Raw genomic sequence first — 57,519 nt, 5'->3', positions numbered from 1 at the left:
AGTGTGTCGAAATATCAGGCACAGCTCGCGCCATTCATCCTCAGACATGCTATCAGAGGCCAGCCAGACGCGCTTTCTACGCTGACTGCCAGCGCCTTGCAGCGATAATAGTACGCCATAACGGGTAATCCACGGCTGTCGAACCAACTTCCATTCCTGACGTTTCCATATCAGCAGATTTCCAGCTTTTAACCGGATTTCTCCCTGACGGGAGGTAATGCTTTTCTGGCTACGAATACATTCGAAAACTACCAGTGTCAGCAGTATCAACCATAAAGGTGTACAGCCATCTGGCCAAGGCGCGACCAGCGTTATCAACACCAGAACGCCATGAATCAATAAGGAAAAAAGTTGGGTGCGCCATGAAACCCGCAGGTCACATCGCCACTGGGCCACGGGCTTTATTTCGCATCTGAATCAGTTGAACCATCCGTTTCAGCTCGCTGTCCTGCGGCTCCCCATGATTCATCAGCCAATTGAATAGGTCAGGATCATCGCTCGTCAGTAAGCGGACAAATACGCGCTTATCATCATCGCTCAGCGTGTCATATTCATACTCGAAAAACGGCATAATGGAGATATCCAGCTCACGCATACCGCGACGACATGCCCAGTGGATACGAGCTTTATTATCAATTTCCATGTCCTGATTGACCCCTTGCTTAAAATGTTTTCTGAATCCGGCCGTATGGTCGCTCTGCCAAAGATTCAACTCGTGAATAGAGTAGCAATTTGCGACGCCTGACGGGAAGGTTATCGCCGCCAAAACGCGGACTAAGGCGTGAAATGATAAAGCAATGCGGTTTTTTTAACCGCATTAATCCGCGCTCATTGTTATTTTTGCGCATTGTACCGCAGGATGTATTGTAACAATGGTGTATGCGGATAATTACTCTTTGCAAAGCCTCCCGCCTCTTTTACCATTGGATCATCAGTTCACGGCACCTTTTGGTAGGATGTAATATGGCATATGCAACTCCTTTCCCTGCGCGTCACCCCTCCGCCTCTTCTGCGTTACCTTTGACTCTGATTTCATTGGATGACTGGGCATTAGTTACGGTAACCGGCGCCGATCGCGTTAAATATCTTCAAGGTCAACTCACCGCAGACGTTGGTGCACTCGCGGCAGACCAACACGTTTTGACCGCGCACTGTGACGCAAAAGGTAAAATGTGGAGCAATCTGCGGCTCTTCCATCGTGGCGAAGGTTTGGCCTTTATTGAACGCCGCAATGTGCTGGAAAACCAGTTGGCCGAGCTGAAAAAATATGCCGTATTCTCGAAAGTGACCTTTGCTATTCCATCTGACAGTGTCTTGCTGGGAATTGCCGGGGCGCAGGCAAGAGAAGCGCTGGCTCAGATTTTCCCTGATTTACCGACACCAGAAAAACCGGTAGTCCAATCCGGTGATTCTACATTGCTGCATTTTACTACGCCCACAGAACGTTTCCTGTTGGTGACTGATGCCCCCCAGGCCGCCAACTTGGTAGAGAAATTGGGTGAAAATGCCCAGTTAAATGACAGCCAGCAGTGGTTGGCGTTAGAAATAGAAGCTGGATTCCCCATTATTGATGGCCCGAATAGCGCCCAGTTTATACCTCAGGCAACAAACATTCAGGCTCTGGATGGTATCAGCTTTACCAAAGGCTGCTACACGGGCCAGGAAATGGTTGCTCGAGCTAAATATCGCGGAGCAAATAAACGCGCCTTGTATTGGCTTGCGGGGCAAGGCAGCAGCACTCCTGAAGCCGGTGACAGCTTAGAATGGCAATTGGGTGAAAATTGGCGTCGTACAGGTACAGTATTGGCAGCGATTCAGCTGGAAGATGGCTCACTCTCGGTACAGGCAGTTCTAAATAACGATCTGGCCGCCGATAGCGTGTTACGCGTACGGGAAGATACCGCGGGGACATTGCGTATCCAACCATTACCGTATTCTTTAGAAGAGAGTAATTGATCCTCTGCCAGAACAATTCGCAACCCGTAGAGCCTGTCAGGAAAACATCGCCAGGCAATGCAAAATAAAGAGGCCGGAAATCCGGCCTCACAACCTACAGACTGTATCTGTCTTTAGCGAAACTATCGTGATATTCAGAGAGAACTCTGGGTGTTTCGGGTAACGCAACAATCTTGTGTTCTGGAATAGATTTACATCTTAAACGTACAGATAAATCGCCATAAAGTGGCACAAGCTACCGCCGAGCACGAAACCGTGCCAAATAGCGTGGCCAAAGCGAATGCGCTTCGAAGCGTAAAACACAACCCCCAGCGTATACAACAAACCACCAATCGCCAGTAGTGCAATGCCGCCCATATCTAACTTAATAGCCAACTGATAGATCACGATCAGGGATAGCCATCCCATCGTCAGATAAGTAATGAGCGAAAGCACCTCAAAACGATGTGCAAATGCCAGTTTGAAGATAACGCCAAACAGCGCCAGCCCCCAAATAACGGCCATTAATCCTCTCGCCAGAGAGGAGTCCAGCCCAACCAATAAGAAAGGCGTATAAGTGCCAGCAATCAATAAATAGATAGCGCAGTGGTCAAATTTCTTCAGCCAATGCTTAGCCTTTTGATGTGGGATTGCGTGATACAACGTGGATGCAAGGTACAGCACAATAATGCTGCCACCATATAAACTGTAGCTGGTGAGCGCGGTGGTACTTGCGCCACTGTCTACGGCCTGTACCAGTAATAAAACCAAGCCAATTATGCCTAATACCACGCCAATACCGTGGCTGATGCTGTTGGCTATTTCTTCTGCCCATGGATAAGGCTGAGCTTCTGATAATGCCGGTCTGACTGATTCATTGTTCAATACTAATGTATCCTGTTGATTCTTATGGGTGCGGGTGATGGACATTCTGTCAGGTTTTGACCTGTTCATTATTATTGGAATCCTCGCAGGTTAATTGTGCAAAAATACCGCTTTAAGGTTATCTGAGAATCATTCCAGTGTACACGTGTAAGCTCAAAATAATCTGTCATTGTTTGTAAACCTTGGGCTGATCGCCAGAGAAAATCGGTAACAGGCTAAAACCCAGCTCAGGGCAGCGAAATACCCCGTAGTCTAGCCTACACTCTATACGCGCCATTATTGGTATACGCTCTACTTTTCTCGAGGTTTACTATGCCTTTCGTTCCACCAGCTCTAGATTTCGGCCCTTTGACTGATTCAATTCAGTTTTTGATGGAAATTGATAAGCTAAAAAGTATTCAACGCAGAACCAAGCTTATTTTCTGCAAACGTCAGGAAAACTCGGCGGAGCACAGCTGGCATTTCGCCGTCGCCGCGATGACACTGGCACCTTATGCCAGCAAAGATGTGGATATCAATCGAGTGATTCAAATGGCTCTGTTGCACGATATCGTCGAGATCGATGCCGGTGACGTGATCGTCTACGATCTGGCGGCGCGCGCGGCTATCCATGATAAGGAAATCGCCGCAGCCAAACGCCTGTTTGGAATGCTGCCGCCGGAACAAAACGCAAAATTTAGTGCGCTATGGCAAGAATATGAAGATGAAAAAACGCCTGATGCCCGTTTTGCCACTGTTCTGGATCGCATTTTACCCATGCTGATGAATTTGCATAACGGCGGACAAAATTGGGTAGAAAATGGCATTCGCTTGGAACAAGTTGTCGAGCGTAATCAGTTAGTGGCTGAGGATTATCCCGAGCTGTGGAGCTATTTATTCCGTCATTTACAGGATGCACAGGCTAAGGGCTGGCTAGCCTAATCACATGACGGAAATCTCATAGATAGCTTTAAGAGCAATACTTCTATTGAGCACTGATCGCAGGGTTTGAATATCTACACCTGAATAACTCATATTTAAAAAACTAGCGCTGGCATGACGATTATCCTAATCCTTATGATGACAGCTTGTTGCCCGTATTTTTGCTTGGGCAGCCTTCTCAATCAAAGTGTTACTTTCCGCCTGCCAATTCTAGTGCGCTACCGGTAACGTAAGAAGCGCTATCCGACAGCAGCCAAACTATGGCTTCAGCGACTTCATCGGGCTGACCACCACGCTTCATGGGTAGCTGACCGGCGGCTCTTTCAACTCTCCCCGGTTCACCGCCGCTGGCATGCATTTCGGTATAAATAAAGCCTGGACGTACGCCGTTGACACGAATGCCCTCCCCCGCGACTTCCAGCGATAAGCCAGTGGTCAGAGTATCAATTGCACCTTTCGATGCGGCGTAGTCCAGATATTCACCGGGAGCCCCTAACCTAGCGGCAGCAGAAGAAACGTTAACTATCGCTCCGCCACGACCACCGTGTCTTTTTGCCATACGTTTTACCGCTTCCCGGCAACAAAGAAAATAGCCGGTCACGTTGGTACTAAGTACCCGATTAATTCGTTCCGCACTCAGGCCTTCAATGCCCGATTGTTGAAACAAAATACCGGCGTTATTGACCAGCGCAGTAATAGTACCAAGCTGATTATCTAATTGATTAAACAACTCAGTAACTTGCTGTTCGTCAGCGATATCCGCCTGCAAGGCCACCGCCCGGCCGCCCATTGCCACAATCTGATCCACAACCTGTAAAGCGGCTCGATCGTCGTTAACGTAATTGATGCCAACCTGATAACCCCGCTGCGCCAGTAATAATGCGGTGGCTCGCCCTATCCCGCGGCTGCCGCCGGTGACTAATGCAATTTTTTCCATAGCATTATCTCTGTTTTATTTTGTTGTAGGGTCTAGCGTCAGAAAATCTTCTCCCAAATCAGTACCCCTACCTGCCTGATATTATTCATCGGCAACGTCGGCGTACGCAGGATCAGTCGATCTTTTTCAAACTCATAATAACGAACCATCTGGGTGCCAACCCAATTAGGAAATAGGCTATTTTCAACAATGTGAGTAACGAATTGTTTTTCTTCATTAATCTGATAACTACCAAAGTAGCAAAGCGCGGTTTCAAAAGCCGATTTCATTTCCGCATCACTGCCTTCCAGCCAGTCCAGAGAGGCGAAATTAGGGCGCTTAGTGGTGTAAAGCTGAGCAGCCATCGTGCCGTTTTTTTCGTAATGTATCCGGCCTGACATCTGCTCGCCCATTGGGAAAGAAACACTGCCGTCTTGCAAAATAAAATGCTGTGAAACTAAACCCCAGCTACCCAGAAACCTGTCATTAATCATGATAATCACGCTAATATTTATATATATGAAAAGTAAGCGTAGTCATTGATAGGGTTATATTCCAATCAGGAAATAATGCGCAGCATTAGTCATAAACTGTAATAGTCTGAGCAGATTTTAGATAGAAAAAGGGCCGCTTTCGCGACCCTATAAGAGGTTACTTTCTAGTGATTATTCGTAATCACCGATAGGAACGCAGGAACAGAATAAATTACGGTCGCCGTACACATCATCCAAACGTTTTACCGTCGGCCAGTATTTATTTTCCATCACGCCAGCAATTGGGAACACGGCCAACTCGCGGCTATACGGATGAGTCCACTCACCCACCAGTTCAGCCTGGATGTGCGGCGCGTTCACCAGCGGGTTATCTTCCAGCGGCCATTCGCCTTTCACCACTTTGTCGATCTCGGTGCGAATAGCCAACATGGCATCAATAAAGCGATCCAGTTCGACCTTGCTTTCTGATTCCGTTGGCTCAACCATCAGCGTTCCGGCTACCGGGAAGGACATGGTCGGCGCATGGAAACCAAAGTCGATCAGACGCTTAGCGATATCCATTTCGCTAATACCGGTTTCTTCTTTCAGCGGACGAATATCCAGAATACATTCGTGAGCCACTCGGCCATCGTGGCCGGTGTACAGCACTGGATAAGCATTTTTCAGACGAGTAGCAATGTAGTTAGCGTTCAAAATCGCCACCTGACTAGCCTGTTTCAGTCCCTGAGCGCCCATCATGCGAATGTACATCCAACTGATTGGCAAAATAGATGCGCTACCGAACGGAGCAGCAGAAACTGCACCTTGCTGCGTCGTCATACCGTCGATTTGCACAACACTGTGACCCGGAACGAAAGGTGCCAAATGCGCTTTCACGCCGATTGGCCCCATACCTGGGCCGCCGCCGCCGTGAGGGATACAGAAGGTTTTGTGCAGGTTGAGGTGAGAAACATCTGCCCCGATATAACCAGGCGTTGTGATTCCAACCTGAGCATTCATATTCGCACCATCCAAATACACCTGACCACCGAACTGATGAACAATCTGGCAGACTTCACGGATGGTTTCTTCGTACACGCCGTGGGTAGACGGATAGGTGACCATAATGCAGGAAAGCTCATCACCGGCAACTTCTGCTTTCTCACGCAGATCGTGCAGGTCAATGTTGCCTTGTTTATCACAGGCCACCACCACCACCGACATGCCAGCCATTTGTGCCGACGCGGGGTTGGTTCCGTGAGCTGAGCTTGGAATCAGACAAACATGACGCCCGGCTTCGTTGCGACTTTCATGGTAACGGCGAATAGCCAGCAAACCGGCATATTCCCCCTGAGCACCTGAGTTCGGCTGCATACACACAGCATCATAACCGGTCAGTTGCACCAGCCATTGTGACAGCTGGCCAATCATTTGCTGATAACCAGCGGCTTGCTCTGGCGGGCAGAAGGGATGCAACTCGGCAAATTCTGGCCAGGTGATTGGAATCATCTCGGCGGCGGCGTTCAGCTTCATAGTGCAAGAGCCCAGCGGAATCATCGCCTGATTCAGCGCCAGATCTTTTTTCTCCAAACGATGCATATAACGCATCATTTCGGTTTCGCTGTGATAACTATTGAATACTGGATGCGTTAAAATCGGGTCTTTACGCACTAAAGCTTCGGGAATAGAGCGGCTTTCTTTGCTCACCTCCGCATCCAGCTTATCAATATCCAGGCCGTGTTCATCACCTGCCAGCAGGGCAAACAGGGTCTGAATATCTTCGCGAGAAGTGGTTTCGTTCAGAGTAATACCCACCGCGCCGTGAATATCGGTACGCAGATTGATACCAAAGCTTAGCGCGCGTGCCAATACCGCTGCTTTGTCTTTCACTTCAACGGTCAGGGTATCGAACCAAGTTTTAAAACGTAGAGTCAGGCCGGCTTGTTGCAAGCCAGCGGCCAGAATGTCGGTCATGCGATGAATACGGCCGGCTATGCGTTGCAGCCCCTGCGGGCCATGATAAACCGCATACAGGCCGGCGATGTTTGCCAGTAATACCTGCGAGGTACAGATGTTAGAGTTAGCTTTCTCGCGGCGAATATGCTGCTCGCGAGTTTGCATCGCCATACGCAGCGCAGTGTTACCTGCCGCATCTCGGGAAACGCCGATAATACGACCCGGCATTGAGCGTTTGAACTCATCGCGGCAAGCGAAGAAAGCGGCGTGTGGGCCACCGTAACCCATTGGAACGCCGAAGCGTTGAGCTGAGCCGAAGGCGACGTCTGCGCCCTGCTGGCCCGGAGCGGTCAGCAGTACCAGTGCCATCAAATCGGCGGCCATACAGGTAATAATTTTGCGTTTTTTCAGCTCTGCCAGCAGTGCGCCGTAGTCGTGCAGCTCGCCGGTGGTGCCCACTTGCTGCAACAGCACGCCAAAGACGCCGTCCAGCTCCAACACTTTTTCAGCGCGATCGACGATAACGTCAAAACCGAAGGTTTCAGCACGGGTGCGAACCACGTCCAGAGTTTGTGGATGTACATCGTCTGCAACGAAGAAACGGTTGGCATCTTTCAATTTGCTCGCGCGTTTACACAGCGCCATAGATTCGGCCGCGGCGGTAGCTTCATCTAGCAAAGATGCGGAAGCCAGATCCAGACCGGTCAAATCCAGAGTTAATTGCTGGAAGTTCAACAGCGCCTCTAGGCGCCCCTGAGAAACTTCCGGCTGATAAGGGGTATAAGCGGTGTACCAGCCCGGATTTTCCAGCATATTGCGCAGAATAACCGGCGGAGTCAGCACCGGGCTGTAGCCCATCCCGATATAGGATTTATAGCGTTGGTTTTGGCTGGCAATCGCTTTAAGTTCGGCCAGAGCCTGATGTTCAGTGGCTGCGTCACCTACCGGCGGCGGACCCGGCAATTGAATATCTGCCGGAACAATCTGCTGGATCAATGCACTTAACGAACGGGCACCTACAGTAGCCAGCATTTCTTGCTGCTGCTCGGCGTTAGAGCCGATGTGGCGCTGGATAAACGCGTCGTTATGTTCAAGTTGGCTGAGAGTCTGGGTCATTTGCTACAAATTCCTGAATCAAGCATGGGACGGGATACGGTCGGTCGATACAAAAAAAAGCCCCGGTTCAGCAACTGAAACGGGGCGATACTCTTATTCGTCCAGCGTGGCGCGATAGGCATCTGCGTCCAGCAGACCATCCAGCTCTGACTCGTCAGAAGCCTTGATGCTGAACAACCAGCCGTCGGTATAGGGTGCGCTGTTCACCAGTTCCGGAGAGCTTTCCAGCTCGGTGTTAATCGCAACGATTTCACCGCTGATTGGCGCATAGATGTCTGATGCCGCCTTAACGGATTCAGCCACGGCACAGTCGCTGCCGGCAGACACATCGCTGCCCACTTCTGGCAGATCAACAAATACCATATCACCCAGTAATTCTTGTGCGTGTTCGGTAATACCGACGCTATAAACACCGTCTCCGTCGGCACGAACCCATTCGTGAGAGGATGCATACTTCAATTCTGTTGGCACATTGCTCATGGCTACCTTCTCCTTAGAAGATATTGGTGATTTATTTTTAGACGAAAATTACAGCGCGATCGCTTTACCTGCTCGCACAAAACCCGGTTTGGTGACCTTAACCGGCATAGCACGGTTACGGATTTGCACCACTGCCTGCTCGCCAATACCCGCAGGTACTCGAGCCAAAGCGATACTAAAGCCTAGCGTAGGAGAGAATGAGCCGCTGGTAATCACACCGGTGTGTACATTGCCCGCGTCATCGGTGAAGTGCACTGGCAGTTCGTTACGCAATACGCCTTTTTCGGTCATGATCAGGCCAACCAGTTTGTCTGTGCCTTTGGCTCGCTGCTGTTCCAGCGCTTCACGACCAATAAACTGGCGGTCTTCCGGTAGCCAAGCCACGGTCCATCCCATATTGGCTTCCAGAGGGGAGACTCCTTCATCCATTTCCTGACCATATAAATTCATTCCGGCTTCTAGGCGCAGGGTATCCCGCGCGCCCAAACCGGCGGGCTTCACGCCAGCGGCCAACAGTTTTTGCCAGAAATCAACGACCTGCTCTTTTGGTAAGGCAATTTCATAGCCCGCTTCGCCGGTGTAACCGGTCGTGGCAATAAACAGGTCGCCGGTTTGCACGCCAAAGAATGGCTTCATGTCGGCAATAGCTTGTTTTTGCTCTGCGCTTAATAAAGTCGCTACGCGCTCCTGAGCCTGCGGCCCTTGAACGGCAACCAGCGCCAAATCGTCACGCACGGTAATGTCGATGCCGTAAGGTTCTGCGTGCTGAGTGATCCAAGCCAGATCTTTGTCGCGAGTCGCGGAGTTAACCACCAGACGGAAATAGTCTTCACTCAGGAAGTAGACGATCAAATCATCGATAACGCCACCAGATGCATTCAGCATACCGGTGTAGAGGGCTTTGCCCGGCTGGGTAAGTTTGGTGACATCATTCGCCAACAGATAACGCAGGAATTCACGGGTACGCGCACCGTGCAAATCAACAATGGTCATATGGGAAACATCGAACATACCGGCATCTTGCCGAACGATATGGTGCTCATCTAACTGGGAGCCATAATGCAGCGGCATCATCCAGCCATGGAAATCTACCATGCGCGCACCGCACGCCACATGCTGGTCGTACAGTGGAGTCTGCTTTGCCATCTTTTCCCTCTTTTCACTCAAACAGTGTTCCGGACACAAGAGAAATTCAGGGCGCCAATACGCGATAAAGATAATTCAGGTTCATAAATAGGTTTATGACCTTACCGCTGGCACCGGCTGACTTGCTCAACAGAACGTTGCGTCAGACCAAATCATCAGACTTCGGTGAACGGTCGTGAAATTGCGGCTAAACACCGAGACGCAAACGATACCTTTCACCTGACGTTATCACTGAATCGACTAAGGAGCCATAAGCTAAAATACAAGGTGGGCGGTTCAGCAACCACAAAAGGCAGGGGTATTGTGCAGAGTTTTCAACTGGCAAACTGCGTACAGAGACACAAAATTAACAAATAATTAGTAAAAACACCGATGTTATATAACTAAAATGCCGGATAGCCCTCAGTTTCAACTTTTAGGCATCCGGCATTTCATGAGAAAATGTAATGCGAAAACGGGGCTGGAATTAGATTTTTTCAATCGAGCAGTTAAGGTTGCAACCACTCGGGAATATCATTCAGCCCCATTGCCTGACGCACCAGTTTAGGTTTCACGCCGGGGAGAGAGTCTGCCAGCGTTAAGCCAATGTCCCGTAAGAGCTTTTGGGCCGGATTATTGCCAAAAAACAGTTCACGAAAGCCCTGCATCCCCGCCAGCATCAGTGCGGCGCTGTGCTTACGGCGACGTTCATAGCGGCGTAAGTACAGGTGCTGACCGATATCTTTCCCCTGACGCTGTAAACGTCGTAGCTCCGAAACCAGCTCCGCGGCGTCCATGAAGCCAAGGTTCACGCCCTGCCCGGCCAGTGGATGTACTGTGTGAGCGGCATCACCGACCAACACCAGACGGTGTGCGGCAAAGCTTCGGGCATAACGCCCCATCAGTGGAAATGTTTGTCTATCACTTTCAACCTGACACATTCCTAAACGCATATCAAAGGCGACCCCCAGCTCACGATTAAACTGGTCCGGCGGTAATTCGGCAAGTCGAGCCACTTTTTCTGGTGCTAATGACCAAACGATCGAACTGAGATTTGGCTCGCTAAACGGAAGAAATGCCAGAATACCGTCACCATGAAACACCTGTCTCGCCTTAGCCTGATGCGGTTCTTCGGTGCGAATAGTCGCCACCAGCGCGTGGTGGCCATAATCCCAGAAAGTCAACGGAATATCAGCATGTTGGCGCAGCCAGGAATTCGCGCCGTCGGCACCCACCACCAGTCTCGCACTAAGTAGTCGATCATCGGTCAGAGTAATAAAAGCCTCGTTTTCCCCCCAGGCTACCTGTTTCAGGCTTGCCGGAGCCAGCAGAGTGATATCAGGCAACTGGCTGGCGCGCTGCCATAATGCTTGTTGAATCACCCGATTTTCAATGATATGGCCCAAATGGCTAAAACCGTACTCATCGGCGCGGAAAGCAATTTTACCGAAGCTGTCCTGGTCCCAAACTTCCATTCCGTCATAAGGGCTGGCACGCATCGCTAGAATGCTGTCCCAGACGCCAACATGCTGAAGCAGCTTTTCACTGGCGGCGTTGATAGCAGAAACCCGCAGTTCCGGTGCGCCCGTCAGCGGAACGGGGAGTTCGTCTTCCGGCTGATGATGCTCCAAAATGGCAATACGTAAGCCACTTCCCTGTAAACCACAGGCTAGCGCCAGTCCTACCATACCGCCACCGGCGATAACTACGTCAAATGATTGCATGCTACTTTATTTCCTGTCGTGAAAACGGCAAAGAACCTGCCCGCCAGCGGCGGTAGGTTCTAAATGGCGTGGATTAGCGCTCAACCCACCCCAGAGTACGTCGTGCAAAAGCATCGCGCATCGTTGGCATCTGTTCCATCGCCATTAGCCCCAAATTACGCCCTACGGCTAGCGGAGCGTAATTATTTGCAAACAAACGAATCAAACCATCGGTTACGCCAATGGTTGCCTGTTGGTCCTTGTAACGACGATTTTGATAACGGCTTAATACGGAATAAGCGCCTAAATCAGTTCCAGCCAGCGTCGCTTCCGTCAAAGTTTCTGCCAATGACATAACGTCTCGCAGACCAAGGTTAAAGCCCTGACCGGCAATCGGATGCAAGGTTTGCGCCGCGTTGCCGACCAGCGCCAAACGATGGCTAATATGGCGAGAAGCGGTCAATAAACGCAGTGGATAGCTGTGGCGTTTACCGGCCTTCAGCATTTTTCCTAACCGCCAGCCGAAGGCCGTTTGCAGCTCAGCCAGAAATTCCACGTCGTCCCAGGCGTCAACTTTGGCCTGATCTTGCTGCGGATGACACCATACCAAAGAGCTACGCCCACCAGACATAGGCAATAATGCCAGCGGGCCATGGCGGGTAAAGCGTTCAAATGCCCGGCCTGCGGGCATTTCTGACGTCGTAATATTGGCGATGACGGCAATTTGATGATAATCCTGCTGCTGCCACTGAATATTGCAGGCGGCGGCCAGTTTGGAATAAGAACCGTCGGCGGCAACCAAGAGCTCAGCCGTCAATCGCTCGCCGTTATCCAGCATCACGCTGGCGTGTTCCGCCGTTCTCTGCACATCCACAACCTTAGCGGGGCAATGTAGGGTAACGCCCGGAGCCTTAGCCAGCAGCGCAAACAGACGCTCACCGGCGTCGTGCAACTCGATAACGTTACCTAAAGCAGGAACCCGATAATCATCGGCACGCAAATTAACAAAACCGGCGTGGCCAGTATCGCTGACCTGCACGTGGGTTATCGCTGTGGCACAATCCACTAGCGCAGGCCAAATACCGGTTCGCTCCAACTGCTGACAAGTGCCTTGCGACAAAGCAATCGCCCGCCCATCAAAACCCGGATGGGCGCGATCGCCAGGAGAAGTCGCTTCCACCAGCGCGACGTCAACCTGACCTTGAGTCAATGCCGAAATCGCCAGAGCCAGCGTCGCGCCTGCCATACCACCGCCAACAATAATGATACTCATCGCTTACTTTGCCGCCGCCATTAAAGCTTCAATCTCTTCTGCTCGTTTCACTACGCTTGCCGTCAAGTTTTCATTGCCGGTTTCAGTAATTACAATATCGTCTTCGATACGCACGCCGATCCCACGGTATTCTGCAGGCACATCAGCATCTGGCGCGATATACAAACCCGGTTCGATGGTTAATACCATTCCCGGCTTCAGAATACGGCCACGGTCGCTGGTTTCATAATCGCCCACATCATGCACATCCATCCCCAGCCAATGACTGAGGCCATGCATAAAGAACGGACGATGAGACTGCTCGGCAAGCAGATGATCCACATCGCCTTTTAGAATACCCAAATCAACCAGTCCGCGGATCATGATCCGCACCACGCGATCGTTCACTTCACGGATGCTAATGCCCGGTTTGAACAGTTCCAGCGCAGTCTCAATGGACTCTAGTACGATGTCGTATATCGCGCGCTGTGCCGGAGAGAACTTACCGTTGACCGGGAAAGTGCGAGTAATATCACCGGCATAGCCCTGATATTCACAGCCTGCATCAATCAGTACTAAATCTCCGTCCCGCAGTTCACATTCATTTTCGGTGTAGTGGAGAATGCAGGCATTCTCGCCACCACCAACAATGGTGTTATAGGCTGGGAAACGCGCGCCGTGGCGGGTGAACTCATGCAGAATTTCCCCTTCCAACTGGTATTCATACATTCCCGGGCGGCATTTTTGCATCGCGCGAGTATGTGCCAAAGCGCTGATTTCGCCAGCGCGGCGCATCACTTCAATTTCTTCCGGCGATTTGAACAAACGCATTTCATGTAGCCACGGGCGCCAATCGGTTAGCGTTGCCGGAGCGCGCAGATTTTTACGGAAACCATTACGCAATTTCTCCAATGCGGCAAAGATGATTTTGTCCGCATAGGCGTATTCGCCCTGAGCGTGATAAACCACATCCAATCCATTGAATAATAGGTGCAGTTGCTCATCGATTTCATCAAATGCTAAGGCGCGATCGACACCGAGTTTTGCCGGTGCAGCATCCTGCCCCAAGCGGCGACCAAACCAGATTTCCGCCGTTAAATCCCGCACCCGATTAAACAACACGCTATGGTTGTGAGTTTCATCGCTTTTCACCAAAATCAGCGCCGCTTCAGGTTCGTTAAAACCGGTTAGGTAGCTGAAGTCGCTATTCTGACGATAAGGATATTCGGAGTCTGCGCTACGGATGGCCTCCGGCGCGGAGAAAATAATTGCGGCACTGGCTGGCGCCATCTTCGCCAACAATGCCTGGCGGCGATTTTGATATTCTTGCTGAGTCATTACCTTCTCCTGAAATCTATTGTATCGAGTGTGAGAAACGATCAATTAATCTGGGGAAAACCTCAGCCTGTCGCAGTAACACACGCCAGGCAGCCCGCTAGGCGAGTGGACTATGCCACGCGCCGCAAATCCGCTGTTAGTGCAGAGTCGGTTTCGGCAACTCGACCGCCGTCGGCTTCTGCTGAGTGAATTCTATATGGCACAGCAATGCCGCAACCCGAACGTATTCAGCGACTTCTTCCAAAGACTGAGCCAGTTCTTCCTGATCTTCATCTTCGTCGTAGCCAAGTTGGGCGATATTGCGCAGATCGTCAATGGCTTCGCCCACTTCGTCTTTCACCTGTGCCAGTTTAGGCTGAAGCATGCCCAATCCCAGCAAGAAGTGATTAACCCAGCCAGATAGCGCATCAGCGCGATCAAATACGCTGATTTCGTCGCCTTCCGGCAGCAACAACTGGAACATAAAGCCTTCGTTTTCCAGCGCTTCTTGCGTAGATTCATGCAATTGTTGCAGTGGCAGACTCAGCGCCTGCGGGAAAGCCACGCCTTCGTTGGTCAGTTCATGAACCAGCGCTTGCCAGCCATTATCTTGACTGCCGCCACACAGCATCCCGCTGATCAGGCCATGCATTTCGGCAGGAGTAAGGGCGACGGCCTGCTGGTTCAACGCCTGAGCAAGAGATTGGTAAGTTGGTAATGTATTCTGTATGGACATGCGTATTCATCATCGTTGGCAGGATAAGTTCGTGTTATGCTACCACCAAGATCAGTCGCTATACCAGAAAACGCAACGCTATAAAGGGGTTGTATCTTGGTATCGAGGTATATATAGTGGCGCCCGCTTTGACCACTAAGGGCAATTTGCCTATGGTGTTACAGGGCTAGCGCGGAAATTAGTCAGGAAGGTGGCATGTCTGCACAACCGGTAGATATTCAAATTTTTGGTCGCTCGTTAAGAGTTAATTGTCCGCCAGAACAACAAGATGCGTTGAACATGGCTGCAGAAGATCTTAACCAACGGTTGCAAGATCTTAAAGTTCGCACTAGAGTCACCAATACTGAGCAGTTAGTTTTTATCGCGGCATTGAACGTATGTCACGAACTGGCTCAGGAAAGATTGAAAACGCGTGACTATGCATCCAATATGGAGCAACGTATTAGGATGTTACAACAGACCATTGAACAAGCGTTGCTTGAACAGGGTCGCATCTCTGAACGTCAGGATGCACAATTTGAATAAATCGTTGTTGAATGATAGATTCAACAGTGAGTAAAGAATTTCTCTGAGGTGTTCGTCAGCGGGCCAGTCCCCTGAGCCGATATTTAATACCAACAGAATGTTGTGATCCGTAACCGGTGAGCATGCTCGGTCCGCCGAGAAGCCTTAAGGTAGCGACACTGCGTTCACCTTGAACCAAGGGTTCAAGGGTTACAGCCTGCGGCGGCATCTCGGAGATCCCTTTATCTATCATGATGTTGTGAGATCATGATGATTCGATAAGTTTGATTCAATACAGGCAGCCTATGCCTTACCATCCCCAGTACGGCCCTTTACGGCAACAAATCAGAAACGACATTCGCCAACGGCGACGTTTGCTGACCCCAGAACAACAACGCAACTCTGCCCAGCTCGCCAGCCAACAAATCCAGCGTCATCCACGAATTCAGCAAGCTCGCAACATTGCGCTATTTCTCTCTTTCGACGGTGAACTCAATACCCAACCTATCATTCAGCGGCTCTGGCAGCAGAAAAAACAGGTGTATCTTCCGGTTTTACACCCGTTCAGCCGCGGCAATTTATTGTTTTTACGCTACGCGCCGGAAACGTCGTTAGTGCTGAATCGGCTAAAAATTCGTGAGCCACAGTTGGATGTTAGAGAGGTTTTACCACTTTCTGAGCTGGATATCATCATTACGCCACTGGTGGCGTTTGATCGTCACGGACAACGTTTGGGGATGGGCGGTGGATTTTACGATAGAACTTTACAACACTGGCAACACAGTGGTCCCTACCCTATCGGGCTAGCTCATGACTGTCAGTTAGTGGACGATTTACCCGTGGAATACTGGGATATTCCGCTGCCGGAAATTATTACTCCATCCCAGGTATGGCGCTGGTTATGACTGAATTATTTAAAATTTATCGGCATCTACTGATACCGATAAATTAAATAAACCGCCATTTCATCCAATCGATTTCGCATTTACGACGCGAAAAAAGATGAAGGGGAGTGATCAGTAAAGCAAACGGGCGCGAATAGTCCCCGGAATCGCCTTCATCAATTGCAGAGCCGTTTCAGCCCTATCGGTGCCCTGAGTTTCCACATCGATCACCACATAACCAATGTCCGAACTGGTTTGCAGGTACTGCGCTGCAATGTTGATTCCCTGCTCGGCAAAAATCCGGTTAATGCTGGTCAAAATACCCGGACGGTTTTCATGAATATGCAGCAAACGGCTGGTATGGTCACCGTGAGCAGGCAGAGAAACCTCTGGGAAATTAACCGCCGAAAGCGTGGAGCCGTTATCGGAATACTTAGCCAGTTTCCCAGCCACTTCATCACCGATATTCTCTTGCGCTTCCTGCGTTGAACCGCCGATATGCGGAGTCAGTAGCACGTTATCAAATTCACACAGCGGTGAATTAAACGGATCGCTGTTGGTCGCAGGTTCGGTCGGGAATACATCAATTGCCGCACCGGCAATATGATTACTAGCCAATGCATCACACAGCGCAGGAATATCAACCACGGTGCCGCGAGAAGCGTTGATCAGCAGCGCACCAGGCTTCATTAGCGCTAATTGCTCTGCGCCCATCATATTGCGGGTCGAGCGGGTTTCCGGCACGTGCAAGCTGACCACATCGCTCATGTTCAGCAAATCAGAAAGATGGCGAACCTGTTGAGCATTGCCCAGCGGCAGCTTGTTTTCGATATCATAGAAAAAGACTTTCATCCCTAGGCTTTCGGCCAGAATACCAAGCTGCGTACCGATATGACCGTAACCAATGATACCCAGCTTTTTGCCACGCGCCTCATAGGAGCCAGCGGCCAGTTTGTGCCATTCGCCGCGGTGAGCTTTGGCGTTAGCCGCAGGAATACCGCGGAACATGAGCAATAGCTCGCCCAGCACCATTTCAGCGACGGAACGGGTGTTGGAGAACGGCGCATTGAATACCGGAATGCCGCGTTTGGCCGCAGCGTTTAAATCAACCTGATTAGTGCCGATACAGAAACAGCCAACCGCGACCAGTTTCTCTGCCGCAGCGAAAACTTCTTCCGTCAGATGAGTACGCGATCTTAAACCGATAAAGTGAGCATCACGAATCGATTCTTTCAATGATTCTGTGTCTAGGGCACCTTTATGGTATTCGATATTGCTATATCCGGCCGCACGAAGATTATCAACCGTGCTTTGGTGAACCCCTTCTACTAACAGAAACTTAATTCTGTCTTTTTCCAGCGATACTTTTGCCATTTCCCCAACCCTATTTTCAGACTTCAGATGCGGCTGCCTTTGTCTATGAATCTGGCTAGCACCCAGTCAACATAACAAATATTACGACGGCATCAATACAAACGATTGCCTAGGGTTCAGCACAAATTTTACTCCGGCAGTGATTTTACGGAAGAAAACACTGTGTAACAGCAAGTTAACGGTAGGTTAATGGAATAGAAAACGCCAATGTGACATATGTCACTAAATTTAACCTTTTTAAGAAAAGATGATTAAACGCAAAAAATATTCGGGATAACGCGAAAACGTCATCCCGATAACATATTTTAACCAGCAAGGCTTATTTAGCCGTGATTGTTTTCACGCCATCTGCGGTACCGACCAAAGCCACGTCTGCGCCACGGTTAGCAAACAGACCCACGGTGACCACGCCAGCGATACCGTTGATTTTATTTTCTAACGCAATGGCATCCAGAATATCCAGATTATGTACGTCTAAGATTACGTTGCCATTATCCGTCACAACATTCTGGCGATATTCAGGCAAACCGCCCAATTTGACCAACTCGCGCGCCACGTAAGAACGAGCCATTGGAATCACTTCAACCGGCAATGGGAATTTCCCCAACACATCAACCTGTTTAGACGCATCGACGATACAGATAAATTTACGCGCAATAGCTGCAATGATTTTTTCGCGGGTCAGTGCCGCGCCGCCGCCTTTAATCATCTGCATATGACCGTTGATTTCATCCGCACCGTCAACGTAGATGTCCAGATCGTCAACTTCATTACTATCAAAAACGTGGATGCCCAGACTTTTCAGTTTTGCCGTTGAGGCATCAGAACTGGAAACCGCACCTTTAATCTGATGTTTAATCGAGCCGAGTGCGTCGATAAAATGTGCCGCAGTTGAGCCGGTGCCGACGCCAACGATGGTGTCTGGTTTGACATAATCCAATGCTGCCCAACCAACTGCTTTTTTAAGTTCGTCCTGAGTCATGGTCATTTCACTGCCTATTAATATGAAAACCTGTCGCTATTATAGAACATGCGGGAGGGAAATCTCGCCAATTAAGCCAGACTCAGATGCCGTTAATCCACTCTGGATCACAGATATGTTCCCGCGTAGCGGCTGAATTTCCGTTGATTTTTGCGGCAGCAAAATAGATAAACTGTGGCATAGTGCCTTATTAAACTTATTTTTGGAGAGATTACTCCGATGAAACGCCCAGACTACCGAACGCTACAAGCGCTGGACGCGGTGATCCGTGAACGCGGCTTTGAGCGCGCGGCACAAAAACTTTGCATCACCCAATCGGCGGTATCTCAACGTATAAAACAGTTGGAAAACCTGTTCGGTCAGCCATTATTAGTACGTACCGTGCCTCCACGCCCAACGGAGCAGGGTCAGCGTCTGCTGGCGCTCTTGCATCAGGTTGAATTGCTGGAAGAAGAATGGCTAGGTAACGACAACGCCGTGGATACGCCGCTACTACTGTCTCTGGCGGTTAACGCCGACAGTCTGGCAACCTGGCTGCTTCCTGCGCTGAAACCGGTACTGGCAGATTCGCCTATCCGATTGAATTTACAGGTAGAAGATGAAACTCGAACACAGGAACGTCTGCGTCGTGGCGAAGTCGTTGGCGCGGTGAGTATTCAGCCGCAGCCTTTACCAAGCTGTCTGGTGGATCAATTGGGCGCGCTGGATTACCTGTTCGTTGCCTCAAAAATCTTTGCCGAGCGTTACTTCCCCAATGGCGTGACTCGTCCGGCGTTACTCAAAGCACCGGCTGTCGCCTTTGACCATCTGGACGATATGCATCAGGCATTTTTACAGCAGAATTTTGATTTATCGCCAGGTAGCGTTCCTTGCCACATCGTTAATTCTTCGGAAGCCTTTGTGCAACTGGCTCGCCAAGGCACCACATGTTGTATGATTCCGCACTTACAGATTGAAAAAGAGCTGGAGTCGGGAGAGCTTATCGATCTGACGCCGGGATTATTACAGCGCCGGATGCTGTACTGGCACCGCTTTGCGCCGGAAAGCCGGACAATGCGGAAAGTGACTGACGCCCTGTTATCACATGGGCGTCAGGTATTACGACAGGATTAACTACGCAGTTTTATTTCGCCGGATTCAGTTGGAATACCACGTCGACCTGATCGTCAAAGTGAATTGTCTGCTGCTCATAAGTTTGGGCAGCATCGCTTGCCATACCCGCCTCCGGGCTTTTATACATGCGCGCTACCGGCATTGGCTGGTAGTTGGCCACGCGATAACGAATGCTGTACACCGGCCCCAGCGTAGCTTTAAAGCCCTGAGCTAGAGAACCAGCCTGAGAAATCGCGTTATCAATGGCCTTCTTACGCGCCTGCTCACGGTATGTCTCTGGATTCGCGACCCCTAACTCAACGGCGCGAATTTCATTCAGACCCGATTTCAGCGCGCCGTCCAGCAACTCGTTCAGTTTATCCAACTGACGCAGAGTAACCTGAACCTGACGCACCGCCCGGTAACCTTTCAGTACAGCTTCACCGGTTTTCTTGTAGTCGTATTCCGGCTGAGTACGCAGATTTGCCGCATTGATATCTTTCTTCTCAATACCATTTTTCTTCAGAAAATCAAAATATTGAGCCACACGAGTATCAACCTGTTTCTTCGCTTCTGCGGCGTCTTTGGCAGTTACGCTAACTTCAATAGCCAAAGTAGCAATATCCGGCGTAGCGTCAACGCTGGCGGTTCCTGAAGTCACAACGTGCGGCCCTTCCGGCAGCTCAGCCGCCTGCGAAGCCAAAGGTAACGTCCCTAATCCCATCATTGCGGCCAAAGCCAAGGTCTTTAACTTCACGGTGCCTCCTAAAAATATGCCGATGCGAAAAATCGCTGCGAAGCACGGTTTATCAGTCAATTACACCTAAGAGCAAGTTTATTTGCAGTTAATTACTCTTACTGAAGACCGAATCATGCACAATTATTTTGTCGCTTAGTTAATTCAGTAACCTAACAAAGCTAGCACATCTTTTGTCATGAAGAATTCAGAATAGTGATAAAAAATCAAAAACTCAGGCCTTGTTTAGCCAACTGAAAGGCAATAAACCACATCACACCGCCGACTAATAAATTGATCCCTCTTTGCGCCGTTGGACGATTGAGCCAAGGAGCCAACCACGCGGCCAGCAACGCCAAGGCAAAAAACCAGCTGATAGAAGCACTGACCGCCCCTAAAGCGAACCATGGTCTGACCTCTGGCAATAACTGTCCGCCTAGGCTGCCCAGCACCACAAAGGTATCCAGATAAACATGCGGATTGAGCCAGGTTACGGCCAACAGAGTAACGATGATTTTCCAGCGATTTTTAACGCTACTGCCTTCAGTAGTCTCCTGAACATCACCACGCCATGCGGCGCACAATGCTCCCCAGCCGTACCACAACAGGAAGGCCACGCCGCCCCAAGTTACCAGAGCCAAAAGCAGCGGCGATTGGTTGAGCAAGGCACTACCACCAAAAATACCGCCACAAATCAATATGATATCGCTCAACGCGCAGAGCGTAGCGCTCATAATGTGGTGCTGGCGCTTAATTCCCTGATTCATCACAAAAGCATTTTGCGGCCCCAGTGGTAAAATCATCGCCGCGCTTAAAGCAAAACCCTGAAGAAAAATGGCTAACATGTTGTTCCCTTTGAATAATATCCGCCAATGTGCGAAACGATTGCGAGCATATTACGAGGAGATTTTCATCAGAGGAAATGGATATTTCTTATCCATGATAAGGAGAGCTAATAATCAATGCAGAAATAAGATAATTGACGATAAGAAGTTAAGAATAAACCGCCCAATAAAAAACGGGCCATCACGACCCGCTGAGAAGTATTTATTGCCAGAAACCGCAGAGTTACTCTGCCGCTGTCCCCGCTTTTTTCTCTACCTGATGCAGATGAACATCCATTTGCGGGAAAGGAATACCGATATTATGGGCATCCAAAGCGCGTTTGAAGTTCTCTAGCAGATCCCAATAAACCTCCATTGCTTCGCCATTGGTAGTCCAGACACGAACGGTGAAATTCAAGGACGAAGCGGCCATTTCGTTTAAACGCACGGTCACGCCTTTATCATGCTGGATACGCTTATCTGCAGCGATGATATCGCCCAGCACTTTTTTGACTACGTCGATATCAGCATCATAAGCCACGCCAACGGTAATATCGGTGCGGCGATTCGGTTCGCGACTGGTATTAATGATGTTGTTGGCAATAATTTTACCATTCGGTACTACGATAATTTTGTCATCTACGGTACGCAGCGTGGTAGAAAAAATCTGAACCTGCACCACGGTACCGGCGACGCCACCTAAATCAACGTATTCGCCAGCACGGAACGGACGGAAGGCAACCAGCAGCACACCGGCCGCAAAGTTGGACAGTGAGCCTTGCAGCGCCAAACCTACGGCTAAACCCGCGGCACCGATAACGGCAATCACTGAAGCGGTTTGAACGCCCAAACGCCCCAATACGGCAACGATAGTGAAGGCCAGAATACTGTAACGTACCATTGCCGCTAAAAAGTCAGCGACGGTAATATCAATACCACGTAGACGCATGACTCGGTTTACCGCGCCAGAAACCACTTTGGCGATGACCGAACCGACGATCAGAATCAGTAATGCCGCAATGAGGTTCACCGCATATTGAATCAGCAAATCCTGATTGTTCGCCAACCAGGTACTTGCATTATTAATGCCGTCAACGACGTTTAACTCTTCCATTTTTATCATCCTACGGAGTTCTCCCAATCTAGAGAAAATTGCACAAAAACTTCCGCCAGCCATCGACCAGCATCACATTTAACCCGTTGAGGGTAACGAACTATGGGCGCGGTTGCCAACTTTGACAGAAAAACAACGCCAACAGAATCAGACTTATTACCTAAAAATCGCCGGATAAACCGCCATGATGACGGTATTTCTCCGTTGAATACGCTAGAAAAGAAAAAGGCTCCCAGAGGAGCCTTTAAGCAATTTCAAACGGAACGCTATTACAGTACGTCAACCGCGTTTAGTTCTTTGAATGCCAGTTCCAGACGAGTAATCATTGAAGTCTGGGCAGCACGCAGCCATACGCGTGGATCGTAGTATTTCTTGTTAGGTTTGTCTGCGCCTTCTGGGTTACCCAGCTGAGCTTGCAGATAGCCTTCGTTCTTTTTGTAATACTGCAGGATACCGTCCCATGTTGCCCACTGGGTATCGGTATCGATGTTCATTTTCACTACGCCGTAGCTGACCGCTTCTTTGATTTCTTCTGCAGTAGAACCTGAACCGCCGTGGAATACGAAGTCCAGGCTATTGTGTGGCAGGCCATGTTTCTTAGAAACATAATTCTGAGAATCACGCAGAATAGTAGGGGTCAGTTTAACGTTGCCTGGCTTGTAAACACCGTGAACGTTGCCGAAAGAGGCAGCGATGGTGAAGCGTGGGCTGATTGCGTTCAGTTTTTCGTAAGCATAATCAACGTCTTCTGGCTGAGTATACAGAGAGGAAGCGTCCATGTGGCTATTGTCCACGCCGTCTTCTTCACCGCCGGTGCAACCCAGTTCGATCTCCAGAGTCATACCGATTTTCGCCATGCGAGTCAGGTACTTGCTACAGATTTCGATGTTTTCTTCCAGAGACTCTTCAGACAAGTCGATCATGTGAGAAGAGAACAGTGGCTTACCGGTAGCCGCGAAGTGTTTTTCACCCGCGTCCAACAGGCCGTCTAACCATGGCAGCAATTTCTTAGCGCAGTGGTCGGTATGCAGAATCACAGGAACGCCGTAATGCTCAGCCATCTGATGTACATGGTGTGCACCAGAGATTGCGCCCAGAATTGCAGCACCTTGTGGAACGTCAGTTTTCACGCCTTTACCTGCGATGAACGCAGCGCCGCCGTTAGAGAACTGAACGATAACTGGTGCACGCACTTTCGCCGCTGTTTCCAGCACGGCGTTAATGGAGTCAGTACCCACGCAGTTTACTGCTGGCAGAGCAAAGTTGTTTTCTTTAGCTACTGCGAACACTTTCTGCACGTCATCACCTGTGATGACACCTGGTTTTACGAAATCAAAAATTTTAGACATGTTACGTTGTCCTGTTTCGTCGGCCGAAGATAAATGGAATCGGTTTCGCTGATTAACCTGTCGGCGGCTACCGACAGCAGCGAAATAGCGAAACGGGCGGCTTTCGCCCCCCGTCATCTAAATTACTGCTTAGCGCGCTCTTCTAGCATCACTACTGCTGGCAGTTTTTTGCCCTCCACGAATTCGAGGAATGCGCCACCGCCGGTAGAGATGTAAGAGATTTGGTCAGCAATACCGAACAGATCGATTGCTGCCAGAGTGTCACCACCGCCAGCGATAGAGAATGCTTCGCTCTCAGCGATGGCGCGAGCCACGATCTCGGTTCCTTTACGGAAGTTAGGGAACTCGAACACGCCAACTGGACCATTCCACAGAATGGTTTTGGCGTTTTTCAGAATCTCGGCCAGACGTTCAGCGGACACGTCGCCCAGATCCAGGATTTGTTCATCGTCTTTAATTTCAGTGGCTGGTTTCAGCGTCGCGGTCGCAGTTTCAGAGAACTCGGTCGCTACGCGTACATCGGTAGGAACCGGGATGTTGCAGGTTTCCAACAGACGTTTGGCTTCTGGGATCAAATCAGCTTCGTACAGGGATTTACCTACGTTGTTGCCTTGAGCTGCCACGAAGGTGTTAGCGATACCGCCACCCACAATCAGCTGGTCAGCAATTTTGGACAACGCACCCAGCACGGTCAGTTTGGTAGAAACTTTAGAACCGCCAACGATAGCCACCATCGGACGAGCAGGGTTACCCAGCGCTTTACCCAGTGCTTCCAGCTCAGCTGACAGTAGCGGACCAGCACAGGCGATAGGAGCAAATTTGCCAACGCCGTGGGTAGAAGCCTGCGCACGGTGAGCGGTGCCGAAGGCATCCATCACGTAAACATCACACAGGGCAGCATATTTCTTAGACAGGGTTTCGTCGTCTTTCTTTTCGCCTTTGTTAAAGCGAACGTTTTCCAGAACCACCAGCTCACCGGCAGCCACTTCAACGCCATCCAGGTAATCTTTAGCCAGACGTACCGGAGAAGACAATTTGTCTTTCAGATAGTTAACTACCGGCAGCAGAGAGAACTCTTCGTTGTACTCGCCTTCGGTCGGACGACCCAGGTGAGAGGTAACCATTACTTTAGCGCCTTGCTTCAGCGCCGCTTCGATAGTCGGCAGGGATGCACGGATACGCGCATCGGAAGTCACTTTGCCATCTTTTACCGGAACATTGAGATCCGCACGGATCAGCACGCGTTTGCCAGCTAGATCCAGATCGGTCATCTTAATTACAGACATGGTGAATCCTCTCGTTGATTCTCTTTAAAGTTGCTTATCAGTAGGTCAACTCAGGGTAACCCCTTGAATTAACCTGCCGTATTAGAAACCGCTGTCGGCCATTGCCAATGTCGTATCCAACATTCTATTGGCAAAGCCCCATTCGTTATCGCACCACACCAGAGTCTTAATCAGGTGCTGCCCACTGACCCGTGTTTGCGTGCCATCAACGATAGCACTGTGCGGATCGTGGTTAAAATCGGTCGACACCAATGGTAATTCCGTATAGTCAACTATACCACGAAATGAACCCATTGCCGCCTTTTGCAAAAGCTGGTTGACCTCAGCCACCTTCACCGAACTGCTCACGCTGACGCTCAGATCGATCGCCGTCACGTTGATAGTCGGCACTCGCACCGAGATCGCTTCAAACCTGTCGCAGAACTTCGGAAAAATACGGGTAATGCCCGCGGCCAGCTTGGTATCAACCGGAATAATCGATTGACTGGCGGCTCGGGTGCGCCGCAAATCCTGATGATAGGCATCAATAACCGGCTGATCGTTCATCGAAGAATGGATAGTAGTGACAGTGCCGGATTCGATGCCATAGGCCTCGTCCAGCAGTTTAATAACGGGAATGATACAGTTGGTAGTGCAAGATGCGTTGGAAACAATCCGATGTTCTGCTCGCAAATCTTGATGGTTTACACCATAGACCACGGTGGCATCCAAATCATGGCTACCCGGGTGAGCAAACAGTACCTTTTTGGCACCGGACGCCAAATGCGCCTCGCCATCTTCACGGGAACCGTACACACCGCTGCAATCTAAAACTACATCAACCCCCAGCTCATTCCAGGGTAACTGTGCTATTTCTGGCTGATGTACCAACCGGATAATATCGTCCCCAACGTAGAGCTTGTCACATTCCTGACGAACATCCCAAGCGAAACGACCATGGCTGGAATCATATTTAAGCAGATGAGCCATGCCTTCCGCGTTTGCCAGTTCATTAATGGCAACCACTGAAATTTCTGCCCGACGGCCCGATTCATACAGCGCACGCAATACACTACGACCAATACGCCCAAAGCCATTTATCGCTATGCGGATTGTCATGTTACTCCCTGTTTTATGGTTATCTTCATGCAACCTCATAGAGTACTGTAGCGCGTGGCCTGATATTCATCGTTTTATCACATTTCAGATAATCATGCTGTCAGCATTATGCAAATTATTCTCGACAGGCCTTAATAATGAATCACAACTGAAACGCTTCAGCCAGAATAAACCAAACGAGGTACAAAGGGAATATCTTGCTGATAAAGGGCACATATCCCCCTTTTTTTGGCGAAAAACAGGTAAAAAAAAGGCCGCAGAAGCGACCTTTTAACATCGATATTACCGAGGGATACCTTCCCTTTTACACATTGAGAACAGCGTCTGTTATTTCAACAGCGCCTGAGCTTTCGCTACTACGTTCTCAACGGTGAAGCCGAACTCTTTGAACAGCAGGTCTGCTGGAGCAGATTCACCGAAGCTGGTCATGCCAACGACAGCGCCGTTCAGGCCGACGTATTTGTACCAGTAATCCGCAATACCGGCTTCTACCGCAACGCGAGCGCTAACCGCCGCTGGCAGGACAGATTCACGGTAAGCCGCATCTTGCTTATCAAACGCATCGGTAGATGGCATAGAAACAACGCGAACTTTACGGCCTGCGGCGGTCAGTTGATCCGCTGCGGCAACCGCCAGTTCAACTTCTGAACCAGTCGCGATGAAGATAAGTTCCGGCTGGCCAGCGCAGTCTTTCAGGATATAACCACCTTTGGCGATGTTAGCCAACTGTGCTGCATCACGCGGCTGCTGAGCCAGATTTTGACGGGAGAAAATCAGTGCGCTTGGGCCGTCTTGGCGTTCCAGAGCGTACTGCCAGGCTACCGCTGACTCGACCTGATCGCATGGACGCCATGTGCTCATATTTGGCGTTACGCGCAGGCTTGCCATTTGCTCAACGGGCTGATGAGTCGGGCCGTCTTCACCCAGACCGATAGAGTCATGGGTATAAACGAAGATGCTGCGGATTTTCATCAGCGCCGCCATACGCACTGCGTTACGTGCGTATTCCACGAACATCAGGAAGGTTGCGCCGTAAGGGATAAAGCCGCCGTGCAGAGCAATACCGTTCATGATGGCGGACATACCGAATTCGCGCACACCGTAATGAATGTAGTTACCGGCGATATCATCGTTCAGAGGCTTAGAACCCGACCACATGGTCAGGTTACTTGGCGCCAGGTCAGCAGAGCCGCCCAGGAACTCAGGTAACACCTTACCGAAAGCTTCCAGCGCATTTTGTGATGCTTTACGGCTAGCGATATTGGCTGGGTTCGCCTGCAATTGCTCGATGAATTTCTTGGATTCAGTTTCCCAGTTAGCTGGCAGCTCACCGCTTACGCGGCGTTTGAACTCGGCAGCCAGTTCTGGGTAAGCTTTTTCATAGGCAGCAAATTTCTCGTTCCAGGCCGCTTCTTTCGCTTTGCCCGCCTCTTTTGCATCCCAAGCCGCGTAGATATCCTGTGGAATTTCAAAGGCAGGGTATTTCCAGCCCAGCGCGTCACGAGTTGCAGCCACTTCCGCAGCGCCCAAAGGTGCGCCGTGGGAATCGTGGGTGCCCGCTTTGTTTGGTGAACCGAAACCGATAACGGTTTTGCACATCAACAGTGACGGTTTATCGGTAACTTTACGCGCTTCTTCAATTGCCGCTTTGATGGAATCTGGGTTATGACCGTCTACATGACGAACCACATGCCAGCCGTAGGCTTCAAAACGCGCTGCGGTATCATCGGTGAACCAACCTTCAACATGACCATCAATGGAGATGCCGTTGTCATCGTAGAATGCAGTCAGTTTGCCCAGTTTCATGGTACCGGCCAAAGAGCACACTTCGTGAGAAATGCCTTCCATCATGCAGCCGTCACCCATAAAGGCGTAGGTGTGGTGGTCAACGATATCGTGACCAGGGCGGTTAAACTGCGCGCCTAGAGTACGTTCGGCAATGGCAAAACCAACGGCGTTAGCAATACCTTGACCCAGAGGGCCGGTAGTGGTTTCTACGCCTTCGGTGTAGCCATATTCTGGGTGGCCCGGAGTTTTAGAATGTAACTGACGGAAGTTTTTCAGCTCTTCCATCGGCAAGTCGTAACCGGTGAGGTGCAACAAGCTGTAGATCAACATGGAGCCGTGGCCGTTAGACAGCACGAAGCGGTCGCGGTCAGCCCAGTGTGGGTTAGTTGGATTATGGTTCAGGTAATCACGCCACAGGACTTCGGCAATATCTGCCATACCCATAGGGGCTCCGGGGTGGCCGGAATTCGCTTTCTGCACGGCGTCCATGCTAAGGGCGCGGATCGCGTTGGCAAGCTCTTTACGAGAGGTCATGTTTTACTCCAGGTCGGATTTAAAAAGCGTTCAAGTCTATCATTTTCTCAGACTAGGCATTGAAACGGCAATCACTAAAAACAAATGAAGGCAACTTCCATGATGGCACAGCCGAATCTGCTGGATTTTCAGAATAAAGCTATAGCTCTATCGCTGATTGCGCGTTACCTTCGCTACCAACAGGAAGCTATAGCAAGCATCAGTATTGCGAGCTAGGGTAGTGGAAGCCGCACTGATGCAACAGCTATTAATGCAATTGCTGTAATGTAGCAATGAACCCAGACTAATTGAACCGTATAACTATATTGATTGAAACTGAATTGATTAGACCGGATTAAATCTTAAAAATTATTGAACGGCAAAACCATGCTGAACAGCATAACTACAGGAAATAAGGCGTTATGAACATTCGTACTTCGTTGATGGCTTTGAGTATCACCGCGCTGCTAAGTGGGTGTCAGAATATGAACACCGAAGGCCTGATGCAATCTGGCGCGCAGGCGTTTCAGGCTGCAACGCTAAGTGATACCGATGTCAGAACTCTCAGCGATAAATCCTGTGCAGAAATGGATCAAAAGGCGCAAATTGCGTCAGCGGACAGCGAATACAGCAAGCGTCTGGCAAAAATTTCCGCGGCCCTCGGCGACAACATCAATGGAACACCAGCCAACTATAAGGTGTATGTGACCAAAGACGTCAATGCTTGGGCAATGGCGAACGGTTGTATCCGCGTATACAGCGGACTGATGGATATGATGACCGACAACGAAGTGGAAGGCGTTTTGGGTCACGAAATGGGCCATGTAGCCTTAGGACATACCCGTAAAGCCATGCAGGTTGCTTATGGCACCACCGCCCTGCGTACCGCGGCTTCTTCCGCTGGCGGTATTGCCACTTCCTTGTCTCAGTCCCAATTAGCGGATATTGGAGAAAAACTGGTGAACGCCCAGTTCTCGCAGAAACAAGAAAGTGAAGCCGATGATTATTCCTTTGAACTGCTGAAAAAACGCGGTATCGATCCGAACGGTTTGGTCACCAGCTTCGAAAAACTGGCTAAAATGGAAGGTGGGCGAGGCAGCAGCTTGTTTGACGATCACCCGGCTTCTCAGGCACGCGCCGATCATATTCGTGAGCGCATTAGCAGCGGCCAGTAAGCTAATCGGTATCAATGAGTTCTACTACGCCCGTAAATCGCGGGCGTTTCTTCTTCTTTAAATTCTCACTGACGGGTTTATATCTACTGACTTTTATCGATTAGTTTTCATCGATTTCAACCTGAATCTGCCCACCGTCAATCCGCACCGGATAAGTTTGCAGATCGCGATCTCCCGGTTCACGCAGACATTTTCCGCTTCTCACATCAAACACTGCCCCGTGCAACAGGCATTCAATAGTGCCCTCATCAAAAAATCCCGGACTGAGTAACGCATTTGCGTGAGGACAAATATCATCCATCGCAAAATATTCGCCATCCATAATATAAATCCCAATTCGTTTATCCCCCACGCTGGCGGAGAACGGCGAATCGGGTTTGACGTAAGACACTTTGCACACATTCAGCCAGCTCATGTTATCGCTCCATTTATTCTCAGGAAGCCCGTTTATTTCAAGGGGTACCGTTCGACCTATCGATCTTAGTGTGGTCGATTTTGCGCATAACGGAGGAAAATGGTTTTTCGGGGCGCAGAAGAGAAGAAAGGGAAAACAACAAGGGCAGACCAAAGTCTGCCCTTAAGATAATGCCTGACAAGTCAGTTAACTGGGACTCATCTTCAAGAATTACTCGTCTTCAAGATAAGTGTAGCCATACAGACCGGATTCAAACTCTTCCAAGAACTGAGCTTGCAGTTCTGGTGCCAGATCGGTTTCTTTGACCTGATCGCGGAAGTGATTCAGCAGTTTTTCCGGGTCTAGCTGCACGTAGGCCAGCATATCTGCCACGGTGTCACCTTCGTCGGTTTGTTCCACTTTCACGGTGCCGTCAGGATAGACATAGACATCAACTGCGGCCGTATCACCGAACAGGTTATGCATGTTGCCCAGAATTTCCTGATAAGCGCCAACCATAAAGAAGCCCAGCGCTGGCGGGTTTTCCGGATCGTACGGAGGCATTGGCAGCGTGGTAGCCACGCCGTCGCCATCCACGTAATGATCGATAGTACCGTCTGAATCACAGGTAATATCCAGCAATACCGCACGACGTTCCGGTGGCTTGTCCAAACCTTCCAGCGGCAGAACTGGGAACAGTTGATCAATACCCCAGGCGTCTGGCATCGACTGGAACAGCGAGAAGTTGACGTACAGTTTGTCCGCCATGCGTTCTTGCAACTCGTCGATAATCGGACGGTGTGCGCGGTTGCTCGGATCCAACTGTTCCTGAATCATATTGCAGATAGTCAGGTACTGTTGTTCGGCCCAGGCACGCTGTGTCAAATCCAACATTCCATGCGCGTATTGGGTATGCACATCGTGCAAATCCATCTGGCTATCGTGCAACCATTCACGCAGAGAGCGACGGCTTTCTGGTTTCTGCATTTCTTGCCAGGTATCCCACAGGCTTTCCAATGCGCGTGGCGCATCTTCGGCCGGTGCCTGAGGTTCACTGAATTCATTACGTTCCACACCGATAACGTTGGAAACCAGCACGGTATGATGCGCAGTAACCGCACGACCAGACTCAGTAATCACCGTTGGATGTGGCAAACCGTGTTCATTACAAGCATCGCCGATACCCCAAATCACGTTGTTGGCGTATTCATTCAAACCGTAGTTTACGGAGCAATCGGACTGAGATCGCGTTCCTTCGTAATCCACGCCCAAACCGCCGCCCACGTCGAAACACTGGATATTTACGCCCAGCTTATGCAGTTCTACGTAGAAACGAGCAGATTCACGCACGCCGGTTGAGATATCGCGAATATTGGAAAGCTGCGACCCCAAGTGGAAGTGCAGCAGTTGCAGGCTATCCAGACTCTTGGCTTCACGCAGCATTTCTACCAGTTGCAGTACCTGAGTTGCGGATAAACCGAATTTAGATTTTTCACCGCCGCTGGCCTGCCATTTACCTGATCCCTGAGACGCCAGACGCGCGCGAACGCCCAAGCGCGGCACCACGTCCAGACGTGCGGCTTCTTCCAGTACCATTTTGATTTCTGACATCTTTTCGATGACCAGATACACTTTATGACCCAGTTTTTCGCCGGTCAGTGCCAAGCGGATATATTCACGGTCTTTATAACCATTACAGACAATCACGGAGCGAGTCATGCCCGCATGAGCCAATACCGCCATCATTTCTGCTTTAGAGCCAGCTTCCAGACCCAAAGGTTCACCGGAATTCACCAGCGACTCAATCACCCGGCGGTGCTGGTTAACCTTAATCGGGTAAACCAGGAAGTAGTTGCCTTGATAGCCAAATTCGTTACGCGCACGCTCAAACGCTGCGTTAATGGAACGCAGGCGGTGCTGTAAAATCTGTGGGAAACAGAACAAGGCCGGTAAACGCTGCCCGTGCTGTTCTTGCATATCCTTGACCAGTTGCGCCAGATCGACACGTGCCTGAGGGACGTCCGGATCAGGGCAAACGCTGATATGGCCTAATTCATTGACGTCAAAGTAGTTCCCGCCCCAGTAGGCGACGTTATAAGTGCGCAGCATCTTGCTGGCATTACGATCATTCATGGCAACCTCCTGCATGGAGCGTAAAGAAACATGTGCGCCCGCAGTAGACGGACGGCCAATCAAGTTATCATCAGACATAATTCGCCTCTATTGCGATACTGACGATAAAGTCAGCCACTATCGCAGCTACAACCTGCAAGGACAACCCATGTGCGCACCCTTTAGGCGGAATAATACGCTAACAAAGCGCCGCACGACCGCGAGTTATCACTCAGATAATTGTAAAACACGTTTAAATGTAAAATACGTTTAACAACACATACGTATTGAGATTTCGTGAATCGGATGCAGCCCAAATCTGAAAAACAGACGGCAGGCGAACCGGATTCAGTACTTCAGGCGACCGTTAACCTGCCCGCGAATCCTGAGTAGCACCCATATGGGTGTAACATCGGGTTGATGGTATACAAGAAAGGAAGGTTGCAAGGGGGGATTGAACGTCAGAACGACGCAGCTGTTGATGTGCAGCAACCAGTAGACAACGGATCATTAATCCAACCACCTCCACGCATGTCGTTCACGATTGAACGAACAAGACTTATTAATAAACAAGATAAAGTAACAGTTTGATGACGCCGCTGATAATGCCAATGTCGCTAACGGGATTTTCACCGCTAACTCTCGCCATTAAACAATGAGCCAATGCCATTCTATGCCATCTTCATCATTGCGTATCAAATAAGCTGCGCGCGCAGTTTATACCTAGAACAGAGGGAAAATGCAAAATGAAAATGGTCGAACAACTGTTTCAATAGGTAAAAAATTTGCCACCAAAGCTCACTAAGCGTTATCTGATGTTAAAAAGGGCTGGCAATAAAGCTGAAAGGTGACCTAAAATAGACGTCCAGATGTTAATCCGTCCATACTACAAATATGGAATAGGATTGTAGGCCGCTACAGGCTCTGTTTTTTTTAATGACTGCTTGAGGCTTTGCCTAAGGGAGCGTTGCAGGACGCCAGAGTCAGGAAGCGAGCGTATTGATATGCACCACCGGCTCACTCCTTAACGCTATGCAGTGATTTTTCACCCGAATACCAAGGTAAAGAATAAAATGGCTAAACACCTTTTCACATCAGAATCTGTCTCCGAAGGGCATCCAGATAAAATTGCCGACCAGATTTCCGACGCCGTACTTGACGCGATTCTGGAGCAAGATCCTAAGGCGCGAGTCGCCTGTGAGACCTATGTCAAAACCGGCATGGTCATGGTTGGCGGTGAAATCACCACCAGCGCTTGGGTAGATATTGAAGAAATTACGCGTAATACCATCCGTGAGATTGGTTACGTTAATTCCGAAATGGGTTTTGATGCTAACTCTTGTGCCGTTCTGAGCGCTATCGGTAAACAATCCCCTGATATCAATCAGGGCGTTGACCGTGCCGATCCGTTGGAGCAAGGCGCTGGCGACCAAGGCCTGATGTTTGGCTACGCCAGCAACGAAACCGATGTTTTGATGCCAGCACCTATTACTTACGCGCACCGTTTGGTTCAGCGTCAGTCTGAAGTGCGTAAAAACGGTACGCTGCCTTGGCTGCGTCCAGATGCAAAAAGCCAGGTGACTTTCCAATACGAAGACAACAAAATTGTCGGTATTGATGCGGTGGTCCTGTCTACTCAGCATTCTGAAGACATCGCGCAAAAAGAGCTGCAAGAAGCAGTTATGGAAGAAATCATCAAGCCGGTTCTGCCTGCTGAATGGCTTTCTGCCAACACCAAATTCTTCATCAACCCAACCGGCCGTTTCGTAATCGGTGGCCCAATGGGCGACTGCGGTCTGACTGGTCGTAAAATTATCGTTGATACCTACGGCGGCATGGCTCGTCACGGTGGCGGCGCGTTCTCCGGTAAAGATCCGTCCAAGGTTGACCGTTCAGCGGCATACGCTGCGCGTTATGTAGCGAAAAACATCGTTGCTGCTGGCCTAGCCGATCGCTGTGAAATTCAGGTTTCTTACGCTATCGGCGTAGCAGAACCGACGTCCATCATGGTGGAAACCTTTGGGACAGAGAAAGTGGCTCCAGAGCAACTGACTCTGCTGGTTCGCGAGTTCTTCGACCTGCGTCCATACGGTCTGATTCAGATGCTGGACCTGTTGAAACCAATCTACCGTGAAACCGCATCCTATGGTCACTTTGGCCGTGAGCACTTCCCTTGGGAAGCGACCGACAAAGCCGAACTGCTGCGTGATGCGGCTGGCCTGAAATAAGTTCCAGACCTTTCATGCATCAAGTTAAAACCCCGGTTTCCGGGGTTTTTTATGCCTGACGATTGGCTCTAGCCCGTTCAATCAGGCTAAAAATCATCATTCCCGCCACCATCGCCAATGCGAAGATCATGCCTTTTCCCACACCCGCACCGACTAACACCAGCGCCGGGCCAGGGCAAATACCGGCCAATCCCCAACCCACCCCAAATAGCAGGCTACCACCAATCAAGCGCCTATCGATTTGCGTTGCCGTTGGCAACTGCATTGGAAGTCCCAACAAGCTTATAGAGCGCCTCCGAGTCAGGAAAAAGACTAATGTGCCTACCAGAATGGCTCCGGCCATCACCAGCCCTAGGGACGGATCCCACAGACCGCTAATATCGAGAAAACCCAGCACTTTAGCCGGATTTGCCATACCTGCGACAATCAGTCCCAGCCCGAAAATCAGTCCGGCCAATAGAGAAAACAACTGTTTCATTTTCCTGCCTTATCTATGCCAATACGTGGCGAATTAGCCACACTGTGAAAAAACCGCCCAGCATGAAACTTAAGGTCGCCGCCAGCGAACGCAGGGAAAAACGCGATAAGCCACAGACGCCATGACCGCTGGTGCAGCCCGAACCATAGCGGGTGCCAATACCCACCAATAAACCCGCAGCTACCAGTGTTCCGATATCGGCATCAATCTGAATCGCTGGCAAAGGTAAAAACAACGCATAAACTAACGGGGAAATAATCAGGCCAATCAGGAACGTCAATCGCCAACTAATATCCCCCTTTTTCCCGGCTAATAAGCCGCCAAGAATACCGCTGATACCCGTAATTCTTCCGTTGAATACCCAAAATAACGCCACTGCGCAGCCTAATATGACGCCTCCCACCGCAGCCGAATACGGTGTAAAATTCATCCAATCAATGTTCATGAATCCCCTCTCCTTCTTTTGGACAGTAAAGCTCGTATAGCGTGTGTAAAATCGCCAGAATCCGTCGATCTGCGATGGAGTAATAAATGCGTTTCCCTTCCCTTCGCGTCGTCACCAGCCCTTCGTTTCTCAAGGCCCCAAGCTGCTGGGAAAGCGTCGGTTGATGAATATTCAGCAAGGTTTCCAGCTCGCCGACGGATTTTTCCCCCTGACTGATTTGGCACAGCAATAACAAACGGTCTTCGTTTGCCAGCATACGCAAGGTGCCGCAGGCTTCAGCCGCTGCCATTTTCATCAAATTGAGACTCAGTGTGTCTTTGCTGCTCATGTTACGCCCTGCTATCTCACATTCATTATATAAAAACATATAATATAATTTTATAATATGTAATTCGTGCTCTCAGGACTGAACAGGTCGCTTGCATCTGTGTTTCCGTCACACTATTCTTCCGCTCTATGAGCTCACTAAGAATTCCTATCGCCCTGCAACAAGGGGTTATGCAGTGTCTGCGCCGGAAGCTGCAACTAGCCAACCAGCATCTGGGAACCCAATATCCAGAGCCAAAAATCAACTATCACCAACGCGGGACTAGCGCCGGTAGCGCTTACCTGCAGTCTTGGGAAATTCGCCTGAATCCGGTATTGCTGCTGGAAAACAAACAGACATTTATCGACGAAGTGGTGCCTCATGAACTGGCTCACTTGCTGGTATTTCGTCGGTTTGGTCGCGTGGCACCCCACGGTAAAGAGTGGCGCTGGATGATGGAAAGCGTGCTGCAAGTTCCTGCCAGTCGCACACATAAGTTTGAAATCGCCTCGGTGCAGAGCAAAACCTTCCCCTATCGCTGTGCCTGCCAACTTCACCAACTGACGGTGCGCCGCCATAATCGGGTGCTACGCGGAGAGAGTGAATATCGCTGCCGTTACTGCGGTGAAAAACTGCAATATACCACTACAGAAACATCTTAGTTATTGGATTTACTGTATAAAAAACCAGATCTTTGTTTGCCTGAGCCGATAACTTTCTATAATCTGCGTGCTTTTCCATATTTAGGTCGTTTTGGAACATGTTACGCAAAATTCTATTGGTTCTGGTTTGCTCTTCTCCGCTATTCTCATCCGTCAGTTATAGCCAAAATATCAACAACTTCTCGCAAGCCAAAACCGCCGCCGCTAAGATCCATCAAGACGCTCCCGGCAGTTTTTACTGTGGCTGCCAGATTCAGTGGCAAGGCAAAAAAGGGCTTCCCGATCTGAACAGCTGCGGCTATCAGGTACGTAAAAACGCGCAGCGGGCCGAGCGTATCGAGTGGGAACATGTGGTTCCGGCTTGGCAATTTGGGCATCAGCGCCAATGCTGGCAAGAGGGCGGCCGTAAAAACTGCAATAAAGATGCGGTTTACCGTCAAATTGAAACCGACCTGCACAATTTGCAGCCAGCCATTGGCGAAGTGAATGGAGACCGCAATAACTTCATGTACAGCCAATGGAAAGGTGGCGAAGGTCAATATGGTCAATGTGCGATGAAGGTCGATTTCAAAAACAAGCAGGCGGAACCACCGGCGCGCGCGCGTGGTGCTATTGCCCGTACCTACTTCTATATGCGCGATCAATATCAACTTCGCCTATCCAGCCAGCAGACCAAGCTGTTTGAGGTTTGGGATCGCCAGTATCCGGTTGACAATTGGGAATGCCAGCGTGACGAGCGCATTGCCAAAGTACAGGGCAATCATAATCCTTATGTACAACAAGCTTGCCAGCAGCAAAAAAGCTAACCTACTATATTGGCTGATATCCCCATTGGTCGATATCCCCGCCACTCTGTTATTCTGCGGGCAGCCTTTTATTTCGCGTCGTTAACCAACGAACGGCGCGGTGAAATTTTCGTTACGGAACCAAGAGCACACCCATGCGTATACCCCGCATTTATCATCCGCAGCCGCTGTCGGCTCATTCTGAACTGGCTCTCAGCGATGACGCCGCCAATCACGTAGGCCGCGTGTTACGCATGAGCGAAGGGCAAAGCCTACAGCTTTTCGACGGTAGCAATCAGATATTCAGCGCAGAAATCATTCGCGTGGATAAAAAAAGCGTTCGAGTTCGCCTCGGCGACGCCGTGGTTGAAGATCGGGAATCCCCGCTGAATTTGCATCTCGGGCAGGTTATTTCTCGCGGCGAAAAGATGGAATTTACGATCCAAAAATCCATCGAATTGGGTGTGAACGTAATTACACCACTGTTTTCAGAGCGTTGCGGAGTCAAGCTGGACGGCGAGCGTTTGGCTAAGAAAATTCAACAATGGCAAAAAATCGCCATTGCTGCCTGCGAACAGTGTGGTCGCAACACTCTACCGGAAATCCGTGAAGCTATGCAGTTAGAGGCTTGGTGCGCCGAACAGGATGATAGCCTGAAGCTAAATCTGCACCCGCGAGCCAGCAACAGCATTAATACGCTGCCGCTGCCGGTGGATAAAGTCCGCCTGTTAATCGGCCCGGAAGGTGGTTTAACCGCCGACGAAATTGAGATGACCTCACGCCACGGATTTACTGATATCCTGCTGGGGCCACGCGTTTTGCGTACAGAAACGACAGCGCTCACCGCAATCACTGCCTTACAAGTGCGTTTCGGCGATCTGGGTTAAAGGAGAAAAGAATGATCAAGCTCGGCATCGTGATGGACCCTATCTCATCCATCAATATCAAAAAAGACACCAGCTTTGCCATGCTGATGGAAGCACAGCGCCGCGGTTACGAATTGCATTATATGGAGATGAACGACCTTTATCTCCACGCCGGTGAAGGCCGCGCCCGCACTCGCTTACTGAACGTAAAAGAAGATAAAAACCAGTGGTTCAGCTTCGGTAGCGAGCAAGATCTGACGTTGCACGATCTCGACGTTATCCTGATGCGTAAAGATCCGCCGTTTGATACCGAATATATTTACGCCACTTATATTCTGGAACGCGCTGAGATCAAAGGCACGCTGGTCGTCAACAAACCGCAAAGCCTACGTGACTGTAACGAAAAACTGTTTACCGCTTGGTTCCCGGAGTTAACCCCGGATACGCTGGTTAGCCGTAGCAAAGAGCATATCCGCACATTCCACCAGAAGCACGGTGACATTATTTTGAAACCACTGGATGGCATGGGCGGCGCATCTATCTTCCGCGTGAAACAGGACGATCCTAACCTGTCGGTAATTATCGAAACCCTGACCGAACACGGCAGTCGCTTCTGCATGGCGCAAAACTTCCTGCCAGCGATTACCGACGGCGACAAACGCATTTTGGTGGTGGACGGCGAACCGGTGCCTTACTGTCTGGCGCGCATTCCGGCGCAGGGCGAAACCCGCGGCAATCTGGCTGCCGGTGGCCGAGGCGAAGCCCGCCCACTGAGCGAAAGCGACTGGAAAATTGCTCGTGCGGTAGCTCCTACGTTGAAAGAAAAGGGGCTGATTTTTGTCGGTCTGGACATCATTGGCGATCGTTTGACTGAAATTAACGTCACTAGCCCAACCTGCGCTCGCGAGATCGAAGCCGCGTTCCCTCAAGTATCCGTTACCGGTATGTTGATGGATGCCATCGAAAAACGCCTGGCTGATAAAAAAGCCTGATTCTGCTTGGGGTTGCGGCTTCAACGACCGCACCCCATCATTTTATTACTTTCATCCGCGAACTGCGGCTTTTTATCTTTTACTTCAGCGACTTACCTATAAAACATAATGAATTTACAGCATCACTTCCTTATTGCTATGCCTTCACTGCAGGACCCTCAGTTTAAGCGCTCGGTGGTATATATTTGCGAGCACAATGAAGACGGTGCCATGGGTTTGGTCATCAATAAACCTGTGGAAAAATTCACTGTGGAATCCGTGCTGAAGAAACTAAAAATCACTCCTTCTCCACGCGATCCCGCCATACGGCTGGATAAGCCGGTGCTTTCTGGTGGCCCATTAGCTGACGATCGCGGTTTTATCCTGCATTCACCACAGCCAGGTTTTGGCTCCAGTGTGCGCATTTCGCCAGAAACCATGATCACCACATCCAAAGACGTACTGGCAACGTTAGGTACGCCGGAACAGCCGAAAAATGTGCTGGTGGCTCTAGGTTATGCCGGTTGGCAAAAAGGCCAGTTGGAGCAGGAACTGCTGGAGAATTCCTGGTTAACCATCGAGGCCGATCTCGATATCATTTTCCATACGCCTATTGCCGAACGATGGCAGCAAGCGGCCAATAAACTGGGCATCAATATTTTCAATATCGCCCCTCAAGCAGGACACGCCTGATGGCTAACCGCACCATTCTCGCCTTTGATTTTGGCACCAAAAGTATCGGCGTTGCTATCGGTCAGGAAATTACCGGTACGGCTCGCGCACTGACCTCTTTCAAAGCGCAGGACGGCACGCCAGACTGGCAGAAAGTCGAAAAATTACTGAAAGAATGGCAGCCAGATCTGGTGGTGGTAGGGCTGCCTTTAAATATGGATGGCACCGAGCAGCCTTTGACCGCCAGAGCACGCAAATTCGCCAATCGGCTGCATGGTCGTTTTGGTGTACCTATTGCTTTACACGACGAACGACTGAGCACAGTCGAAGCCAGAGCCTACCTGTTCGACAGCGGCGGCTATCGTGCTTTAGATAAAGGCAGTGTAGACGCGGCCTCGGCGGTGATTATTCTGGAGAGCTGGTTCGAACAACAGCCCCAGTAATACCTCGGCAAAATTATATCCTAAATGCCCTAATCCAAGGCTCAGGGTGGCCAGCTTAGACCTTTCCCGAATAATTTATAACGCTTTGATTTAAAATAACTTTGTTATAATTAGTGCCGCTATCCGTGGCGGAACACAGCCAATTTACCCCTATTGAGCTAAGCACGCGGTACAATAGGACTTGGCGAATAGTTTTAGCTGACATAGTATGCTGCCCCGCGATGATATCGGCGGATGAAATTGGGCAACGGCGGCCTTGATTACTATGCTTAGCCTCTATTGTCTCGATGCCGGAACCGCCAAGTTGCGCAACGGCCAACGCTGCCGTCTCTGTAGAGATTTATTTAACTCTGACAGACTGATGGCGCAGAATATCGCTCATCCTTAGAGGGTGTTTTTTACATTTATTGAGGTTTTCTCATGACAAAAGTGACTGTTGCTGCAACACAAATGGCCTGTTCTTGGGACCTGCCGAAGAACATCGAAAATGCCGAGAAACTGGTGCGACAAGCTCACGCCAAAGGCGCGCAGATCATCCTGATTCAGGAACTTTTCGCTGCGCCTTATTTCTGTATAGATCAAAGCCCTGAGCACTATGCGTTGGCCCAAGAGCTGGACAATAGCCCACTAATTCGACATTTCTCCAAGCTCGCCGCCGAGCTGGAAGTCGTCTTGCCACTGAGCTTCTTCGAACGCGCCAACAACGCTTACTATAACTCTCTGGTAATGATCGATGCCGACGGCTCGGTGCTGGATGTTTATCGTAAAACCCATATTCCAAACGGCCCGGCCTATCAAGAAAAACAGTTCTTTATTCCCGGCGACACCGGTTTTAAAGTCTGGCAAACCCGTTATGCCAAAGTCGGCGTAGGTATTTGCTGGGATCAATGGTTCCCGGAAACCGCACGTAGCCTGGCTTTGCAAGGCGCAGAAGTTATCTTCTACCCAACCGCTATTGGTTCAGAACCGGCTTTCCCGGAAATCGACAGCCAGCCACACTGGACTCGCGTACAGCAAGGCCACGCCGCAGCTAACCTAGTACCGGTTATCGCTTCCAACCGTATCGGTACTGAAGCCAGTCAATATATCGATGGTTTGGAAATGACTTTCTACGGTTCTTCTTTCATCGCCGACCAAACCGGCGCTTTAGTGGCTCAGGCTAACAAAACCGACGAAACCGTATTAGTACACGAATTTGATTTACAGGAAATCGCTGCACAACGCGCTTCATGGGGCCTGTTCCGCGACCGTCGCCCTGAAATGTATCAGGCACTGGCGACTTCTGACGGCAAAACCCGGAGATAATCATGGCGTTGCAAACAACTCCTCGGCAGGACGGTTTCTATATGCCTGCCGAATGGGCACCTCAGGACGCAGTCTGGATGCTGTGGCCTTACCGTCAGGATAACTGGCGCGGTAAAGGTATTCCTGCCCAACAAACTTTTGCCAAGGTTGCTGAAGCTATTGCTCGCGCCACACCGGTATATATGGGCGTACCTGCCAAATTTATGGCGCAGGCGAAAGCCACTATGCCAGCCAATATCACCCTGGTTGAAATGGAGTGTGACGACGCCTGGATGCGCGATACCGGCCCAACTATGGTTATCAATGGCAAAGGCGAACGTCGTGGCGTTGACTGGAAATTCAACGCCTGGGGCGGATTGCTGGGCGGCCTGTATGCCGATTGGCGACAAGACGAAAAAGTCGCCGAACAGGTGAACGAGTTTCATAAAAACCTCAGCTATGCCGCTCCGTTGATTCTGGAAGGCGGTTCAATTCATACCGATGGCGAAGGCACGCTACTAACCACCGCGGAATGTTTATTGAATCCAAATCGCAACCCAGACCTGAACCAAGAGCAAATCGAAGCGTTGCTGCGGGAATATCTGGGTGTAACCCACTTTATCTGGCTGCAAGACGGCGTATATAACGATGAAACCGACGGTCACATCGACAATATGTGCTGCTTTGTACGCCCCGGCGAAGTGGCGTTGCACTGGACAGACGATCAGCAGGACCCGCAGTACGCCCGTTCCGTGGCGGCTTACGAAGTACTATCGCAAGCGGTGGATGCTAAAGGTCGTAAGCTGAAAGTCTGGAAGCTTCCTGCGCCCGGCCCGCTGTACAACACCGAAGAAGAGACTGCCGACGTGCTGTCAACCGATGCGGTGCCTCGTACTGCTGGTGAACGGCTGGCAGGTTCTTACGTCAACTATCTGATAAGCAACCAGCAAATTATTTTCCCAATGCTGGATAGCCGTACCGATGATTTGGCCAAAGATCTGTTGCAACAAATGTATCCTGGCTACGCCATTATTGGCGTTCCAGCCAGAGAGATTTTGTTGGGTGGCGGCAATATCCACTGCATTACCCAGCAAATTCCTAAGCCTTAATCTGTACGTCATCAGCCCGGAGCTTATATCCGGGCTGATATTCCCCGCATAACCCCGTTTATTCTCCTGACAAATCCGCAGTTCCAGGTGTGTCCATTTCCGTGCGCCGCACTTCGTTGCTTATGTTTTCTCTTTCCCTCTGCCTTTTGCCTTTTGCCTTTTGCCTTTTGCCTTTTGCCTTTTGCCTTTTGCCTTTTGCCTTTTGCCTTTTAATGCTGCGTCCAACATTGTTCTTCGACTAGTGCCAATACGCCCTGATTTTGGCGCTGTAATAACCCTTGCTCAAAAGTTTGCATTCCCATCGCTCCACCGGTTTGCATCAAACTGGTTAGCTGATGAGTTTTTCCTTCCCGGATCAGATGACTGACCGCACCGGTTTGTACCATGGTTTCAAATATAGCCACTCGCCCTCCACCTCGTTTCGGCAACAGTTTTTGCGCAATCACAGCCATCAGGCTCCCCGCCAGCTGACTGCGTACACTGCCCTTGTCTTCCGCAGGAAACACATCAACCAGTCGATCAACAGCCTGCGCCGCCGTTCGGGTATGCAAGGTTCCTAACACTAAGTGCCCGGTTTCTGCTGCGGTCAGAGCCAGCGTAATGCTTTCTCTGTCCCGCAATTCCCCCAGCAAAATGATATCCGGATCCTGTCTTAGCGCTGCCTTTAGCCCCGCACTGAAAGACAACATGTGCTCGCCGAGTTCTCGCTGCTGAATCAAGCATCCCTGACTGTGATGAATAAATTCAATAGGGTCTTCCAGCGTAATGATGTGTCGCCCTCCCATACGGTTAATCCCATCTAGCATTCCTGCCAGCGTGGTGGATTTTCCACTGCCAGTGGCTCCGGTTATCAATATCAAACCGCTTTCACAGGGCAATAAATGATGCACTACCTCCGGAGCATCCAATTCGGCCAAAGTAGGACATTGGGCGGAAATCAAACGGAAAGCGGCGGAAAGCCCACGTTGCTGTTGAAAGAAATGCCCACGCAATCGCGTTCCACAAGGTAATGAAAATGAAAAATCAATCTGCCCATGCCGTTGTAATTTCTCATAATGAACCTCATCTAATAGTTGTCGGCTTAAATTCTGTATCCATGTCGACGTAACCTGCCCGGCCTGGCTGAATATATGCAAATCACCGCAAATTCGTAACGCGGGATGGTAGCCAGTACACAGGTGCAGATCGGAGGCATTATGCTTTACACTAGCCGCCACCCATTCATTGAAATCCATATCAAACCCCCGGGGTCATATGAGCACTATCCAACAGAACCTACAGGATGTCAGGAACCGGATCGCCGCTGCTGCAAGGAATTGCGAACGCTCCCCAGAAGAAATTACGTTGCTTGCAGTCAGTAAAACTAAACCTGTGGCCGCGATCGAAGAAGCCATTGCCGCCGGGCAACATGCCTTTGGTGAAAACTACGTTCAGGAAGGGGTGGATAAAATCCACTATTTCGCTGGGAATCCCGAGTTGGAATGGCACTTTATCGGCCCGCTGCAATCCAATAAAAGCCGCCTGGTAGCGGAAAACTTTGCTTGGTGCCATACCGTAGACAGACTCAAAATTGCCAAACGCCTGAGTGAACAACGCCCGGCGGACATGCCTGCATTGAATGTTCTGATTCAGGTCAATATCAGCGATGAGCAAAGCAAATCGGGTATTCAGCTCGCCGAACTACCGGATCTGGCCGCCGGTATTCATGGTTTACCAAACTTGAAATTACGGGGTTTGATGGCAATTCCAGCGCCTGAAAGCGATTTTCAACGTCAGCTTGCCGTTTTTCAGCAGATGAATCAGGCTTTCTTAACCTTAAAACAGCGCTACCCTGAAATAGATACGCTTTCTATGGGTATGACCGACGATATGGCTGCCGCCATCAGCGCGGGTAGCAACTTGGTGCGCATCGGCACTGCCATTTTTGGCGCTCGCGACTATGGTTCCACCGCGCCAGCGCAGGCTTAATCGAGGATAGTTATGCAACATCGCAAAATGACGTTTATCGGCGCGGGCAATATGGCGCGCGCAATTATCGCGGGTCTGGTTGCAGACGGGTATCCGGCTAAATTAATCAGCGTTTGCGCTCCTTCAGCCACCCATCGTGATGCTCTGGCGCAGGAATTTGGCGTAATCAGTAGCAGTGATAACGTGGCTCAGGCTCGTGAAGCCGAAGTGGTGGTACTCTCGGTGAAACCACAAATGATGGCTGATGTCTGCAAGCCATTGAGTGATCAGGTTGATTTCAGTAGGAAACTGGTATTATCCATCGCCGCCGGCATCAGCGTTTCGCGTTTCTACACGTTGCTGGGAGACAAGCTGAATCTGGTGCGAATTATGCCTAATACTCCCTCTCTGGTAGGAAAAGGCATGAGTGGGCTTTATGCGCCGGAACAGGTTAACCAAGCCGATCGTGATTTTACCGCTCAATTAATGGGTTCAGTCGGTAAAGTGTGCTGGGTCAACGATGAAGGCGGCATTAATCAGGTTATTGCCGCCGCAGGCAGTGCACCCGCCTATTTCTTCTTGTTTATGGAAGCAATGCAGCAAGAAGCGGAACGTTTAGGGTTTGATAGCGACACCGCACGCCTGCTGGTACAGCAAGCGGCTTCTGGTGCTACAGCACTAGTCGAGGCCAACCCGCAGCTACCGCTATCGACTTTACGCGAGCAGGTCACGTCGAAAGGTGGCACCACGGCGGAAGCGCTGCGCGTATTTAATGAGCAACATTTGTCGGATATTGTTTCCCATGCCATGCAAGCCGCAATCAGCCGCGCGCAGGAGATGGAGAAACTGTTTTAATCCATCCGATGGCTGATAAGACTGATTTACAAAACAATACGCTTCCCCTAAGCCTTTATCATTAAGATAGAGGTACTTTACAGATACTTGAATATGATTAAGGACTAAAGGCAACCCATGCTAACGCTGACTTTTTTGGCTAAAACCGTCATTGACCTTTACGTCATGGTGCTGCTATTACGCATCTGGATGCAAATGGTACACAGTGACTTTTACAACCCGTTCTCGCAGTTCGTGGTGAAAATCACTCAGCCGATCGTTGGCCCGCTGCGACGAATTATTCCTTCATTAGGCCCGATAGATAGCGCTTCTCTGCTGTTGGCCTTCCTGTTGATGACCATCAAATATCCGCTATTATTGCTGATTCAGGGCGGCGGCATGTCCCTCAGTCCTTATAATCTGCTGTTTGGCGTAATTTCACTGGTTAAGGCCGCTGGTTATCTGATCTTCTGGGTGATGATTATCCGTGCATTGATGAGCTGGGTTAGCCAAGGCAGAAGCCCGATGGACTACCTGCTATATCAACTGACCGAACCGCTGATGGCACCGATCCGCCGTATTCTACCAGCAATGGGCGGGATCGATTTTTCCGGCATGGTCGTGATCCTGATCCTGTATCTGATCAATTATTTAGGCATGGATCTGTTAGGCGAGCTCTGGTTCGTACTGTGAGTGCAGTCACTCCTCTGCTGGACGGGCTGGCGATCAGGCTATATATTCAGCCGAAAGCCAGCCGAGATCAGATTATCGGTTTACATGGCGATGAGTTAAAAGTCGCCATTACCGCCCCGCCGGTTGATGGGCAGGCCAACGCCCATTTGATCAAATTTATTGCCAAACAGTTTCGAGTGGCCAAAAGCCACGTCATCATCGAAAAAGGTGAGCTGGGGCGGCATAAACAGATCAAAATTATTCATCCGCAGCAGATTCCACCTCAGGTTGCAGCACTGCTCGAATAGTCGGATAACTTCGCTACTCCATTTTGAATGGCACGAAATAAATTCAATGAATGGCACAAAACCATCAGGTTTATCTCATGATGAAAAGCAGGTTACCGACGTAACAATCAATCAGGATTTACCATGCAAAAAGTCGTTTTAGCCACCGGTAACGCCGGTAAAGTACGTGAGCTAGCCAGCCTACTGGCGGATTTCGGTCTGGACGTGGTTGCGCAAACCGAGCTGGGCGTTGAATCTGCGGAGGAAACCGGTTTAACCTTTATCGAAAATGCAATTCTGAAAGCTCGCCATGCGGCGCAGGTCACAGGATTGCCCGCCATTGCCGATGATTCCGGCCTGGCCGTCGATGCGCTAAGCGGCGCTCCGGGTATTTATTCTGCGCGCTATGCTGGCGTTGATGCTAGCGATCGAGAAAACCTAGAGAAACTGTTGGTAAGCCTACAGAATGTGCCTGAAGGACAACGCGGCGCACAGTTCCATTGCGTTCTGGTGTATATGCGTCACGCCGAAGATCCAACACCTCTGGTGTTCCACGGCAGCTGGCCTGGCGTGATTGCACGTGAAGCATCTGGCGCAGGTGGCTTTGGCTACGATCCTATTTTCTACGTACCGGAATTAGGCAAAACTGCCGCAGAACTAAGCCGCGAAGAAAAACAGGCAGTATCACATCGCGGTAAGGCCTTGAAATTAATGCTGGATGCCCTGCGAAATGCTTAAGTTGCCACCGCTTAGTCTTTATATCCATATTCCGTGGTGCGTACAGAAATGTCCTTATTGCGATTTTAACTCCCATGCGTTGAAAGGAGATGTTCCTCATCAGGAATATGTCGATCACCTGCTGGCCGATTTGGACGCCGACCTGCCGCTAACCAGCGGACGAGAAATCGGCACCATTTTTATCGGCGGCGGTACGCCAAGTTTACTGAGTGCAGAAGCGATGCAAAGTCTGCTGGATGGCGTTAGAGCGCGCCTGCCGGTTGCTGCAGATGCCGAAATTACCATGGAAGCTAATCCCGGCACCGTTGAGGCCGATCGCTTCAGCGGCTACCAGCGAGCCGGTGTCAATCGCATCTCTATCGGCGTGCAGAGCTTTAGCGAGCAGAAGTTAGTGCGCCTGGGGCGGATACACGGCCCAGAAGAGGCTAAACGCGCTGCGGCGCTGGCAACCTCTTTGAGTTTACGTAGCTTTAATCTGGATTTGATGCATGGATTGCCGGATCAAACGCTGGAAGAGGCGCTGGACGACTTACGTCAGGCCATCGCACTAAATCCTCCTCATTTATCTTGGTATCAGCTAACCATCGAACCCAATACCGGTTTCAGCTCACGTCCGCCCAAATTGCCGGATGACGATGCCCTGTGGGATATTTTCGAGCAAGGTCACCAGTTGCTAAGCGCTGCGGGTTATCAGCAGTATGAAACCTCTGCCTACGCCAAGCCCGGTTACCAATGCCAGCACAACCTCAATTATTGGCGCTTTGGCGACTATCTGGGCATCGGCTGCGGCGCTCACGGAAAAGTGACTTTCAGCGATGGTCGCATTCTTCGCACGGTGAAAACCAAGCATCCACGCGGTTTCATGCAAGGCCAATATATGGACAAGCAACATGAGGTTGAAATAGCCGACCGGCCGTTTGAATTCTTCATGAACCGTTTCCGTCTATTGGAAACCGCGCCGCGCGGTGATTTCTATCATTTTACCGGTCTGGAAGAAAGCACCATTCGCTCGCAGCTGGATCAGGCCATCGCCAAAGGCTATATGCTGGAAACCGATGAGCACTGGCAGATTACCGAAAAAGGAAAACTTTTCCTGAATTCATTGCTGGAACTGTTTTTATAGTTGTCAGAACACATCGTAAAAAACGGGCATTACGCCCGTTTTTTAGTTTGTCGGATAGAACTCAATTTAAGGCTTTGAGCAGCTCAATGCGCTGCTGCTCCAGCGTGGTTACCCGACCACAAACTTCATGGCCGAAGTTCTGGAAATCTTGTTCCTGATTGTTCCATTCCGTCTGAATCGCTTGCTGCAAACCACCCAGATTGCCCATTATCGCCTGCAATGGATTATTGGAAGAACCGCTCGTAGCCTGCTTAACGCCCATCTCATTTAGGCTATCTTGCAAAACGCCCCCCAAACTCTGTTGCACTATGGCGCGACCGTCCTTCTCTACCTGAGCGATGGCTTGATGGTGGAAGGTCAGACCGTCGCTGCGTTTCTCAATGATGCGACTCATTTGCTGTTTCAGCTGATCGTTCAACGTAGTCAGCCGGTTACGCACATTACTGCTGCTCCCTAACTGTTGCACAATGACGTTATCCAAAGAAACTCGAGCTTTTTCCAGATGCTGTTGCGCGCCTTTATCAATCCACGGCAAATCTTTGCGCAATGCGCTCTGATAGCTGAACGCTTTCTGGCGCTGAGCCTCCGTGAGAGTCAATGTTTTACCGTTGCGAATCACATCGCCATCCGGTGAGATTTGCAGATTTCCGCTGGCTCCCACAACCTGTACGCTCTGCGGACTGATAATCACATCATCCTGAGGTTTTACGTTGCACTGATATTCTGCGTGAACCTGTCCCGCAGCCAATAACAAAAGCGCCAGTCCTGCTTTTCGTAACATAGATTCTCCTGAGAAACCGTTTATCTACCGCTAATTATGACACTGCCTGAGTTTTATCGCCGCCGGTAGTGGACTGATCCTAAAAGATTGAACGACCAATCCGCTGGGCAAGTAACTCTAAGGCAGCGGTTCCGGCCAATGAGTTCCCTGAGACATCCAGCTCCGGTGACCATACCGCAATGCACATCTCGTCAGGTACCACGGCAATAATTCCGCCGCCGACACCGGATTTCCCCGGCATACCCACGCGGAAAGCAAACTCACCGGCACCGTCATACATACCGCTGGTTATCATTAACGCATTGATTTGCCTGGCTTGTATCGGTGAAATAATCTGTTCGGCATGATTGATTGGCCGTCCCTGATTTGCCAGATAAACAAAACAGCGAGCCAGCTCGACGCAGCTCATACGCATGGCGCAATAATGGAAATAAGTTTGCAGCACGGTCAGAACGTCGTTGTCAAAATTGCCAAAAGATTTCATCAGATAAGCGATGGCCGCATTGCGATCCGAATGTTCAAATTCCGAACGTGCCACCCGACTGTCGTAGCCGATAGTGACATCATCGACCAACTGGCGCACCACTTCCAGCATCCGCTGCTTAGGCGCACTCAGACGACTTTGAAGCATGTCGCAAATCACCAACGCCCCCGGATTAATAAAGGGATTACGTGGTTTCCCTTGCTCCAACTCCAGCTGCACCAATGAGTTAAACGGCTGGCCCGATGGCTCTTTTCCCACTCGCCGCCACACCTCATCCTCGCCGTAGCGCCCTAAAGCCAGAGTCAGGCTTAGCACCTTAGAAATCGACTGGATTGAGAAGCGCTCTTCCGCATCTCCCGCCTGAAAAATCTGACCATCGACGCCACAAACCGCAATACCCAGCTTATCAGCGGAAACTTCCGCCAAGGCTGGAATATAGTTAGCGACTTTCCCTTGTCCAATCATCGGTCTAACCTGATCGAGGATATCTTCCAACAGCGTATTCGATAACGTCTTTACCACGGAAATACTCCGGTACTTTCCCCAATAAAAATAAAGGCGCCCATAGCGGCGCCCTTATTATCAAACAGTGGTCAGATCGTTAGGATCAATCCCACCAGATATCAAACAGCTCGCTGGTTTCTACGTTTTTCATTTTACGAGCCTCCAGCCATTTGCTGACCATTGCACGATGCTCATCGGTGCAATGACCGATTTCCTGCAGGCAGATTAGGCCTTCCCACTGCATGTAGCCACTACCGTCGAAAGCCAAACCGTTTGGTTCAATAACTTCGTCGATAAATGCGTCTACGGTGGAATCGATCACATCAACGCCAGTGCCTTCCGGGAAGGTCCACTGAACGGAGAAACCTAATTCCTGAAACTCATCGATGTGCATTTTCTTGCGTAAACGACGACTGCGATTGTTAGCCATTATTCTTTCCTCTCAAACATCAGATCCCAAACGCCATGTCCCAGACGCTGGCCACGTAATTCAAATTTCGTCAACGGACGTGAATCCGGACGAGGAACATAGTCATTGGTTTCGGAAAGATTACGGTATCCGGAGACGGCCGACATCACTTCCAACATATGTTCCGCATAAGGTTGCCAATCGGTGGCCATATGGAATACACCGCCGACTTTTAATTTACTTTTTACCAGTTCCACAAACGGAGTCTGGACAATACGACGCTTATTATGACGCGCCTTATGCCATGGGTCGGGGAAGAATAGCTGAACCATATCCAGCGAACCTTCCGGGATCATGTTTTCCAGTACTTCAACCGCGTCGTGACACATCACGCGTAAATTGCTCAGTTCCGCTTCATGGGCGCTGCCCAGACAAGCGCCAACGCCCGGCGAGTGAACTTCGATACCCAAAAAGTTCTGCTGCGGATTATTCGCCGCCATGGTGATCAAAGAGGTCCCCATACCGAAACCAATTTCCAATACTGTCGGCGCTTCACGGCCAAACAGCGTGCTCAGCTCCACCGGGGTCGTTTGATATTCTACGCCCATCACCGGCCAGTAGTTATCCAGCGCAAACTGTTGGCCCTTGGTTAAGCGCCCTTGGCGGCGGACAAAGCTACGAATACGGCGCAGTGCGCGGCCGTTTTCATCAAATTCCGGAGATATGACGTCATTTATCATGGTGCTTTCTGTCTGTTGAGTTGCGCAAAATAAGAACGCGCATTATGCAAAGATACGCTAGTTTATCAACTATGAACGCCAGAAGTACAAATTTAACCACGAAATTACTCATTCTTACCGACGAAACTTCGCCAACCCCTCGGAAAGTTCCGGTTTACAGCCTTCAGACTCTATGCTGCAATCCCAGCCCTAAATTATTTCTCTGCCGGATATCGATACTTACCTATGATGCAAGCGCAACAGTTCGCGCAAGTGGTGCTTGACTGGTACCAACGCTATGGCCGCAAAACCCTGCCATGGCAACTGGACAAGACACCCTACCAAGTATGGCTGTCGGAAGTGATGTTGCAACAAACTCAGGTTGCCACCGTCATTCCTTACTTCCAACGCTTTATGGCGCGTTTCCCCGATGTCCGGGCGCTGGCTACAGCTCCATTGGATGAAGTATTGCACCTGTGGACAGGTTTGGGTTACTACGCTCGCGCTCGTAATCTGCACAAAGCGGCGCAGACCATTGTGGCCAAACATCAGGGCGAATTCCCTACCACTTTTGAAGAAATTGCCGATTTGCCCGGAATTGGCCGCTCCACCGCAGGCGCTATTTTGTCGCTGGCGCTGGGGCAACATTTCCCGATCCTCGACGGTAACGTGAAACGGGTTCTGGCTCGCTGCTATGCGGTAGATGGCTGGCCGGGGAAAAAAGAAGTAGAAAAACGGCTATGGCAAATCAGCGAAGATGTTACGCCAGCTCAGGGCGTGGGCCAGTTTAACCAGGCGATGATGGACCTTGGGGCGATGGTTTGTACTCGTTCCAAGCCAAAGTGTGAACTTTGTCCGCTAAACACTGGCTGTATTGCTTACGCCAACCATAGCTGGCCACAATATCCGGGGAAAAAACCGAAACAAACCATACCGGAAAAAACCGCATATTTCTTATTGATTCAAAATGATACGCAAGTTTGGCTCGAACAGCGCCCTCCTGTTGGGCTATGGGGCGGACTGTTCTGCTTCCCGCAATTTAGTGAAAGAGAAGATCTCAGCCACTGGTTGCAGCAAAAAGGGTTACCAGAGCAAGACTTGCAGCAGTTAACCGCTTTTCGTCACACCTTTAGCCACTTCCATTTGGATATCGTGCCAATATGGATGAATGCGGTAACCCTGAGTGGATGCATGGATGAAGGAGCGGGTCTCTGGTATAACTTAGCACAGCCACCGTCGGTAGGGCTTGCTGCGCCCGTTGAACGCCTGTTGCAGCAGTTGGCCAAGCAGCCTCCTACCCAAGCAGCGTTATTTGGCGATAGTGCCACAAATGAGGATTTAGCATGAGCAGAACGATTTTTTGCACATTTTTACAAAAGGATGCTGAAGGGCAGGATTTCCAGCTCTATCCGGGTGAAGTTGGCAAACGCATTTATAATGAAATCTCAAAAGAAGCTTGGTCACAGTGGATCGCTAAACAAACCATGCTAATTAATGAGAAAAAACTCAGCATGATGAATGTGGAAGACCGTAAATTACTGGAACAGGAAATGATTAACTTCCTGTTCGAAGGGCAGGATGTTCACATCGAAGGGTATACCCCACCGAGTAAGTAACGCCAAAGGGCCAGTGATGGCCCTGATGTTATTCCTCATCACGATATGGCTTGTAAGATGAAGAAAATTTTAGCTTTGCTAGTGATTGCCCCATTATTAGTTTCCTGCTCGGGCAATAAAGATCAGGCCAATAATGAAGCCTTTATCAAAGACACCAATGGGTTCGAAATCTTAATGGGTCAATTTGCCCACAATATCGAAAACATCTGGGGTTTGAGTGAAGTTTTGATCGCCGGCCCGAAAGACTACGTCAAATATACCGATCAATACCAAACCCGTAGCCACATCAACTTTGATGCAGGTACTATTACGGTAGAAACCATCGCAACAACCGATCCTGCCGCACACCTGCGTCAGGCAATTATCACAACGTTATTAATGGGTGATGATCCCGGTTCGATCGACCTTTATTCCGATGTTAACGATATCCAGATCAGTAAAGAGCCGTTCCTTTACGGTCAGGTGTTGGATAACAATGGTCAGCCAATCCGTTGGGAATGGCGGGCCGCACATTTTGCAGATTATCTGTTACAAACCAGAATGAAAAAACGGACTTCCGGTCTGCATGTCATCTGGTCGGTTACGCTGCAACTGGTGCCAAACCACTTAGACAAACGAGCCCACAAATATTTGCCGTTGGTTCGTCGCTCGGCGGAAAAATATGGTGTGGAAGAATCGCTCATATTAGCGATTATGCAAACGGAATCTAGCTTTAACCCTTATGCAGTCAGCGGTTCTGATGCTCTGGGTCTCATGCAGGTAGTACAGCACACCGCCGGTAAAGACGTATTCAGATTGAAAGGGAAAAGCGGGCAACCAAGCCGTAGCTATTTGTTCGATCCTGAAAACAACATCGATGCGGGTACGGCTTATCTGTCCATTTTGCAAAATAGCTATCTCGGCGGCATCCAGAATGCCACCGCCCGTCGTTATGCGGTCATTACCGCCTATAACGGTGGTGCAGGCAGCGTATTACGCGTATTCCATAGCGATAAGAACCGAGCGTTCTCCATTATCAATGGCATGGCTCCGGGAGATGTATTCCAAACGCTAACCACCAAACATCCGGCTGCGGAATCTCGCCGCTATCTGGTAAAAGTAAACAGCGCTCAGAAGAGCTATCGCCGATACTAAGTTGGCTTTATTCCTAAGTATAACCGGTAAAAATGGCACAGTTATCTGTGCCATTTTTTATTCTTAGAAAGCTTCAATACCCATCTTTGCCAGACAGAAATTGTGTCCATTATCACAATGCATATGAGAACAATGGGAAATAAACCACGGCAGCCTATAGTAAAAGTTCCTCCCTTCTTGTTACTCAGGCTGAACAAATGGACCTTGGATTTACGCTATTCGAATTAGCAGCCATATTTGCCACTATGGTTGTCGCCTATACTATCTTTGGCCTGACCGGGTTCGGCTCCGCACTTATTGCTAGCCCGGTTTTAGCACTCTTTATGCCAGTCGCAAAAATTGTCCCTCTATTGGCAATAGTAGATCTGTTCGCTGCCGTTACTAACGTCGCCAGACACAGTAAGAATGCCGATCTTAGCGAGCTTAAGCGACTGGTACCTATGATGATTATCGGCAGCTTAATCGGCGCAACAATTTTACTTAAAACCCGCCCGGACATTCTGTTATTAGCCTTAGGGATATTTGTCATTCTCTACGCGTTCTATTCTTTGAGCCGACGTAAACCACAGGGGAAATTCAAATCGGCAGTAGCCGTGCCTTTTGGCTTAGTCGGCGGTGTATTTAGTGCGCTATTTGGCAGCGGCGGGTTTATCTATGCCATTTATTTATCCGGTCGAATAGAAAGCAAAGATAATCTGCGCATAACCCAAACAACATTGATAGGTTTGAGCACCCTCACCCGCGTTATTTTATTTACGCTGGCCGGTGTTTATATGGATTTTTCGATCTTACTGATGGTATTGCTATTCGCCCCAGGGATGTTAGTAGGCTTAACCCTAGCGAATAGGATCAGTTTAGGAATCAACCGAGAGCAGTTAATAAAATTAATAAATATCCTATTGCTGTTCTCTGGTCTGGTTCTGTTAGGCCGCTATTTCAGCCATTAATATACCTCTTCAGATACCACCGGCTTACCCGGTGGTATCTGAAAATAGAATCAACCTGCGATGACGTACCCAAAAATACGTCGCCACTCAACATCACCTTTTTCGATATATACACCCTGTAATTCTGGTGAGAATCCTGGTAATAGGTTAATTCCCTCTTCCAGTGCGAGGAAATAGCGCTGAGCGGCACCGCCCCAGACTTCACCGGGAACGACACAAAGTACACCCGGAGGATAAGGCAAAGCGCCTTCTGCGGCAATTCGCCCTTCAGCTTCCGCTATCGGAATTAGCTCGATATTATCTCGGATAAACTGAATATTGGCATCCTGCGGATTCATGGCTACCTGCGGTAAGCTAGCTTTGCGGAACATCTCTTTTTGCAGCTGTTTTACGTCATAACTCACATATAAATTGTGCATCTCCTGACATAAACGGCGCAGAGTATATCCGCGATAACGTTGCTCATTCTTCCGATATACCGTCGGCAATACGTCACACAGCAATGAATCTTGCTCAACGTGTTGCTCAAACTGCGCCAACATGTCTACCAAGTGAGCCATTTTAGCGCTATTTTCAGCCGGCGTGAGCAAGAACAAAATTGAATTAAGATCGCACTTCTCCGGCACAATGCCATTTTCCCGCAAGAAGTTAGCCAGAATGGTCGCGGGAATACCAAACTCGCTATATTGCCCGCTGGCCACATCAATGCCTGGCGTCGTCAGCAATAATTTGCAGGGGTCGACCAGATATTGATCGTCGGTATAACCATCAAAGCCGTGCCATTTTTCCATAGGCACAAAATCAAAGAAACAGGCATTATTCGCAATTGTCTCAGTAGCATAGTCCTGCCAGTTCTTGCCATCTACCTGTAGTGGGATAAAGGGTTTTAGCAATGAACAACGTTCCAATATTAATTTTCGCGCCTCGATACCCAATCTGACACAATCCATCCACATATTGCGGCCACTGGCGCCAGAATGAATTTTGGCATTAACATCCAACGCAGCAAACAACGGATAAAATGGGCTGGTAGAAGCATGCAGCATGAAAGCGTTATTAAACCGCTTATGATTGCAGTGTCGTTTCTGCCCTTTAATATGATTATCTTTTTTGTGTACCTGTGAGGTTTGGGAAAAACCAGCCTGCTGTTTATGGACTGACTGGGTCACAATAATCCCAGGGTCATTTTCATTTAATTCCAGCAACAGCGGAGAGCAATCTTTCAGCATTGGAATAAACTGTTCGTACCCTACCCACGCCGAATCAAACAGAATGTAATCACACAAGTGACCAATACTGTCCACAACCTGACGAGCGTTATAGATCGTACCGTCGTAGGTTCCTAATTGAATGATAGCTAATCGAAATGGCCGAGCTTCATCGGCACACTCAGGGGCGACTTCTCGCAACTGCTGACGTAAATAACGTTCATTGAAGCAATGTGCATCAATTCCGCCAATAAAACCAAAAGGATTTCGGGCGGTCTCTAAATATACAGGTGTGGCTCCGGCCTGAATCAACGCACCGTGATGAGTGGATTTATGATTATTACGATCGAACAGCACCAAATCTCCACGTGTTAATAGCGCATTGGCCACCACTTTATTAGCAGCAGAAGTTCCGTTTAGCACAAAATAGGTTTTGTCAGCGTTAAACACTTTTGCCGCGTGCTTCTGCGCATCTTTGGCCGCACCTTCATGGATCAATAAATCGCCCAATTTGACATCAGCATTGCACATATCAGAGCGAAAAAGCGTTTCACCGTAAAATTCGAAAAATTGCCGTCCAGCCGGATGCTTACGGAAAAACTCGCCCCCCTGATGACCGGGACAGGCAAAAGTCGAGTTTTTCATTTCGACGTATTTTTTCAGCGTTGAGAAAAAGGGCGGTAACAGGTTTTTTTCATATTCAGCAGCAGAGGCTTCAAGTTGAGCGAGATAAAAAGCTTTATTATTTTCGCCCAAAGCCATTACACCTTTAATCAGCGGCAGGTAATCAACGGATACTTGTTGATCGCCTCCCACAGCAATAAAAGTGGGTATCCCGAACCCCTGTTTATGCAATTCCGCCAGAATACCGCTATTGGCATCTTCTAGAGAAACCAGAATCACCGCGACATCGGTAAAGTCAGTTTCATTAAGACATACTACCTCGCGTGGGGTAGCCAGATAGGAGACCAAATTGGCGCTTGCTGCTATTTTCAACTGTGTCATGTTACCGAGTCTCAAACTGTCAGGGATGAGTCGTGCCACCTAGGCACAAAAATGAAATCTTATAAGATAAATAAACCTAATAACATTCCGTAAGTTGCTATTGAATTAGCTGAATGACAGATGTGCCGATACGGAGAAAGACCCGAGCGGAGCATGATTTATCTAATTTCAGCTGTAACCAATAGACATCAGTAAAATCAGAGAATGAACTCTAGTTTTAATCATGCCTAACAGTGAGCAGAACTAGCCTTACCGCATAGGGTAAACGGCAGCAGAATGGCAGAAGGGCAAGAAACAGTGATAGCAATAGATCATTGGCTGACGGGGGAAGTTTTGCGTCAAAAAAAATACAACACTTGTCATGGACGCCCCTCTTTAGCCTGATTTAGCATAATAGGATATGAATTTCGCGCAATAATGGCATTTTTATTAGTGTGATTCAAGCGTTAAATATTCACTAATTATGAATATTTAATCTGTGATTATGCAATCAACCAGAAATTAAGTGCATATGGTCCGCAGGCGCTAAACTGGGCTTTCACTGATCCCCTCCTCCTAATAAGGCTGTATTTCACCTTACCTGACCGAAAAGGCAGCAAACGATCGACTTTATGACAGAAACTCATTGACGATTTAGTGCCAATACGGTTTAATGCGCCCCGTTGCCCGGATAGCTCAGTCGGTAGAGCAGGGGATTGAAAATCCCCGTGTCCTTGGTTCGATTCCGAGTCCGGGCACCACTTTTAGAGAAACCAGCCTATGGCTGGTTTTTTGCTTTCTAGCGTCTGGACTCTTCATCAAACTCGTTCGATTATTCGAGC

The 57,519-nt window shown here is 49.7% G+C and carries 58 protein-coding genes, 1 tRNA gene and 1 other RNA gene (1 of these 60 only partly in view); 27 read left to right on the top strand and 33 right to left on the bottom strand.

Translation table 11 applies throughout. The annotated features are described in order from the left end of the window. A protein-coding gene (locus AD970_RS13005; RefSeq protein ID WP_049599741.1) for a protein YgfX crosses the window boundary here: on the bottom strand, window positions 1–396 show its 5' portion. 27 nt of this gene lie to the left of the window's left edge; the window shows 396 of its 423 coding nt (coding positions 1–396); the start codon lies at window positions 394–396; its stop codon lies off the left edge, out of view. Then, window positions 377–643, bottom strand: coding sequence for an FAD assembly factor SdhE (gene sdhE / locus AD970_RS13000; protein ID WP_049599738.1), 267 nt, complete (start codon window positions 641–643; stop codon window positions 377–379). Before sdhE ends, AD970_RS13005 begins: the two co-directional genes overlap by 20 nt. 320 nt (window positions 644–963) lie before the next feature. Between sdhE and ygfZ the strand changes: the two genes are divergently transcribed. Continuing rightward, window positions 964–1,956, top strand: a complete 993-nt coding sequence (ygfZ, locus tag AD970_RS12995; RefSeq protein ID WP_049599736.1) for a tRNA-modifying protein YgfZ — start codon at window positions 964–966, stop codon at window positions 1,954–1,956. Between the two features lie 198 nt (window positions 1,957–2,154). On the opposite strand, the gene trhA is transcribed toward ygfZ, so the two are convergent. Next, entirely contained in the window at window positions 2,155–2,865 is a 711-nt protein-coding gene (gene trhA / locus AD970_RS12990; protein ID WP_408068308.1) for a PAQR family membrane homeostasis protein TrhA, read from the bottom strand. Window positions 2,866–3,132: 267 nt separating this feature from the next. On the opposite strand from trhA, the gene AD970_RS12985 reads away from it, so the two are divergent. Then, a complete protein-coding gene (locus tag AD970_RS12985) occupies window positions 3,133–3,741 on the top strand; it encodes an HD domain-containing protein (RefSeq protein ID WP_049599733.1) in 609 nt (202 codons plus the stop codon). Window positions 3,742–3,931: 190 nt separating this feature from the next. On the opposite strand, the gene AD970_RS12980 is transcribed toward AD970_RS12985, so the two are convergent. The 9 genes from AD970_RS12980 to AD970_RS12940 form a co-directional block, all read right to left on the bottom strand. Beyond that, window positions 3,932–4,678: an SDR family oxidoreductase gene (locus AD970_RS12980; protein ID WP_049599725.1), complete on the bottom strand. Its 747-nt coding sequence runs from the start codon at window positions 4,676–4,678 to the stop codon at window positions 3,932–3,934. Between the two features lie 38 nt (window positions 4,679–4,716). Beyond that, window positions 4,717–5,151, bottom strand: a complete 435-nt coding sequence (locus tag AD970_RS12975) for a lipocalin-like domain-containing protein (protein ID WP_049599723.1) — start codon at window positions 5,149–5,151, stop codon at window positions 4,717–4,719. Window positions 5,152–5,322: 171 nt separating this feature from the next. Beyond that, window positions 5,323–8,202, bottom strand: a complete 2,880-nt coding sequence (gene gcvP, locus AD970_RS12970) for an aminomethyl-transferring glycine dehydrogenase (RefSeq protein ID WP_049599718.1) — start codon at window positions 8,200–8,202, stop codon at window positions 5,323–5,325. 93 nt (window positions 8,203–8,295) lie between these two features. Then, window positions 8,296–8,682, bottom strand: a complete 387-nt coding sequence (gene gcvH / locus AD970_RS12965) for a glycine cleavage system protein GcvH (protein WP_049599714.1) — start codon at window positions 8,680–8,682, stop codon at window positions 8,296–8,298. A 48-nt stretch (window positions 8,683–8,730) separates the two neighbouring features. Then, the gene (gene gcvT, locus AD970_RS12960) at window positions 8,731–9,828 is read right to left on the bottom strand and encodes a glycine cleavage system aminomethyltransferase GcvT (protein ID WP_049599711.1); all 1,098 of its coding nucleotides are present in this window, start codon (window positions 9,826–9,828) and stop codon (window positions 8,731–8,733) included. Between the two features lie 488 nt (window positions 9,829–10,316). Further along, a complete protein-coding gene (gene ubiI, locus AD970_RS12955) occupies window positions 10,317–11,531 on the bottom strand; it encodes an FAD-dependent 2-octaprenylphenol hydroxylase (protein WP_049599709.1) in 1,215 nt (404 codons plus the stop codon). 73 nt (window positions 11,532–11,604) lie between these two features. Next, window positions 11,605–12,783, bottom strand: coding sequence for a 2-octaprenyl-6-methoxyphenyl hydroxylase (ubiH, locus tag AD970_RS12950; RefSeq protein WP_049599706.1), 1,179 nt, complete (start codon window positions 12,781–12,783; stop codon window positions 11,605–11,607). Between the two features lie 3 nt (window positions 12,784–12,786). Continuing rightward, window positions 12,787–14,100, bottom strand: a complete 1,314-nt coding sequence (gene pepP, locus AD970_RS12945) for a Xaa-Pro aminopeptidase (RefSeq protein WP_049599705.1) — start codon at window positions 14,098–14,100, stop codon at window positions 12,787–12,789. Window positions 14,101–14,236: 136 nt separating this feature from the next. After that, a complete protein-coding gene (locus AD970_RS12940) occupies window positions 14,237–14,815 on the bottom strand; it encodes a YecA/YgfB family protein (RefSeq protein WP_049599702.1) in 579 nt (192 codons plus the stop codon). A gap of 195 nt (window positions 14,816–15,010) precedes the next feature. On the opposite strand from AD970_RS12940, the gene zapA reads away from it, so the two are divergent. From zapA to AD970_RS12930, 3 genes are all read left to right on the top strand, one after another. Next, entirely contained in the window at window positions 15,011–15,340 is a 330-nt protein-coding gene (gene zapA / locus AD970_RS12935; protein ID WP_004706812.1) for a cell division protein ZapA, read from the top strand. A gap of 37 nt (window positions 15,341–15,377) precedes the next feature. After that, window positions 15,378–15,560: non-coding RNA, 6S RNA (gene ssrS / locus AD970_RS18935), on the top strand. A gap of 64 nt (window positions 15,561–15,624) precedes the next feature. Continuing rightward, a complete protein-coding gene (locus AD970_RS12930; protein ID WP_049599699.1) occupies window positions 15,625–16,224 on the top strand; it encodes a 5-formyltetrahydrofolate cyclo-ligase in 600 nt (199 codons plus the stop codon). A gap of 111 nt (window positions 16,225–16,335) precedes the next feature. On the opposite strand, the gene serA is transcribed toward AD970_RS12930, so the two are convergent. Beyond that, on the bottom strand, window positions 16,336–17,577 hold the full coding sequence (gene serA, locus AD970_RS12925; protein WP_049599696.1) for a phosphoglycerate dehydrogenase: 1,242 nt from the start codon (window positions 17,575–17,577) through the stop codon (window positions 16,336–16,338). A 319-nt stretch (window positions 17,578–17,896) separates the two neighbouring features. Continuing rightward, window positions 17,897–18,559, bottom strand: a complete 663-nt coding sequence (gene rpiA / locus AD970_RS12920; protein WP_049599998.1) for a ribose-5-phosphate isomerase RpiA — start codon at window positions 18,557–18,559, stop codon at window positions 17,897–17,899. A gap of 219 nt (window positions 18,560–18,778) precedes the next feature. Here rpiA and AD970_RS12915 point away from each other — a divergent pair, with 219 nt between their 5' ends. Next, on the top strand, window positions 18,779–19,672 hold the full coding sequence (locus AD970_RS12915; RefSeq protein WP_049599693.1) for a LysR family transcriptional regulator ArgP: 894 nt from the start codon (window positions 18,779–18,781) through the stop codon (window positions 19,670–19,672). Window positions 19,673–19,682: 10 nt separating this feature from the next. On the opposite strand, the gene AD970_RS12910 is transcribed toward AD970_RS12915, so the two are convergent. The 7 genes from AD970_RS12910 to tkt all read right to left on the bottom strand — a co-directional run bounded on the left by AD970_RS12910 (window position 19,683) and on the right by tkt (window position 28,380). Then, the gene (locus AD970_RS12910; protein ID WP_049599692.1) at window positions 19,683–20,408 is read right to left on the bottom strand and encodes an oxidative stress defense protein; all 726 of its coding nucleotides are present in this window, start codon (window positions 20,406–20,408) and stop codon (window positions 19,683–19,685) included. Between the two features lie 206 nt (window positions 20,409–20,614). Further along, the gene (argO, locus tag AD970_RS12905) at window positions 20,615–21,232 is read right to left on the bottom strand and encodes an arginine exporter ArgO (RefSeq protein ID WP_049599689.1); all 618 of its coding nucleotides are present in this window, start codon (window positions 21,230–21,232) and stop codon (window positions 20,615–20,617) included. Window positions 21,233–21,455: 223 nt separating this feature from the next. After that, the gene (gene mscS, locus AD970_RS12900) at window positions 21,456–22,325 is read right to left on the bottom strand and encodes a small-conductance mechanosensitive channel MscS (RefSeq protein ID WP_049599686.1); all 870 of its coding nucleotides are present in this window, start codon (window positions 22,323–22,325) and stop codon (window positions 21,456–21,458) included. A 269-nt stretch (window positions 22,326–22,594) separates the two neighbouring features. Then, a complete protein-coding gene (gene fbaA / locus AD970_RS12895) occupies window positions 22,595–23,674 on the bottom strand; it encodes a class II fructose-bisphosphate aldolase (RefSeq protein WP_049599995.1) in 1,080 nt (359 codons plus the stop codon). Window positions 23,675–23,796: 122 nt separating this feature from the next. Continuing rightward, window positions 23,797–24,960: a phosphoglycerate kinase gene (gene pgk / locus AD970_RS12890; RefSeq protein ID WP_049599683.1), complete on the bottom strand. Its 1,164-nt coding sequence runs from the start codon at window positions 24,958–24,960 to the stop codon at window positions 23,797–23,799. A gap of 81 nt (window positions 24,961–25,041) precedes the next feature. After that, on the bottom strand, window positions 25,042–26,058 hold the full coding sequence (gene epd, locus AD970_RS12885; protein WP_049599681.1) for an erythrose-4-phosphate dehydrogenase: 1,017 nt from the start codon (window positions 26,056–26,058) through the stop codon (window positions 25,042–25,044). A gap of 327 nt (window positions 26,059–26,385) precedes the next feature. Then, the gene (tkt, locus tag AD970_RS12875; RefSeq protein ID WP_049599677.1) at window positions 26,386–28,380 is read right to left on the bottom strand and encodes a transketolase; all 1,995 of its coding nucleotides are present in this window, start codon (window positions 28,378–28,380) and stop codon (window positions 26,386–26,388) included. A gap of 401 nt (window positions 28,381–28,781) precedes the next feature. Here tkt and loiP point away from each other — a divergent pair, with 401 nt between their 5' ends. Further along, window positions 28,782–29,534 (top strand): metalloprotease LoiP, encoded by a 753-nt coding sequence (gene loiP, locus AD970_RS12870; RefSeq protein WP_049599674.1) that lies wholly within the window; start codon window positions 28,782–28,784, stop codon window positions 29,532–29,534. Window positions 29,535–29,634: 100 nt separating this feature from the next. Here the strand turns inward: loiP and AD970_RS12865 are convergent, their stop codons facing one another. The 3 genes from AD970_RS12865 to AD970_RS20665 all read right to left on the bottom strand — a co-directional run bounded on the left by AD970_RS12865 (window position 29,635) and on the right by AD970_RS20665 (window position 32,551). Next, window positions 29,635–29,949, bottom strand: coding sequence for a non-heme iron oxygenase ferredoxin subunit (locus AD970_RS12865; protein WP_049599672.1), 315 nt, complete (start codon window positions 29,947–29,949; stop codon window positions 29,635–29,637). 210 nt (window positions 29,950–30,159) lie between these two features. Then, complete coding sequence (gene speA / locus AD970_RS12860; protein WP_049599667.1) at window positions 30,160–32,139, bottom strand: biosynthetic arginine decarboxylase; 1,980 nt, start codon at window positions 32,137–32,139, stop codon at window positions 30,160–30,162. Between the two features lie 268 nt (window positions 32,140–32,407). Beyond that, window positions 32,408–32,551 carry a hypothetical protein gene (locus AD970_RS20665; RefSeq protein ID WP_420804279.1) on the bottom strand — a complete coding sequence of 48 codons (144 nt, stop codon included), beginning with the start codon at window positions 32,549–32,551 and terminating at the stop codon, window positions 32,408–32,410. A gap of 562 nt (window positions 32,552–33,113) precedes the next feature. On the opposite strand from AD970_RS20665, the gene metK reads away from it, so the two are divergent. Continuing rightward, a complete protein-coding gene (gene metK, locus AD970_RS12855) occupies window positions 33,114–34,268 on the top strand; it encodes a methionine adenosyltransferase (protein WP_049599664.1) in 1,155 nt (384 codons plus the stop codon). 49 nt (window positions 34,269–34,317) lie between these two features. Here metK and AD970_RS12850 read toward each other — a convergent pair whose 3' ends face one another. The 3 genes from AD970_RS12850 to AD970_RS12840 are packed head-to-tail and all read right to left on the bottom strand — an operon-like array spanning window position 34,318 to window position 35,519. Next, the gene (locus tag AD970_RS12850) at window positions 34,318–34,746 is read right to left on the bottom strand and encodes a DUF6691 family protein (protein ID WP_049599661.1); all 429 of its coding nucleotides are present in this window, start codon (window positions 34,744–34,746) and stop codon (window positions 34,318–34,320) included. A 13-nt stretch (window positions 34,747–34,759) separates the two neighbouring features. Next, complete coding sequence (locus tag AD970_RS12845; RefSeq protein WP_049599658.1) at window positions 34,760–35,191, bottom strand: YeeE/YedE family protein; 432 nt, start codon at window positions 35,189–35,191, stop codon at window positions 34,760–34,762. Beyond that, on the bottom strand, window positions 35,181–35,519 hold the full coding sequence (locus AD970_RS12840) for an ArsR/SmtB family transcription factor (RefSeq protein ID WP_049599655.1): 339 nt from the start codon (window positions 35,517–35,519) through the stop codon (window positions 35,181–35,183). Before AD970_RS12840 ends, AD970_RS12845 begins: the two co-directional genes overlap by 11 nt. A gap of 128 nt (window positions 35,520–35,647) precedes the next feature. Here AD970_RS12840 and AD970_RS12835 point away from each other — a divergent pair, with 128 nt between their 5' ends. From AD970_RS12835 to aguA, 8 genes are all read left to right on the top strand, one after another. Then, window positions 35,648–36,160, top strand: coding sequence for a SprT family zinc-dependent metalloprotease (locus AD970_RS12835; RefSeq protein ID WP_049599652.1), 513 nt, complete (start codon window positions 35,648–35,650; stop codon window positions 36,158–36,160). Between the two features lie 98 nt (window positions 36,161–36,258). Then, window positions 36,259–36,966 (top strand): deoxyribonuclease I, encoded by a 708-nt coding sequence (gene endA, locus AD970_RS12830; RefSeq protein ID WP_049599650.1) that lies wholly within the window; start codon window positions 36,259–36,261, stop codon window positions 36,964–36,966. Window positions 36,967–37,100: 134 nt separating this feature from the next. Then, window positions 37,101–37,832, top strand: a complete 732-nt coding sequence (gene rsmE, locus AD970_RS12825; protein ID WP_049599647.1) for a 16S rRNA (uracil(1498)-N(3))-methyltransferase — start codon at window positions 37,101–37,103, stop codon at window positions 37,830–37,832. A gap of 11 nt (window positions 37,833–37,843) precedes the next feature. Further along, on the top strand, window positions 37,844–38,803 hold the full coding sequence (gshB, locus tag AD970_RS12820) for a glutathione synthase (protein WP_049599642.1): 960 nt from the start codon (window positions 37,844–37,846) through the stop codon (window positions 38,801–38,803). A gap of 108 nt (window positions 38,804–38,911) precedes the next feature. After that, entirely contained in the window at window positions 38,912–39,475 is a 564-nt protein-coding gene (locus AD970_RS12815; protein ID WP_049599637.1) for a YqgE/AlgH family protein, read from the top strand. After that, entirely contained in the window at window positions 39,475–39,897 is a 423-nt protein-coding gene (ruvX, locus tag AD970_RS12810; protein ID WP_049599633.1) for a Holliday junction resolvase RuvX, read from the top strand. Before AD970_RS12815 ends, ruvX begins: the two co-directional genes overlap by 1 nt. A gap of 420 nt (window positions 39,898–40,317) precedes the next feature. Beyond that, window positions 40,318–41,202, top strand: coding sequence for an N-carbamoylputrescine amidase (aguB, locus tag AD970_RS12805; protein WP_049599630.1), 885 nt, complete (start codon window positions 40,318–40,320; stop codon window positions 41,200–41,202). 2 nt (window positions 41,203–41,204) lie between these two features. Next, window positions 41,205–42,290, top strand: a complete 1,086-nt coding sequence (gene aguA / locus AD970_RS12800) for an agmatine deiminase (protein WP_049599627.1) — start codon at window positions 41,205–41,207, stop codon at window positions 42,288–42,290. Between the two features lie 209 nt (window positions 42,291–42,499). On the opposite strand, the gene AD970_RS12795 is transcribed toward aguA, so the two are convergent. Continuing rightward, entirely contained in the window at window positions 42,500–43,525 is a 1,026-nt protein-coding gene (locus AD970_RS12795) for a type IV pilus twitching motility protein PilT (protein ID WP_049599625.1), read from the bottom strand. Window positions 43,526–43,544: 19 nt separating this feature from the next. Between AD970_RS12795 and AD970_RS12790 the strand changes: the two genes are divergently transcribed. The 6 genes from AD970_RS12790 to hemW all read left to right on the top strand — a co-directional run bounded on the left by AD970_RS12790 (window position 43,545) and on the right by hemW (window position 47,891). Continuing rightward, on the top strand, window positions 43,545–44,258 hold the full coding sequence (locus tag AD970_RS12790; RefSeq protein WP_049599622.1) for a YggS family pyridoxal phosphate-dependent enzyme: 714 nt from the start codon (window positions 43,545–43,547) through the stop codon (window positions 44,256–44,258). Window positions 44,259–44,270: 12 nt separating this feature from the next. After that, a complete protein-coding gene (gene proC, locus AD970_RS12785; RefSeq protein ID WP_049599620.1) occupies window positions 44,271–45,092 on the top strand; it encodes a pyrroline-5-carboxylate reductase in 822 nt (273 codons plus the stop codon). A 117-nt stretch (window positions 45,093–45,209) separates the two neighbouring features. After that, window positions 45,210–45,764, top strand: coding sequence for a YggT family protein (locus AD970_RS12780; protein WP_049599617.1), 555 nt, complete (start codon window positions 45,210–45,212; stop codon window positions 45,762–45,764). Then, window positions 45,761–46,051, top strand: coding sequence for a DUF167 family protein YggU (yggU, locus tag AD970_RS12775; protein WP_049599614.1), 291 nt, complete (start codon window positions 45,761–45,763; stop codon window positions 46,049–46,051). Before AD970_RS12780 ends, yggU begins: the two co-directional genes overlap by 4 nt. A gap of 123 nt (window positions 46,052–46,174) precedes the next feature. Next, window positions 46,175–46,768: an XTP/dITP diphosphatase gene (locus tag AD970_RS12770; RefSeq protein ID WP_049599611.1), complete on the top strand. Its 594-nt coding sequence runs from the start codon at window positions 46,175–46,177 to the stop codon at window positions 46,766–46,768. Then, the gene (gene hemW / locus AD970_RS12765; protein WP_049599609.1) at window positions 46,761–47,891 is read left to right on the top strand and encodes a radical SAM family heme chaperone HemW; all 1,131 of its coding nucleotides are present in this window, start codon (window positions 46,761–46,763) and stop codon (window positions 47,889–47,891) included. The genes AD970_RS12770 and hemW overlap by 8 nt, the downstream gene beginning before the upstream one ends. A gap of 61 nt (window positions 47,892–47,952) precedes the next feature. On the opposite strand, the gene AD970_RS12760 is transcribed toward hemW, so the two are convergent. The 4 genes from AD970_RS12760 to trmB all read right to left on the bottom strand — a co-directional run bounded on the left by AD970_RS12760 (window position 47,953) and on the right by trmB (window position 50,809). Next, complete coding sequence (locus tag AD970_RS12760) at window positions 47,953–48,672, bottom strand: YggN family protein (protein ID WP_049599607.1); 720 nt, start codon at window positions 48,670–48,672, stop codon at window positions 47,953–47,955. 79 nt (window positions 48,673–48,751) lie between these two features. Next, window positions 48,752–49,678 carry a glutaminase B gene (gene glsB, locus AD970_RS12755; RefSeq protein ID WP_049599605.1) on the bottom strand — a complete coding sequence of 309 codons (927 nt, stop codon included), beginning with the start codon at window positions 49,676–49,678 and terminating at the stop codon, window positions 48,752–48,754. A gap of 85 nt (window positions 49,679–49,763) precedes the next feature. Beyond that, entirely contained in the window at window positions 49,764–50,090 is a 327-nt protein-coding gene (locus tag AD970_RS12750; RefSeq protein ID WP_049599602.1) for a YggL family protein, read from the bottom strand. Next, window positions 50,090–50,809, bottom strand: coding sequence for a tRNA (guanosine(46)-N7)-methyltransferase TrmB (trmB, locus tag AD970_RS12745; protein WP_049599599.1), 720 nt, complete (start codon window positions 50,807–50,809; stop codon window positions 50,090–50,092). Before trmB ends, AD970_RS12750 begins: the two co-directional genes overlap by 1 nt. 225 nt (window positions 50,810–51,034) lie before the next feature. On the opposite strand from trmB, the gene mutY reads away from it, so the two are divergent. From mutY to AD970_RS12725, 4 genes are all read left to right on the top strand, one after another. Beyond that, complete coding sequence (gene mutY, locus AD970_RS12740; protein WP_049599597.1) at window positions 51,035–52,135, top strand: A/G-specific adenine glycosylase; 1,101 nt, start codon at window positions 51,035–51,037, stop codon at window positions 52,133–52,135. Beyond that, window positions 52,132–52,404: an oxidative damage protection protein gene (locus tag AD970_RS12735; protein ID WP_049599595.1), complete on the top strand. Its 273-nt coding sequence runs from the start codon at window positions 52,132–52,134 to the stop codon at window positions 52,402–52,404. Before mutY ends, AD970_RS12735 begins: the two co-directional genes overlap by 4 nt. A 57-nt stretch (window positions 52,405–52,461) precedes the next feature. Beyond that, a complete protein-coding gene (gene mltC, locus AD970_RS12730) occupies window positions 52,462–53,538 on the top strand; it encodes a membrane-bound lytic murein transglycosylase MltC (protein ID WP_049599592.1) in 1,077 nt (358 codons plus the stop codon). 197 nt (window positions 53,539–53,735) lie between these two features. Continuing rightward, window positions 53,736–54,485 (top strand): sulfite exporter TauE/SafE family protein, encoded by a 750-nt coding sequence (locus tag AD970_RS12725; protein WP_049599589.1) that lies wholly within the window; start codon window positions 53,736–53,738, stop codon window positions 54,483–54,485. Window positions 54,486–54,535: 50 nt separating this feature from the next. Here the strand turns inward: AD970_RS12725 and speF are convergent, their stop codons facing one another. Next, window positions 54,536–56,698, bottom strand: coding sequence for an ornithine decarboxylase SpeF (speF, locus tag AD970_RS12720; protein ID WP_049599586.1), 2,163 nt, complete (start codon window positions 56,696–56,698; stop codon window positions 54,536–54,538). A 664-nt stretch (window positions 56,699–57,362) separates the two neighbouring features. Between speF and AD970_RS12715 the strand changes: the two genes are divergently transcribed. Further along, a tRNA-Phe gene (locus AD970_RS12715) sits at window positions 57,363–57,438 on the top strand. The last annotated feature ends 81 nt before the right edge of the window (window positions 57,439–57,519 follow it).

The organism is Yersinia nurmii, assembly GCF_001112925.1.
GTDB lineage: Bacteria > Pseudomonadota > Gammaproteobacteria > Enterobacterales > Enterobacteriaceae > Yersinia > Yersinia nurmii.
Note: the sequence above shows the minus strand (reverse complement) of the source record. Positions and strands in the feature narration are given on the sequence as shown.

Coding starts and splice junctions, on each gene's coding strand:
- sdhE (WP_049599738.1), bottom strand. CDS start 643: ATGGAAATTGATAATAAAGCTCGTATCCACTGGGCATGTCGTCGCGGT.
- ygfZ (WP_049599736.1), top strand. CDS start 964: ATGGCATATGCAACTCCTTTCCCTGCGCGTCACCCCTCCGCCTCTTCT.
- trhA (WP_408068308.1), bottom strand. CDS start 2,865: ATGTCCATCACCCGCACCCATAAGAATCAACAGGATACATTAGTATTG.
- AD970_RS12985 (WP_049599733.1), top strand. CDS start 3,133: ATGCCTTTCGTTCCACCAGCTCTAGATTTCGGCCCTTTGACTGATTCA.
- AD970_RS12980 (WP_049599725.1), bottom strand. CDS start 4,678: ATGGAAAAAATTGCATTAGTCACCGGCGGCAGCCGCGGGATAGGGCGA.
- AD970_RS12975 (WP_049599723.1), bottom strand. CDS start 5,151: ATGATTAATGACAGGTTTCTGGGTAGCTGGGGTTTAGTTTCACAGCAT.
- gcvP (WP_049599718.1), bottom strand. CDS start 8,202: ATGACCCAGACTCTCAGCCAACTTGAACATAACGACGCGTTTATCCAG.
- gcvH (WP_049599714.1), bottom strand. CDS start 8,682: ATGAGCAATGTGCCAACAGAATTGAAGTATGCATCCTCTCACGAATGG.
- gcvT (WP_049599711.1), bottom strand. CDS start 9,828: ATGGCAAAGCAGACTCCACTGTACGACCAGCATGTGGCGTGCGGTGCG.
- ubiI (WP_049599709.1), bottom strand. CDS start 11,531: ATGCAATCATTTGACGTAGTTATCGCCGGTGGCGGTATGGTAGGACTG.
- ubiH (WP_049599706.1), bottom strand. CDS start 12,783: ATGAGTATCATTATTGTTGGCGGTGGTATGGCAGGCGCGACGCTGGCT.
- pepP (WP_049599705.1), bottom strand. CDS start 14,100: ATGACTCAGCAAGAATATCAAAATCGCCGCCAGGCATTGTTGGCGAAG.
- AD970_RS12940 (WP_049599702.1), bottom strand. CDS start 14,815: ATGTCCATACAGAATACATTACCAACTTACCAATCTCTTGCTCAGGCG.
- zapA (WP_004706812.1), top strand. CDS start 15,011: ATGTCTGCACAACCGGTAGATATTCAAATTTTTGGTCGCTCGTTAAGA.
- AD970_RS12930 (WP_049599699.1), top strand. CDS start 15,625: ATGCCTTACCATCCCCAGTACGGCCCTTTACGGCAACAAATCAGAAAC.
- serA (WP_049599696.1), bottom strand. CDS start 17,577: ATGGCAAAAGTATCGCTGGAAAAAGACAGAATTAAGTTTCTGTTAGTA.
- rpiA (WP_049599998.1), bottom strand. CDS start 18,559: ATGACTCAGGACGAACTTAAAAAAGCAGTTGGTTGGGCAGCATTGGAT.
- AD970_RS12915 (WP_049599693.1), top strand. CDS start 18,779: ATGAAACGCCCAGACTACCGAACGCTACAAGCGCTGGACGCGGTGATC.
- argO (WP_049599689.1), bottom strand. CDS start 21,232: ATGTTAGCCATTTTTCTTCAGGGTTTTGCTTTAAGCGCGGCGATGATT.
- mscS (WP_049599686.1), bottom strand. CDS start 22,325: ATGGAAGAGTTAAACGTCGTTGACGGCATTAATAATGCAAGTACCTGG.
- fbaA (WP_049599995.1), bottom strand. CDS start 23,674: ATGTCTAAAATTTTTGATTTCGTAAAACCAGGTGTCATCACAGGTGAT.
- pgk (WP_049599683.1), bottom strand. CDS start 24,960: ATGTCTGTAATTAAGATGACCGATCTGGATCTAGCTGGCAAACGCGTG.
- epd (WP_049599681.1), bottom strand. CDS start 26,058: ATGACAATCCGCATAGCGATAAATGGCTTTGGGCGTATTGGTCGTAGT.
- tkt (WP_049599677.1), bottom strand. CDS start 28,380: ATGACCTCTCGTAAAGAGCTTGCCAACGCGATCCGCGCCCTTAGCATG.
- loiP (WP_049599674.1), top strand. CDS start 28,782: ATGAACATTCGTACTTCGTTGATGGCTTTGAGTATCACCGCGCTGCTA.
- AD970_RS12865 (WP_049599672.1), bottom strand. CDS start 29,949: ATGAGCTGGCTGAATGTGTGCAAAGTGTCTTACGTCAAACCCGATTCG.
- speA (WP_049599667.1), bottom strand. CDS start 32,139: ATGTCTGATGATAACTTGATTGGCCGTCCGTCTACTGCGGGCGCACAT.
- AD970_RS20665 (WP_420804279.1), bottom strand. CDS start 32,551: ATGATCCGTTGTCTACTGGTTGCTGCACATCAACAGCTGCGTCGTTCT.
- metK (WP_049599664.1), top strand. CDS start 33,114: ATGGCTAAACACCTTTTCACATCAGAATCTGTCTCCGAAGGGCATCCA.
- AD970_RS12850 (WP_049599661.1), bottom strand. CDS start 34,746: ATGAAACAGTTGTTTTCTCTATTGGCCGGACTGATTTTCGGGCTGGGA.
- AD970_RS12845 (WP_049599658.1), bottom strand. CDS start 35,191: ATGAACATTGATTGGATGAATTTTACACCGTATTCGGCTGCGGTGGGA.
- AD970_RS12840 (WP_049599655.1), bottom strand. CDS start 35,519: ATGAGCAGCAAAGACACACTGAGTCTCAATTTGATGAAAATGGCAGCG.
- AD970_RS12835 (WP_049599652.1), top strand. CDS start 35,648: ATGAGCTCACTAAGAATTCCTATCGCCCTGCAACAAGGGGTTATGCAG.
- endA (WP_049599650.1), top strand. CDS start 36,259: ATGTTACGCAAAATTCTATTGGTTCTGGTTTGCTCTTCTCCGCTATTC.
- rsmE (WP_049599647.1), top strand. CDS start 37,101: ATGCGTATACCCCGCATTTATCATCCGCAGCCGCTGTCGGCTCATTCT.
- gshB (WP_049599642.1), top strand. CDS start 37,844: ATGATCAAGCTCGGCATCGTGATGGACCCTATCTCATCCATCAATATC.
- AD970_RS12815 (WP_049599637.1), top strand. CDS start 38,912: ATGAATTTACAGCATCACTTCCTTATTGCTATGCCTTCACTGCAGGAC.
- ruvX (WP_049599633.1), top strand. CDS start 39,475: ATGGCTAACCGCACCATTCTCGCCTTTGATTTTGGCACCAAAAGTATC.
- aguB (WP_049599630.1), top strand. CDS start 40,318: ATGACAAAAGTGACTGTTGCTGCAACACAAATGGCCTGTTCTTGGGAC.
- aguA (WP_049599627.1), top strand. CDS start 41,205: ATGGCGTTGCAAACAACTCCTCGGCAGGACGGTTTCTATATGCCTGCC.
- AD970_RS12795 (WP_049599625.1), bottom strand. CDS start 43,525: ATGGATTTCAATGAATGGGTGGCGGCTAGTGTAAAGCATAATGCCTCC.
- AD970_RS12790 (WP_049599622.1), top strand. CDS start 43,545: ATGAGCACTATCCAACAGAACCTACAGGATGTCAGGAACCGGATCGCC.
- proC (WP_049599620.1), top strand. CDS start 44,271: ATGCAACATCGCAAAATGACGTTTATCGGCGCGGGCAATATGGCGCGC.
- AD970_RS12780 (WP_049599617.1), top strand. CDS start 45,210: ATGCTAACGCTGACTTTTTTGGCTAAAACCGTCATTGACCTTTACGTC.
- AD970_RS12770 (WP_049599611.1), top strand. CDS start 46,175: ATGCAAAAAGTCGTTTTAGCCACCGGTAACGCCGGTAAAGTACGTGAG.
- hemW (WP_049599609.1), top strand. CDS start 46,761: ATGCTTAAGTTGCCACCGCTTAGTCTTTATATCCATATTCCGTGGTGC.
- AD970_RS12760 (WP_049599607.1), bottom strand. CDS start 48,672: ATGTTACGAAAAGCAGGACTGGCGCTTTTGTTATTGGCTGCGGGACAG.
- AD970_RS12750 (WP_049599602.1), bottom strand. CDS start 50,090: ATGGCTAACAATCGCAGTCGTCGTTTACGCAAGAAAATGCACATCGAT.
- trmB (WP_049599599.1), bottom strand. CDS start 50,809: ATGATAAATGACGTCATATCTCCGGAATTTGATGAAAACGGCCGCGCA.
- mutY (WP_049599597.1), top strand. CDS start 51,035: ATGATGCAAGCGCAACAGTTCGCGCAAGTGGTGCTTGACTGGTACCAA.
- AD970_RS12735 (WP_049599595.1), top strand. CDS start 52,132: ATGAGCAGAACGATTTTTTGCACATTTTTACAAAAGGATGCTGAAGGG.
- mltC (WP_049599592.1), top strand. CDS start 52,462: ATGAAGAAAATTTTAGCTTTGCTAGTGATTGCCCCATTATTAGTTTCC.
- AD970_RS12725 (WP_049599589.1), top strand. CDS start 53,736: ATGGACCTTGGATTTACGCTATTCGAATTAGCAGCCATATTTGCCACT.
- speF (WP_049599586.1), bottom strand. CDS start 56,698: ATGACACAGTTGAAAATAGCAGCAAGCGCCAATTTGGTCTCCTATCTG.